Genomic DNA, 57,032 nt, shown 5'->3' on the forward strand with positions numbered 1-57,032 from the left:
TGGCCGCGCACACGCTCACGAACCAGCGCACGGGCGTTCAGACTGAAGCCGGGACGCCTGTCACGACCGAGGGGCCAACGCTGACGCTGTGGACGATGGGCATGCCGGTTGACGAGGTCGCCAGCTACCACAGCGCGATCTATGAGCAGTGGATTTTCAGCGGCACAGGGGCCATCGGTGGGCAGGTCATCGGCAAGCTGGCCAAGCCACTGGTCGTGACGTTGCCTGCTTCGCAGGTGACCAGCATCGACGCTACCAGCCAGACGTTCTCGCTCACTACGCCACTGACGGATACCTACAGGGTGTGCCCGACCACCTACTGTGTCGCGGACCCGCAGACCCGCACCATTACCAATAACGCGGTGCAGTATTACCAGAGTCTGACGCAGAACAGCGACGGTACGGTCACGATCGCTTTCTATCCGGACTTCGATCCGGCGAAGAACATCGCACCGGACCAGGTCAGGATCAATACGTCGATTGGCGACGACAGCCACGATTACGTTGAACTGAGCCGCACCTCCACCATCACCACCGTGACCGACCAGCTTCTGAACCCCGGCACGGCGGCGACGATCCAGGCGCAGGGTTCGATCCGCGTCAACGCGGACGGCGGCACGATCAACAACGACTCGTCCACGATGGCCGCAGGCGGGGACCTCGTGCGCCGCGCGACGGGCGGCTCGGTAAACGATACGGGCATCCTGTTGCAGCAGACCGGCACGCAAACAGATGTCTCGACCTACTACTGGCACGCAAAAATCAGCGACAGCAACGACACGAAGACTGATATCAAAGATGACGCGGTGCCGCTGCCGTCCACCACGGTTGCCTCGCTGCCTGCAATCGCGACGGCCAACCAGACCGTCCAGACCGACGCACAGGACATTACCATCGGCTCGGTGGATCGCGTCGGGCAGACTGTTACCGGCGCAGGCGTGTCCGGCGGTGACGCAACCGGCACCCAACTGGGTAGTGCCAGCGCCTCGGGTAACCGCCCGCAGACGCTCGGTGCGGGTCTGAAGCTTCCGGCCAGCGCGCTGTACACGTTTCAGAGCGCACCCGGCGCGCCCTATCTCGTCGTCACCGATCCGCGCCTGACGAGCTATTCGAAGTTCATTTCAAGCGACTACATGCTCGCCCAGCTCGGCCTGAATCCGCAGGTGATCGAGAAGCGTCTCGGTGACGGCATGTATGAGCAGCAACTGGTGATGGAACAGGTCACGCAACTGACCGGGCGCACGTTCCTCGGGTCTTACACCAGCAACCTGGACGAATACACGGCGCTGCTGAACAATGGCGTGTCGTATGCGAAGGCGTTTGACCTCACGGTGGGCGTCGGGCTGACCGCTGCCCAGATGGCGCAGCTGACCACCGACATGGTGTGGCTGGTGAGCCAGACCGTCACACTGCCGGACGGCTCGCAGCAGACGGTACTGGTACCCCAGGTTTATCTCGCGAAGTCCAGCACCGTTGATCTTCAGGGCAGCGGTGCGCTGGTGGCCGGTAACCGCGTGAACCTGAACGCGACCGGCGATGTGACGAACAGCGCCCACGTCGCAGGTGACGTGGCGACCACGGTCATCGGCAACAACATCGTGAACCGGGGCGTGATCGGAAGCGGCGGCGCGACGACGGTCGCCGCCGTGCAGGATGTGACGAACATCGGCGGTCGCATTGGCGGCGTCGATACGGTAGTCAGCGCAGGCCGCGATATCGTCAACCAGAGCACAACCGCCCAGGCCGCGGTAACGGGTGGCAACGCCGGCTTCACTTCGAGCGCAACCGGCATGGCGGTCCAGTCGGTGGGCACGATTTCGGCATCGGACAGTGCGACCGTCATGGCGGGCCGGGACGTGACCATGAGCGGCGCAGCGATCCAGACCGGGGGTGATGCGACCATCGCGGCGGGTCGCGATATCAACGTGGGCACCACGACGCTTACGGCCACCCAGGATGCGGGAACCACTGACGGCCTGAATGGCTACCACAGCACCACCACAACCAGCGTTGGCAGCACGATCACGACCGGCGGTAACCTCACCACCGTCTCGGGCAACAATACGACGCTGACCGGTGCGCACGTTCAGGCGGGCGGCGATGCGACGATGGTGGCGGGTGGCGACCTGACGGTGACTGCGGCGAAGGACACCGCCACGTATACCGGCCAGTCGATGGGCGGCAAACTCGCGCACCACAAGGATTCGACCTACGACGAAACCGCCCAGGGCAGCAGCATCAACGCGGGCGGCACCGTTGCGCTGGCGGCGGGCCAGGGCGGAACGGGCAACCTCTCGGTTTTCGGCTCATCGGTGAGCACGGGCGGTGTCAACGGCGCGACCGGTGGCGGTGTCATCCTGCAATCGACTGGCGATATCACGGTCGGCGCGGTGACGGAAACTCACGATGCGGATCACTGGTCGCAGACGAACCATTCGAATGCGCTGTCGAGCAACAAGATCACCGACACGTCCACCTCGCATACGGTGCTATCGGTCGGTTCGACCGTATCGGGCGATACCGTGGCGGCCAGTGCGGCGCACGACCTGAACATCAACGGGTCCACCGTTGCGTCAACGAACGACATGACGCTCGCGGCGGGCCACGACCTCAATATCACGACCACCCAGGATACGAGCGAGCGCAGCACGCTTCACGAGGAGCAGGCTTCGGGCTTCGGCGCGATGAGTGGCGGCGGCGCGAGCATCAACTACGGCACGCGCGAGCAGAAGGACACCACGCACGACAGCACCGTCACCAACAACGGCAGTCTGGTCGGCAGCACGAACGGCAGCGTGACGATGGCGGCGGGCAACGACCTGCATGTCACGGGCAGTGCCGTGCTGGCCGCCCAGGACGTCACGGGCATGGCGGCCAACGTCATCATCGACGCGGCGACGAATACGTCACACCACGACGAAACGCAGGAGATGAAGCAGAGCGGCTTCACGCTGGGCCTGTCCGGCAGCGTGGGCGATGCGATCAACAGCGCTGTCCAGCAGGGGCAGAGCCTTGCGAGCGGCAACAGCGACGGGCGCGCAACGGCGCTGCATGCCATCGCGGCGGGCGGTAACGCTGGCATGGCCGTGTCAGGGGCCAAGGCGCTGGCCGATGGCGCCAAGGGTCCGAATGCGCCGAGCATCGGCGCGCAACTGAGTTTCGGTTCCAGTCAGAGCAGGAATACGTTCAACGAGGACCAGACGACGCATGCCGGCTCGACAGTCCAGGCAGGTGGCACGACCACGTTTGTTGCAACGGGTGACGGAACCGCGGGCTCGGGCAACATCACGATTGCCGGTTCGAACGTGAGCGCGAATGACGTGGTGCTGGCCGCCAGGAATCAGGTCAATCTGCTCAATTCGACCGATACCGATATCACCGCCAGCACGAACAAGTCGAGCAGCGCGAGCGTCGGCGTGTCCTACGGCACGCAGGGCTTCGGCGTGTCGGCGTCGATGTCAAATGCGCATGGCGACGCGAACAGCGACGCAACGATGCAGAACAATTCGCACGTGAGCGGGGCGAACAGCGTCACGATCGTGAGCGGCGGCGATACAAACATCATCGGCTCGAATGTGAGCGGTGGTGCGGTCACGGCCAACGTTGGCGGCAACCTGAACGTTGAAAGCGTGCAGGATACGACCGTGAGCACCGCGCATCAGAGCAGTGTCAGCGGCGGCTTCAGCGTCAGCCAGGGCGGCGGCAGCGCGAGTTTCAGCGCACAGAATGGCCACGGGGATTCGAGCTATGCCCAGGTGAATGAGCAGGCGGGTATCCAGGCGGGTGATGGCGGTTTCAACATCAACGTCAACGGCAACACGGACCTGAAGGGTGCGGTGATTGCGAGCGACGCCGATGCGTCGAAGAACAGTCTGACGACGGGCACGCTGACGTTCAGCGATATCGAGAACCAGTCGCACTACAGCGCGTCGAGCAACGGTATCAGCGCGGGCGTGGGCGTAGGCAACACCGGCAAGGCGACGGGTCCGGGTTCTGTTAGTGGCGCACCCGGCGTTACGCCGATGATCTCGCAGAACGAGAATGGCGACGAAAGCGCCACCACGCGCAGTGCTGTGAGCGCGGGTGCGATCAATATCACGGACGGCGCGAAGCAGACGCAGGATGTGGCGAGCCTCAGCCGCGACACGACGGATACCAACGGGACGGTCTCGAAAACGCCGGACGTGAACGACATCCTGAACCAGCAGGCGGACACGATGGCGGCGGCGCAGGCGGCAGGCCTGGTAGTCGCGCTGGGTATTGGCGCATATGCTGAAGCGAAAGAGCAAGCGGCAAAGGACGCGGGTGACGCAGCCGCAGCCGCAGCATGGGCCGAGGGTGGCGACAATCGCGCGCTGTTACACGCGGCCGGCGGCGCGCTGATTGGTGGCCTCGGCGGCGGCAGCACGTTCGGGGCTATCGGTGGTGCTGCCGGGGCGGGCCTGTCGTCGAAATTTGCGCCCCAACTGGAAGGCATTTCGAAGGGGGTAGCATCTGAAACTGGATCGGATCTGCTGGGCAACCTCGCTGCGAATGTGACGGCGGGTGTAGGTGGCGCGCTGGTGGGCGGTACGGCGGGCGCGGCTACTGGATCGGCGGTCGAGTTGTACAACCAGATGAACCATCAGAAAAAGGACCTGGTATCGCAGGCGTGCGGAGCGGGAGCGCAGTGCAGTGACGCAACGCTGAATGCGGCGATTCAAGCGCAAGGTGCCAATGCAGATACGGCATCCGCCAATATGAAGACAGGTGCGCTTTACGGTGTGCCCGCTGCTGTGGTCATTGCGCTTGGGCCGGAAGCGGTAACTGCGGCGCTTCTTGCGGGGGGATTTGACTACGCGGGAAGTTACTATAACTTTAAGAATGTGCCGGGTAGCGACGCACCAAACATCACCAACTCGTATTTAGCTGGAATGGTGGGTGGTCTGAGTACCCCACTTGCGATAGGTGGCGCTGCCATTGCTGGATTAGGAAGGTTCGGAAAAATTGGTGCGAATGGCTATAACGCTGCAGTGAGCGGTGTTGGCGCTTTTGGGGTTGCCGGAATGACAGGAAATAACCCAGATGCCGCTGCAGCAGGAGCTACAATTTCTTCGGCTCTGGGTTCTGGGGCGAAAGCAGCCCTACCTGCTCCACTGGGCAGCGTTTTGAATCAAGCAATTCAAGGCGCAGCAGGTCCTATTCAGACGGCCATTCAAAATAGGTTATCGAAATGATGAAAAATGAATGGCGAAAGCTATTGCGATTGTACATAAAAGCGTATCTATCCTTGGCGGGAATTGTAGCGGCTTTTTTAGGGGTCTCTATTGTGCAGGGGGCAGGATGGAGGCCGGCTTTGGCTGGGATGCCTCTTTATGTAACCTTGTTTATTGCGATCTCGTTCAAGTTGATCCGAGACATCTTCAAGCTGAAGAGGCTGGGGTCTCAGCGACAAGATGAAGGATAAGGAATGGATAAGAGTTCGATGCTGGAAGCATTTAGGCGCGCAGTGCCACGGACCCGCCGGAGAGGGCTGTTCTTTCTTCATATAGCGGTTGTTTTGGTGGCAATGGCCCGACTTCGGGGAGAGAGCTGGAATGCAGCGCTCGTAAAGGCGATACTTGTCGCCATAACGTTTGTTGCTCTGTTTGTTTTCGAAACGTATAACGAGAAACAAGCAATTTCTGGAAAGCCAAGACTCGATAGTGGGCAACTATGGAAGCGCTTCTTCGTTGTGTGCGCAGTGCTATCGGTGATTTATATTGGGGTGGCTGTAGGTTTGGCGGTGCTCGCGGGCAATCCAGATGGATTGCAGGAACTATTTCCTATTTATTTTCTAACTTTGGCTTGCTGTTCCGTCGTCTTATTTTGGGAGTTTAAGCATCTCAGCGACGGTGGAGGCGACACCTCAACTTGATATTGCTTGCGTCCAAACATCAGAGGGCGCTTTTTAACAATAGAGTATCGCCTGACTGGCAGCTCAGTCGCCTATCCAAAAAAACCGCATGAAAATCCGCAAAAGGCTGGCGGCATTGCCGCTCACAGCCGTGATAACGCTCGCCCACGCGCAGCAGACGCCGATGCCCACACCAGCGGACAAAGCAGCAGCGGCACGCGCGAACGCCGAGCAGAACCAGCAGGTCGAGCAGCAACGCAATGCACAGGAACGCAACGCCACTGTCAATGCGCCTTCAGTGCGTTCGACAGCTGAGCGCGCCTCGGGCTGGCCTGAACTGCCAGCTGAAACGCCGTGCTTCCACATCGATGTGTTGGTGCTAGACGTTCCTGCAACGCTGTCTGATGCAGTGCGCTCGCAAGGCGCATCCGCATTGCCGCTTGACCGCTTTGCGTTCGCCCGCGAATGGCTCGACCATTACCGGGGGCAATGCGTCGGCAAGGCGGGACTCGACACGCTCACCAAGGGACTGCAACAGGCCATCCTGAGCCGTGGCTACATCACCACGCGCGTCTTGCTGCCCGAACAGCATCTTTCAACCGGGACGCTGAAGTTCGCACTGGTGCCGGGTGTGATCGGGCAGGTTCGCTTTGCCGATCCTGCCACGCGCGGCACATGGAAGTCGGCATTCCCGACGCGAGATGGCAACCTGCTGAACCTGCGCGACCTCGAGCAGGGACTTGAACAGATGAAGCGCGTCAGCAGCCAGGACGTGGACATGAAAATCGAACCCACGGAGGTACCTGGCGAAAGCGATGTTGTCGTGACGGTAAATCGGACCAAGCCGTGGACGGTGGTCGCTTCGGTGGACAACTCGGGCACGCGGGCCACCGGCAAGCTGCAGGGCAACCTGAGCCTGGGTATCGACAACCCGCTCGGGCTGAATGACATTTTCAACGTCGGCGTGAGTCAGGACCTCGAATTTGGCGACAAAGGTCTCGGCTCGCACGGATGGAACGGCTTCTATTCCGTTCCGTGGGGTTACTGGACCGGCACGCTGTCCGCCTATACGAACACGTACTATCAGCAGATCGCGGGCGTCAACACGACTTTCGTGTCGAGCGGCAATTCGCAGACGGTCGATTTCAAACTGGCGCGTGTCCTCATGCGCAGCCAGAACAACGTGCTTGGTGTGCAGTTCCGGCTGACGAAGCGCTTTGGCGAGAGCTTCATCGAAGATACCGATATTCCGCAGCAGCATCGCAACAACACCTTCATCGAGGCGGCGCTAACTGACCGTCATTACTTCGGCGCGTCGCAGTTCGACGGCAGTCTCGCGTACCGTCAGGGTGTGGGCGGACTTGGGGCGACACCAGACTTCTACGAGAATGGTCCGACTTACCGCTTCCGCATGGCTGTGCTCGACGCGAACCTGTCGGCGCCGTTCCAGATCGCGAACCAGCCGCTACGCTACGTGACAAGCGTTCACGGCCAGTTCACCAACAACACGCTCAACTATATCGATGACCTGACCATTGGCAGCCGCTACACGGTGCGCGGCTTCGACGGCGAAACGATGCTGGCCGCCGAGCGCGGTTTCTTCTGGCGCAATGAGCTTCAGGTACCAATCGGCTCGACGGGTCAATCTGTGTACGCAGGTATCGACTACGGCCACGTGTTCGGGCCGAACGCCGCATTTCTCGTCGGTACACAACTGGCGAGTGCGGTGATCGGTGTGCGCGGCAGCGCATCGGCAAAGTTAGGTGCGCTCGCCTATGACCTCTTCGCGGGTACGCCGATCTATAAACCATCGGGCTTTTCAACTTCGCGGGTCACCCTGGGTTTCCAGGTGACCGCGCAATTCTGATATTCGCCCCGCCGACGCTATCCGGGTTTTCGGCATTTCAACAAAAAGGAAAAGCAAAATGAAGTTATCCAAAACATATGCGCTGGGAACCGTGGCTGTTGCCGTCGTGGTGGCGCTGGGCGGATGTGCAACCGAGTCGTCGCGCTCACTACCGGTGCCGCCCGTCGCCAGCGCGCAGAAGCCAGCGGTGGGCCAAGCCATCGGCATTTCAGTCGGCAAGTTCGACAACCGCTCGAGCTATATGCGCGGCATCTTCTCGGACGGGGTTGACCGTCTCGGTGGTCAGGCCAAGACCATCTTGATCACGTCTCTCCAGCAGAGCGGCCGCTTCAATGTGCTCGATCGCGACAACCTCGACGAAATCCGCCAGGAAGCGGGCTTCCTCAAAAAGGCCCAGTCGATCAAGGGTGCGCGCTTCGTCGTCACGGGCGATGTCACCGAGTTCGGTCGCAAAGAAGTTGGCGACCGGCAGCTGTTCGGCATCCTCGGCCGCGGCAAGAGTCAGGTGGCCTATGCAAAGGTCAGCCTGAACGTCGTCGATACGACGACATCCGAAGTCGTCGCGTCGAGCCAGGGCGCGGGTGAATTCAGTCTTTCGAACCGTGAAGTCATCGGTTTCGGCGGCACGGCCAGCTACGACTCCACACTGAACGGCAAGGTGCTCGATCTGGCGATCCAGGAGGCCGTCAATCACCTGGTCGAGCAGGTCGATGCAGGGACGCTCAAGGCCGCACAGTAAGTGCGTGCTGGTCTATTGCGTTCGATCCACGTTCAACCGCACCAGCAATCAACTTGATGACGCGATTCACGATGAAACATAACCGCATGATGCGGGGAATCTATTTGCCAGTAACGACGGCAGCCATGCTTCTCTCCGGATGCGCGGCGAACAGTCCCCAGCCGCTTTATCAATGGACCGGCTACCAGCCGGCCGTGTACGACTATCTGAAGGGAGAAAAGGCACCGCAGGAGCAGATCGAGGCGCTCGAAAAGTCCCTTCATGACATCCGCGGCAAGGGGCATACGCCGCCGCCCGGATTTCATGCACAACTGGGCATGTTGTACGCGAGTGTCGGCAACGACACCCAGGCCATGCAGGAGTTCGCGTCCGAGAAGCAGCTGTTTCCGGAATCCTCGACCTACATGGACTTCCTGATGAAGAAGCCGAAACAGCCCTGAGCGAGCCACCATGTCCAAGATACTTACCTTCAGACTCTGGTTTGCGCTGTCGACGGTCGCACTGCTGGCCGCGTGCGCGCAACCTGTGAAGCACGCCGACTACACGGCGTTCGAAAACAGCCGGCCGCACTCGATCCTGTTGCTGCCCCCGACCAACGAAACGGCGGACGTACAGGCGACCAACAGCATGCTCTCGCAGATGACGATGCCGCTCGCCGAATCTGGCTACTACGTGATACCGGTGGCGGTGATGGATGAAACGTTCAGGCAGAACGGCCTGACCATGGCGGCGGAGATCGAAGCGATCTCGCCTGCGAAGCTGCGCGAAATCTTCGGTGCCGACGCGGCCCTGTATTCGAAGATCACGCAGTACGGTACCGTGTACCACGTCGTCGACAGTGCGACAGTCGTCACGGCATCCGCCCGGCTGGTCGATCTCAAGAGCGGTGACGTGCTATGGCAGGGTAGTGCCAGCGCCAACAGCAACGAGGGCAACAACTATGCTGGAGGTGGCCTGATCGGCATGCTCGTCACGGCTGCAGTCAAGCAGATTGCGGATTCGCTGACGGACAAGGGCCACGATATCGCTGGCGTGACGAGCTATCGGCTTCTGCATGCCGGGCCGCCGAACGGACTGCTGTACGGGCCACGTTCACCCAAATACGGCACCGATTGAACGCTCCTAGGTCAGCAAAAAACGGCTTGCGCTTTCGATCGCTTCAATGCAAATGCGCCCGCGAAGCCACTTCGCGGGCGCATAACGGCGAGTGCCGAGAACGACAGAAAGCCAACACTTAACGCTGTACCGGCCGATACGGCGTCCACACGGGCGTATCGGTATCCCAGTTATCGAGTTCCGATGGTGTCATGATGTGCTCCTTGATGAAGAGGCGCGCGCTTCTCGTGCGGCAGGCGCGCCGGTTTCCGAATCAACTTCTGCTAACTCGTTACTGGCCCTTCGCGACCCGCGTCACTTCGCCGTTCGTCCCTTCCTGCAACGCGATGCGCGCGGCCTGTGTCTGGCCGATCAGGCCTTTGTTCGGATACGAGGTGCGATTCAGCGAGGGCAGCGAGCCGTCGCGATACGCGGCGACCAGTTCGGCCTTGACCTCGGCGCGGGTTTTCGCGCTCGCGCTCGGCGCCGGTTGCGTGTCATAGGTTCCTGCACGGCCGATACTGCCGCCTTCCGCAAATGCCGGAACGCTGACGAGCAGCGAAAGGGCGAGGCCTGCCAACAGATTGCGTTTCATGATTCACTCCTGTCGATTCATTGGCAGCGTGATGGCGCTGCGACAGGGTGAAATGTAGACGTTGACGCGTCGCGGATAAATCGCGGTTTTGCGAAATGAATTGTCGCGATTCAGGAACAATCGCGAGCGAGCCTTGCAGGAGCCGTGCGATTGCACGGTTGCCGCGGCATTGGCGCCGCGGCTGGAATTCACTGTTTCAATTAGCGTACTTCAGGCGACCCATTCGGACATCACCGGCGTGTCGAGGGCCGGCGCGGACTCGCGCTGCTCGAACGTGCGCTTCGTGCAGGTGGCGTCGAGACTGCCGCGTCCGCTCAGCAACGGGCACCGATCGAACAGCTCCGCAATCCAGTCTACGAAAACGCGGACTTTCGGCGACAGATGACGACTGTGCGGATAGACTGCCGAAATCGGCATCGGCAAAGGTTTCAGTTCCGGCAGTACTTCGACGAGCTGGCCCGAGCGCAGATGCGGCAGCACCATAAAGAGCGCGGGCTGAATCAGACCGAAGCCTTCGAGTCCGCAGGTCACGTAAGCGTCGGCGTCGTTGACCGACACGATCCCCTTCATTTTCACTTCCACCTCGTTGCCGTTCACGAGGAACGCCCAATCGAGTGTGCGTCCCGTGCGGCTGGAGAAGTAGTTGACGGCTTTGTGATTCTCGAGATCCTCGAGCGAAGCGGGCATGCCCGCGCGTTTGATGTACTCGGGTGACGCGCAGGTCACGCCCTCGAACAAACCGATGCGGCGTGCGACCAGTGACGAATCCTGCAGCGCGCCGACGCGTACCACGCAATCCACGCCTTCCTGCAGCAGATCGACGGGCCGGTCGGTCAGGCCCAGTTGCAGATCGATGTCCGGATAGCGCGTGTGGAATTCGCACAGCGCCGGAATCACGAGCAGACGGCCAATCGAGCCCGGCATGTCGATGCGCAGCTTGCCGTGCGGCTTCTTGTTGCCGCTCTGGAAACTCGCCTCGGTCTCTTCGACGTCAGCGAGGATGCGCACGCAGCGCTCGTAGTACGCGGCGCCATCGGGCGTGAGCGACAGACGGCGGGTGGTCCGGTGCATCAGCCGCGTGCCGAGAAACGCTTCGAGATTCTGAATAATCGTAGTAACCGATGCGCGCGGCAGGTCGAGCGTCTCCGCTGCGCGGGTAAAGCTGTTGGTGTCGACGACACGTGTGAACACTTGCATGGCCTGAAGCCGGTCCATTGCAAACCTCCAGTAGGGGCGGGTGCGCAGGCGGGAATGGTCCGCAAAAACAATCGCAATGGGATTGTTCAAAGGCACCGAATTGTGTTGCCGGATTATAGGCATTTATTTGCGAGTCTGCTGAACCCACAATTCGCACCATTGAAGTTCTATGCGCATTTGCGCGGCTCGACATGGATGCATTCAAATCGCCGTACCCGTCCGTTTCCATCGGCGTTTCCGCCGAAGACACTGACGCTGAGGCCAATGACGCAACGCTTGAAGTCACCGACGTGGGTATCGACGGGTACGCTCAGCCCATTACGTTGCGCCTGTATCGGCTGACGAAAAAAACCGCATTGCCGGTATTGCTTTATTTTCACGGCGGCGGCTTTACGAAAGGTTCGATCGAATGCGCGGACTTCGCCGCGCGGTATTTCGCAGAACGCTTACCGGCGCTGGTGGTGTCGGTCGGCTATTCGCTCGCGCCGCGGTTTCCGTTTCCAGCCGCGCCGGAAGATGCGCATCGCGCGGCGCTATGGGTGCAGACGCGGGCGCGAGCGTTTGGTGGCAATAGCAGAAAGATCGGTGTGGCGGGCCATGACGCGGGCGGCCAACTCGCCAATTGTCTGGCGTTCATTGCACGCGATCGTGGCGACGTGCAGATCAGCGCGCAGGCGCTGTTCGGTCCGATGCTCGACCCGAGCCTGACGCGGCTTGGCGACGAGAAGCGGCTCGGTTCGGACATCACCGCGCGCGAGTGCGCCGCGTGTTATCGCGCGTATCTGCCGCAAGCGTCGCAGCGCATGCATCCGTATGCGGCGCCGCTCGAATCGTCGCGGCTCGCCGGGTTGCCAGCCACGCTGATCGCGACCGCGCAGAACGACGTGCTGCATGTCGAGGCCGAAAAGTATGCAAGCAATCTGATCGACGCGGGCGTGCAGACCCAGGTGGTGCGCTTCCCGAGCGTGTCGCACGCGGCGCTCGCCGATCATCCGCCCGCTTTGCAGGAAGCGGTGCGCTTTTTCCAGTGGCGCTTCGATGCGCGCGCTCATCGATAAACAGAAATTCAATCAACGATACCGGGAGCTACACATGACTATCCTTCCTCTTTCCCGCCGCCGCGTGGCGCTTGCCGCGCTAGTGGTCGTCGTTCTTGCCGGGCTGGGCACATTCGGCGCGATCCGTGTGGATGCCAGTTCGCCGGCCGCGCCGACCATCGTGCCGGAAGTCGACGTGGCGACCGTCGTGCAGAAGACCATCACCGACTGGCAGTCGTATTCGGGCCGTCTCGAAGCCGTTCAGAAAGTGGACGTGCGTTCGCAGGTGCCAGGCACGATCGTGTCGGTGAACTTCAAGGACGGCGCGCTGGTGAAGCAGGGTGACACGCTGTTCGTCATCGATCCCCGTCCGTACGCGGCCGAAGTCGATCGCGCGGAAGCGCAGCTCGCGGCCGCGCAGGCGCGCACCGGCTACACGCAAAGCGACTGGGAACGCGCGCAACGGCTGATCGTCGACAACGCGATCGCCAAGCGCGACTACGACGAGAAGCAGAACGCCGCGCGCGAGGCGAGCGCGAACCTGAAGGCCGCGCAAGCCGCGCTCGAAACCGCGCGCATCAATCTCGGCTACACGAAGATCGTCGCGCCGGTATCGGGCCGCGTGTCGCGCGCGGAGATCACGGTCGGCAACGTCGTGTCGGCCGGCGCCACCTCGGCGCCGCTGACCACGCTCGTGTCGGTGTCGCCGATCTACGCATCGTTCGACGCGGACGAGCAGACCTATCTGCAATACCTGAGCCGCGCGAAGGACGGCGGCAAGGTGCCGGTCGAACTCGGTCTCGCCGATGAATCCGGCTACTCGCGCAGCGGCACGATCGAGTCGGTCGACAACCGCCTCGATACGTCGTCGGGCACGATCCGCGTGCGCGCGAAGTTCGACAACGCGGACGGCGCGCTGATTCCGGGCCTCTACGCGCGCGTCAAGGTGGGCGGCAGCGCCCCGCATCCGGCACTGTTGATCGACGATGCCGCGGTCGGCACCGACCAGGACAAGAAGTTCGTGCTGGTCGTCGATCAAGGCAACCACGTGGTTTATCGCGAGATCACGACCGGTTCGATGCAGGGCAATCTGCGCGTCGTCAAGGACGGTTTGAAGGCGGGCGACCGCATCGTCGTCAACGGCGTTCAGCGTGTGCGCCCCGGCGATGCGGTGCGCGCGCACATGGTGCCGATGACGACCGACGACGACCCGAACAGCGCAGCGCTCGCACAATCGCACGGCAAGGCGGCGGCGGACACCGGCGCGAAGGGCAATTCGTGAGCCGCGTGTTCCAACGCGCATGTTCCAAAGTTAAGAGCTTCCAATGAACATATCCAAATTCTTCATCGATCGCCCGATCTTTGCAGGCGTGCTATCGGTATTGATCCTGCTTGGGGGCATCATCTCGCTGTTCAAGCTGCCCATCTCCGAGTACCCGGAAGTCGTGCCGCCTTCGGTGGTGGTGCACGCGCAGTATCCGGGCGCGAATCCGAAGGTCATCGCGGAGGCGGTCGCAGCTCCGCTCGAAGAGCAGATCAATGGTGTCGAGAACATGCTGTACATGCAGTCGCAGGCGAATAGCGACGGCAATCTGACGCTGACGGTCACCTTCAAGCTCGGCACCAATCCCGACCTCGCGACGCAGCTCGTGCAGAACCGCGTCAATCAGGCGCTGCCGCGTCTGCCGGAAGACGTGCAGCGGCTCGGCGTGACGACGATCAAGAGTTCGCCGACGCTGACGATGGTCGTGCACCTGATCTCGCCGAACGATCGCTACGACATGACGTATCTGCGCAATTACGCGCTGCTGAACGTGAAGGATCGGCTCGCGCGGATCCAGGGCGTCGGCGAAGTGCAGTTGTGGGGCTCGGGCGATTACGCGATGCGTATCTGGCTCGATCCGCAGAAAGTCGCGCAACGCGGTCTCACCGCAACTGAAGTCGTCAACTCGATTCGCGAGCAGAACATCCAGGTGGCGGCCGGTGTGATCGGTGCATCGCCGTCGGTGCCCGGCACGCAACTGCAGTTGTCGGTGAATGCGCGCGGCCGTTTGAAGACCGAGAGCGAATTCGGCGACATCATCGTGAAGACCGCGCCCGATGGCGGCGTGACCTATCTGCGTGATATCGCGCGGATTGAGCTCGCGGCTTCGGAATACGGCCTGCGTTCGTTGCTCGACAACAAGCCCGCGGTTGCGCTCGCGATCAATCAGGCGCCGGGCGCGAACTCGCTCGCGATTTCGGAGCAGGTGCGCGCGGCGATGAAGGAGCTCGCGGTAGACATGCCGGCCGGCGTCGAATACCGGATTGTCTACGACCCGACGCAGTTCGTGCGTTCGAGTATCGAGGCGGTGATCCACACGCTGCTCGAAGCGATCGCGCTGGTCGTGATCGTCGTGATCGTGTTCCTGCAGACGTGGCGCGCGTCGATCATCCCGTTGATCGCGGTGCCGGTGTCGATCGTCGGCACGTTCTCGCTGCTGCTCGCGTTCGGTTTCTCGATCAACGCGTTGTCGTTGTTCGGCATGGTGCTCGCGATCGGTATCGTCGTCGACGATGCGATCGTCGTGGTGGAGAACGTCGAGCGCAACATCGAAAGCGGGCTCAGTGCGCGCGATGCGACCTACAAGGCGATGCGCGAAGTGAGCGGGCCGATCATCGCGATTGCGCTGACGCTCGTCGCCGTGTTCGTGCCGCTCGCGTTCATGACGGGTCTCACGGGCCAGTTCTACAAGCAGTTCGCGATGACCATCGCGATCTCGACGGTGATCTCGGCGTTCAATTCGCTGACGCTGTCGCCGGCGTTGTCCGCGCTGCTGTTGCGCAGCCACGGCGAGAAGGAGGACTGGCTGACACGTGTGATGAACCGTGTGCTCGGCGGCTTCTTCAAGCGTTTCAACAAGGTCTTTCATCGTGGTTCGGAAGCCTATGGCCGCGGCGTGACCGGTGTGCTGCGTCGCAAGGGCGCGATGCTCGCGGTGTACGCGATCCTCGTCGGTGCAACCGTATTGATGGCGCGGATCGTGCCGGGCGGCTTCGTGCCCGCGCAGGACAAGGAGTATCTGATCGCATTCGCGCAGTTGCCGAACGGTGCGTCGCTCGATCGCACGGAGAAGGTGATCCGCGATATGAGTTCGATCGCGCTGAAGCAGCAGGGCGTCGAAAGCGCGGTGGCGTTCCCGGGTCTGTCGGTGAATGGCTTCACGAATAGTTCGAGCGCGGGCATCGTGTTCGTCACGCTGAAGCCGTTCAAGGATCGCGGCGACAAGAAGCTGTCGGCGGGCGCGATTGCCGGTGCATTGAACCAGCAGTACGGCGCGATCAAGGACTCGTTCGTCGCGGTGTTTCCGCCGCCGCCGGTGCTCGGGCTCGGCACGCTCGGTGGCTTCAAGATGCAGCTCGAGGATCACGGCGCGGTCGGCTACGCCGAACTGAACAAAGCTGCCGAAGCATTCGTGAAGCGCGCGGCGCAAACGCCCGAACTTGGGCCGACCTTCTCCAGCTATCAGATCAACGTGCCGCAACTGAACGTCGATCTCGATCGCGTGAAGGCGAAGCAGCTCGGCGTGCCGGTCACGGACGTGTTCGACACGATGCAGATTTACCTGGGCTCGCTGTACGTGAACGACTTCAACCGTTTCGGCCGCGTGTATCAGGTGCGTGTGCAGGCGGATGCGCCGTTCCGTCAACGCGCCGACGACATCCTGCAACTGAAGACGCGCAACGCGGCGGGCGAGATGGTGCCGTTGTCGTCGCTCGTCACGGTGACGCCGACCTACGGGCCGGAGATGGTGGTGCGCTACAACGGCTACACGGCGGCCGACATCAACGGCGGCCCGGCGCCCGGCTTCTCGTCGGGACAGGCGCAGGCCGCGGCCGAGCGCGTGGCCGCCGAAGTGCTGCCGCGCGGCGTGAAGCTCGAATGGACCGACCTCACGTATCAGCAGATCCTCGCCGGCAACGCGGGCCTGTGGGTGTTCCCGATCAGCGTGCTGCTCGTGTTCCTCGTGCTCGCGGCGTTGTACGAAAGCCTGACGCTGCCGCTCGCGGTGATCCTGATCGTGCCGATGAGCGTGCTGTCCGCGCTGACCGGCGTGTGGCTCACCGGCGGCGACAACAACATCTTCACGCAGATCGGTTTGATGGTGCTGGTGGGCTTGTCGGCGAAGAACGCGATTCTGATCGTCGAGTTCGCGCGTGAGCTCGAACACGATGGACGCAGTCCGCTGCAGGCCGCGATCGAAGCGAGCCGTCTGCGTCTGCGGCCGATTCTGATGACGTCGATCGCTTTCATCATGGGCGTGGTGCCGCTGGTGCTGTCGAGCGGCGCGGGCTCGGAGATGCGTCACGCGATGGGCGTCGCGGTGTTCTTCGGCATGCTCGGCGTCACGCTGTTCGGCCTGATGCTGACGCCGGTGTTCTATGTGGTGCTGCGTTCGCTCGCGGGCGGGACGATACACGTCGCGCAGAAGGATGCGCCGCGCTATGGCGCGCCCGTTACGGACGCCTGAGGAGAAAACAACAATGAAACGCTTTGAATCTCGCTTTGCATCCTTGCGCGGATGGGGCCGCGCGGCCGCGAGCGGTTTGCTGATTGCGCTGCTGGCCGCTTGCTCGGTCGAGCCGACGTACAAGCGTCCCGACGTCGATACGCCGGCGGCGTTCAAGGAAGCGCCCGCGGTGAAGACGTCGGCTGCGGCGGCGTCGGGCGCGGCGCCTGGTTCGGCCGGGGCGGCACAAAACAACGGCACGTGGAAGCCGGCCGAACCCGCCGACAATGCGCTGCGCGGCGAATGGTGGAAGGTGTTCGGCGACCCGCAACTCGACGCGCTCGAAGAACAAGCTGCCGCGGCGAACCAGGACCTGAAGGCCGCGGCCGCGCGCGTGCAGCAGGCACGCGCGGTCACGCAGGCCGCGAAGTCCGACTGGTTCCCGAAGCTCGACGCGGGCTTCGGCCCGACGCGCGAACGCGCGTCGGCGGCATCGCAATTCCAGCCGGACAGTGCGGGCGGCACGACCGGCACGATCTGGCGCGCGCAGGTCGGCGCATCGTATGAAGCGGATCTGTTCGGGCGCGTCAGCTCGAACGTGAACGCGGCGCGTTCGGACGAGCAGCAGAGCGAAGCGCTGTTCCGTTCGGTGCAGCTGTCGTTGCAGGCCGACGTCGCGCAGAACTACTTCCAGTTGCGCGAGCTCGACACGGACCAGGAGCTGTACCGCCGCACCGTCGCGTTGCGCGAGGAGACGCTGAAGCTCGTCCAGCGGCGCTTCAAGGAAGGCGATATCAGCGAGCTGGATCTGTCGCGTTCGCGTAACGAGCTCGCCAGCGCGCGTGCCGATGCGGTCGGCGTCGCGCGGCAGCGGGCGGCCTCCGAGCATAGCCTCGCGATTCTGCTCGGCAAGCCGCCCGCGGATTTCACGTTCGCGGAACAACCGCTCGCGCTGGTGACGGTGCGCGTGCCGGCCGGTTTGCCGTCGGCGCTGCTCGAACGCAGGCCTGACATCGCGGCAGCCGAACGCGCGATGCAGGCGGCTAATGCGCGCGTCGGGCTCGCGAAGTCGGCGTTCTTCCCGAAGCTCGACATCACTGGCGCGTTCGGCTTTGAATCGGCGACGCTCGGCGATCTGTTCATGTGGTCGAGCCGCGCGTTCATCCTCGGTCCGGCCGTAGGTACCGCGCTGACGATGCCGATCTTCGACGGCGGCCGTCGCAAGGCCAATCTCGCTCAGGCACGTTCGAAGTACGACGAGGACGTCGCTCAATATCGCCAGCAGGTGCTCGTGGCGTTCCGTGAAGTCGAAGACAATCTCGCCGATCTGCGTTTGCTCGACGATCAGATGCGCGAGCAGAACGACGCGGTCGATGCGTCGCAGCGCGCCGCGCATCTGTCGCGCACGCAGTACACGGAGGGCGCTGTCAGCTATCTCGACGTGATCGATGGTGAGCGGCAGGTGCTGCAGTCGCAATTGCAGGCGAGCCATCTGGCGGGCACGCAGGCTGTTGCAACCGTGAATCTGATTCGCGCGCTCGGTGGCGGTTGGGGCGATGTGACGGCGGGGAGTACGGCGGTGGGGGCGGTGCCGGTGCCGGTCGGTGCCTCCGGTTCCGCGGCTGAAGCTGCAGCCGTTTCGGCGCCACAGCAAGTGGCGAAGCGCTGAATTACTAACCTGTAGCAAGCGCTTCATCAAGCTCATCAATCACGCCGGGCCGCGCGCAAGCGCCGCCCGGCGTTTTTCATGCAAATCGTTTTTCGCGCTTTCCTTGTGCAAATCGCTTCGTAGACCACGTGCGCGCGGCTCCCTATCATCGTCCGATCCAGCCAACGACGAACCTAGGGCAAGCCAGTGACTTTCGTGCATGACGGCATCGAGCAGTTTCGCGAGCAGCAGCATCAGGATTGCGCGCGCGACCTCACCACACTGCTCGCCGCGTTGCGCGCGAGCGCCGCGCAGCGCGATCGCGAAGGCGGTCACGCTGCGCAGCAGAAGCAGTGGATCGCCGACGCGGGCCTGCTAACGCTCGCCGTGCCGCGCGAATTCGGCGGCGCGGGCGCGCGCTGGTCCGCGATCTACGACGTGGTGCGTGAGCTTGCGCGCGTCGATAGCGCGCTCGCGCATCTGGTCGGCTTCACCTGTCTGCAGGTGGTCAGCATCGACCTGTGGGGCAATTCACGGCAGCGCGAGAAATATCTGCGCGGCACCGTCGAGCATCGCTGGTGGTGGGGCAATGCGGTGAATCCACTGGATGCGCGTCTCGTTGCTACATCGACGCACGATGGCGGCTACCTGCTCGACGGCGAGAAAGGCTTCTGTTCCGGTACGCGCGGCTCGCAGATGATGACCGTGTCCGCGCACGATCCATCGACCGGCAAACCCGTATTCGCGGCGGTGCCGACCACGCGCGAAGGCATCACCGTTCACGACGACTGGGACCCGATCGGCCAGCGGCAGACCGACAGCGGCAGCGTGTCGTTCGCGCGGGTCAGGGTCGAGCCGCAAGAGGTGCTCGAACGACCCGACACGCCGCACGCGAGCCTGCGCACGCTGATCTCGCAACAGGTGCTGACCAATCTGTTCGTCGGGATCGCGCAGGGCGCGCTCGAAGAAGCGCGAGCGTACGTGCACGAACATGGCCGGCCGTGGATCGCGTCCGGCGTCGCCAAAGCGACCGACGACCCCTACCTGATCCAGCGCTTCGGCGAAATGCATATCCAGACGGTCAGCGCCGCGGCGCTGGCCGCGCGCGCCGCGAACGCGCTCGACGAAGCGTGGCAGCAACGCGCAAAGCTCGATGCCGAGAGCCGTGCGCGGGTCGCGCTCGCAACATCGGAAGCGAAGATCGTCGCGCATCGGGCGGCGCTCGACATCGGCGAAAAGCTTTTCGACGCCTGCGGCGCACGCGCGACTCATGCGCCGCTCGCGCTCGATCGTTTCTGGCGCAACGCGCGCGTGCACACGCTGCACGATCCGCTCGACTACCGCGTGCGCGACGTCGGCCGCTACGCGCTGAGCGGGACATCGCCGGAGGTTTCTCTGTACACTTGAGGCCGTTTGCGACGCCCGCCCGAGGCGTCGCGTCGATTCCTCTCGAGAGATTTCCGGCTTGCTGTTCAAACTACCTACAACCGCCACAGCGCCGTTCTGTCCGTCCGAGGTCCAGGGCTCGGTCGCCGTCTCCGCGGGCGCGCCGTTCTGGAAGAAGATTCTGCAATTCGCGGGGCCCGGCCTGCTGATATCGATCGGCTATATGGACCCGGGCAACTGGGCCACCGCGATCGAAGCCGGTTCGCGCTTCGGCTACAGTCTGCTATTCGTCGTGCTGCTGTCGAGCCTCGCGGCGATGGCGCTGCAATGCCTGAGCATGCGGCTCGGCATCGCGACCGGGCGCGACCTCGCGCAACTGTCGAGCACGCGCTATTCGCCGGGCGTCGCGCGTGCGCAGTGGCTGCTCGCGGAGCTGTCGATCATCGCCTGCGATCTCGCCGAAGTGCTCGGCGGCGCGCTTGCGTTTCATCTGCTGTTCAACTGCTCGCTGACTACCGGCGTGTTGCTCACCGCGTTCGACACGCTGATCGTGCTCGGCCTGAAGGGCAAGAATTTTCGCGATCTCGAAGCGATCATGCTCGGCCTGATCGCGACGATCGGCGTCGGCTACATCATCGAGCTTGCGCTCGTCAGGCCGCATTGGCCGTCGGTCGCTCAAGGGCTGATTCCGTCGTGGCAAGCGTTGAATTCGCGCGAGCCGATGTATCTCGCGATCGGCATTCTCGGCGCGACGGTGATGCCGCACAACCTGTATCTGCACTCGTCGATCGTACAGACGCGCGCGGTGAAGCGCGATTCGGCCAGCATCCGCTGGGCGATCGGCATGTCGCGTATCGACACGATCGCATCGCTCGTGCTCGCGGCGCTGATCAACATGGCGATCCTGATTCTCGCGGCCGCCGCGTTTCATGCGACGGGCCACAACCAGGTCACGCAGATCGAGGACGCCTACCGGCTGCTAGCGCCGATCGTCGGCACCGGCTTCGCCGCGGTCCTGTTCGCGATCACGCTGCTCGCGTCGGGGCAAAGCTCGACGTTCACCGGCACCGTGGCGGGGCAGGTCATCATGGAAGGCTTCCTGAAGATGAAGATTCCGTGCTGGCAGCGGCGCTTCATCACGCGAGCGCTCGCGCTGATTCCGGCGCTGATCGGCGTGCGAATGCTCGGCAATGGCGCGGTCGGTCAACTGCTCGTCGCGAGTCAGGTCGTGCTGAGCCTGCAACTGCCGTTCGCACTTTATCCGTTGATTCGCATGACGAGTGACCGTTCGCTGATGGGCGAATTCGCCAACACGCTGCCGACGCGCCTGCTCGTGTGGACGCTATTTGTTGTGATCAGTGCCGCGAATCTGTGGCTCGTCGTCCAGACGGTGGGGCTGACCGGTTGAGCTGACCGGCGGCGAAGACTCATTTGGAACGCCGGTTGGCCCGGCGCGAAGGCGAAAAAAATCCGCGCAGTTCAATCACTGCGCGGATTCACGTGAGCTTCGGTTTGAAACGGGTTGGCCGCGTCTCGCGACGGGCGCCTCGAGCGGTCAGGCGGCCTGCGCGGCCTGTGCCGCACCGAGCGCTTCCCGGCGCGCGGCGGCTGCCTTCTTCGTCTTGCCGGCACGCGACGGCGGCTGGCACGCGCCGCACACGACGTTGTGCTGCAGGTCGTGCTTATGCGCGACGAACTTGCCGGTACAGCGGCAGCACTTGGTCAGCTGCAGGATGTCCGCGTCGAAGAAACGCACGAGCGTCCACGCGCGCGTCAGATCGAGCACCGGCTCGGTTTCGCTGTGCTGACAGTGCTCGAGATACAACCGATATCCCTTGGTCAGCGCATCCAGATGCGAGCAGCGCGCTTCGTTCTTCAGGAACAGGTACGTGTTGTAGAACAGCGACGCGTGAATGTTCGCGAGCCACGTCATATACCAGTCCGCCGAAAACGGCAGCATGCCCTTGGGCGGCGATACGCCCTTGACCTCACGATACAGGCGGATCATACGGTCGCGCGACAGCGTGAGCTCGCTCTCTAGCACCTGCATGCGGGCGCCGAGCTCGATCAGTGCGATCGCGCGAAATACTTCCTGTGCATCTTCGGTCAGGCTTCGCTTGAGCATTGCAGTCATCTCGATCAGGCAAATTGCTCGGCGGGCTGGCCCGCAAGCAGAATCGCCGTGTGGGTCGGTGCAACTGCGGCGTGCTTCGTCGTTTGCGTCAACGCCGACAGCATCGCGTGGTCGTTGAAGCGGAAGAAGCACAAAAGCTGGTCGGAAGAGGCCAGCTTGACGATTTGCGCGAGCGACAGCCCGGCAAGCAAATCAGCCAGTTCCGACGACAGTCCCAGCCGGAACATTCCGACCGGTTTGTCCTCGCGCAACATACGTTGCGCGAGCATGATGTAAGACAAATTGATCTCGCGGATTGAATCCAGCGTCTCGCTGCTACGGTCCATTTTCTCTGTTTCCGAAGCCCCGAATTTCTATGTCGGCTTTGCGCCGTTATGTCTTTTCTGCCTCGCCGGAAACGCTGCCTCCGGCTACATGTTGCTACCTGCTACAGACAGCGAACATTTGATACAAGACGTTACATTTCGTAACAGCTCGGGACGAATTGTATGAAGGGTAAAACCAGAAATCAATCCCTTCACAAAAAAATATCTCAAAAAGCCACACCATTTTTCGGTAAGTTTTTCACGTCGTTGTAATGAATGATGCCAACTGGGTTTTTAGCCTTCCGAGAGTCGCCTCTAATCCATGAAAACCCTTGCTGCGCGGGAATCTAGCGCGCTTGTCCCGGCCGCGCATTCGGGCCGCGAGGCGATCGGTAAATTCGTTTTGAATTGGAAAGGAAATGGAAAGCGATGGAAAAGACGGTAATAAATACTCGTCTTTCATGGCGAGTGAGGGACGGATGAGGCGTGTAACGGCTTGGTGCGCCCCCAGTTACAACTATGCAAACTGGGGCGGGATTTGTAACGGCTCGATTGCTGATGGGCAGGCGGACCGGCGGATGCATTCGGCCCTGAGATCGAAAAGCGGTCGCAAACGTGTGCAGATTACGTTGCCGACGAAGACGGCGACGAGCCAGAGCCGTGCAGGATGCCTGACAGATGTTGCTGCATTGAGCGCTGATATTTACAACCTTGCCGAGGCACCGGAATCGGCCGCAGGTGAGCGCTATGCGAGGAATCTCGCCATCAGATCCTCGTCGTGGAATACGCCGTTGACGTCCAACGCGCCGACTTCGCACCCATATTTGCGAAAGCCGAGCGATTCATACAGTTTGCGCGCCGCGTCGTTGCGGCTACCCACGGTCAGTTGCACCTGCCGCAAACCGTCGACGCGCGCCGCGCGCGTCAACAACTCGCTGAGCAGCGCACGCCCGACCCCACGACCAGCCGCTTCTTGTGCGACATACATGCCGACCACGTTCGCCTTGTGACGTTCCTTGTGAGCCTGGTTGCGCCGCAGACCGACGACGCCGATCAACGGAGCATCCGCCGATGCATACGCGCCAAGCAGGAACGAGCCTTCCGCCTCCGAGCCCAGCAACGTCGCGTCATGCTGCGCGGGGCCTTTTGCGAGCGCTTCGTCGTAGCTTTGTCCGAACGAAGCGGGATGCGCCTTCAGCCCGCGCAGACGAAGCTGGAAATAGGCGTCCCGGTCGGCGGGTCCGAGTTGGCGGATGAGCAGGGTGTCGGCGTTGACGGACATATCACTTGGTTCGTGCTGGGTCGGGCGGACGGGGTGCGCGAGAGACTAGCCGCGCTGGTGTTCGGCAAACTCGCGCAGCGCGGCCGCGGTTTGCTGATCCGCTGGAAAGAACGCCTCGATAGCGAGTTCCGACAGCGTAACGTCCACCGGCGTGCCGAACACCGTGGTAGTGCTGAAAAACGACAGCACGCCAAGCGGTGTGCGCAGCCGCAATGGCACGGCGATCTGGTTGAGGACGGCATCGTCCGGCATCGAGGCGTCGGCACCCGGCGGCGCGGGATAGCCGGCCAGTTCGTCGCGCAGCGCGCTCAGCGTCTCGTCGCCGCTGACGTCGATCTGCCGTTGCAGCCGGGCCAGCACATGCTCGCGCCATGCATGCCAGTTGATGATCGATGCCGCGATGCCTTGCGGATGCAGGCTCAGGCGCAGCGCGTTGACCGGTGGCTTGAGCAGTTCGGGGCTCGCGCCGCTCAACAACGGCGCAAGCGCATTGTTGGTCGCGACGATGGTCCAATGCCGGTCGATCGCGAGGGCCGGGTAGGGCTCGTGTCCCTTGAGGACCAGTTCGACGGCTTCGCGCGCGGCGGAGAGCTGCGGGTCGGAGAGCGGACGTTCGCGGAACAGCGGCGCGTAACCGGCCGCGACGAGCAGGGCATTGCGCGCGCGCAATGGCACGTCGAGACGCTCGGCGAGATGCATGACCATTTCCCGGCTCGGTAGTGCGCGCCCCGATTCGACAAAGCTCAGATGGCGCGTCGAAATGTCGGCCTCCGTGGCGAGCAGCAGCTGACTCATGCGCCGCCGTTGCCGCCATTCGCGGAGAAGTTCGCCGACCGCCCGAGTGCCTCTCGACGGGGATGACGAAGCCGTTTGTGCGATAGAGAGTGTGTTCATGCCACCGATGATAGTCAAAGCGTGCAGGCAATCGATTACCTGAGAGGTAATGCCCCGCCAATTTCAACCAACGCGACGTGCGGCCGATACCGTCGCTTCACACCAACGATTGCGCCGGCCCCGGCCGCCACGCGTGAATTCGCGCGACGCACTGGCCAGCGCCGCGCCCGGCTCAGGCGGCGGCCATGCGCAGCGGCACGGCGGTGAATTTGACGCCGATCGCACCCGCCAGCTTGAGGACCGTGTCCATGCGTGGCTTGGAGCCGGGCGCGAGTGTCTTGTACAGGCTTTCGCGGCCCAGGCCCGCTGCCGCGGCGATCTTCGTGATGCCGCGTGCCTTGGCGATGTCCGCAATGGCGGCGAGCAGCAGGTCGGAGTCGCCCTGGTCGAGCGCGGCGTTCAGATAGGCCGCGACCATCTCGTCGTTGTCGAGGTACTTCGATGCGTCGAAGCGCGCCGTTTTGATCTTGCTCATGACCGTTCCTTTCTGATGGTTGCCCACATTGTTCCGGCATGCCTGATATCGGCCTGCTGCGTGGACTTGATACCCCCGCACAGCAGCAGATACATCATGCGCCCCTCGCGCGCGTAGTAGACCCGGTAACCCGGGCCGCAATCGATGCGCATCTCGAACACGCCGTTTTCCAGCAACTTCGCGTCGCCGAAAAGTCCGCGTTCCGCGCGCCGGATTCGCACGAGAATTTGCGCCTTGGCCTTGAGGTCGGTGAGGCCGTGAAGCCAACGATCGAACTCCTCGGTGCAGTTGATCGTGTACGCGCGCGGTGTTTCGATCTGCGGATGATTGTATCCTTGAGGATACGGTCGTGCAAGCGAAAAAAGTGTCTCGATAAAGCGGTCCAAGCCGTCCTCCCGTTCATTGCATTGCCCGCCTCGCGAAGTCATCGGCAGGCTTCGTGAGGTTAGCGATGCAAAGGTTTCTTGCCGACTCGGCCGGATGGCCTATTTGGCGTGAAGGACAGTGAAAGACGCTGCGTAACAGCGACGCTGCATCCGCTTGATTACCTCCCACGTAATCGACGCAGTGCACGCGAACCGTCAATCTTCACTCCGAGCCCGCCGCATGCGATGCGTATGACGCGCGAAGCGCTCAGTCCTGCCAATCGAGGAGTTTGAGATGAATGCACATACCGATCTGATCGACCGTTATTTCGACACCTGGAACGAGACCGATGGCGCGCGTCGTCGCGAGTTGATCGCGGCCACGTGGAGCGCCGACGCCGACTATCGCGACCCGCTGCTGGCGGGGGCGGGCCACGATGGCATCGACGCGATGATCCGCGCGGTGCACGAGCGCTTTCCGCATCACACGTTTCGCCGTACGACCGACGTCGACGGGTTCGCGAATCGTCTGCGCTTCTCGTGGGCGCTGACGACGCCCGCTGGCGAGGCGATCGTGAAGGGCTCGGACTTCGGCGTGGTGGACGCCGATGGACGCTTGCAAGCGGTCACCGGTTTCCTCGACGAAACCCCTGGCGCCGCCTGAGGCGCTTTTCACGGAGACGATCATGCACGACCCCGCCGCTGCCAGGCCCGCCCAAGTTCATCTCGCGTTGCTGCGTGTCGCGGCCGCGTTCGATGCGTTATCGAGCGCGATCGCCGGTTTTGCGCTGCTCGGCGGCGCGCGGGCGTTCATGTTCATCGCACTGTTCGGCTGGCGCGAGCCGGTGCTCGGCGGCGCGGGGCTCGTGCTGCTCGCTCTGGTCGGATGGCTGCGCTGGCAATGCGGTGCGAGCGCAGCGCCGCAAGACCCGCGACGCGCTTGCTACAATCGATCGTCGTGCTGATGACGCATGACACGCACGACCTCACCGCCGCGGCATGTTCCAAACCGAACGACCAGGAGACCCCGTGCTGAAAAATCTGGACCCGCTACTGAACGCCGATATCCTCCACGCGCTGCGCTCGATGGGCCACGGCGACGAGCTCGTGATCTGCGACGCCAACTTCCCGGCCGACGCGGTCGCGCGCGATACCGTGCTCGGCAGGCCGCTGCGGCTCGACGGCGTCAGTTCGCCGCGCGCGATCCGCGCGGTGCTGTCGGTGCTGCCGCTCGACACCTTCATCGAGCATCCCGCGTCGCGCATGGAAGTGGTGGGCGAGCCGCAGACGATTCCCGCCGTGCAGCGCGAAGCGCAAGCCGAGGTCAATGAGGGAGAGGGGCGCGAGGTGCCCTTCGTGTCGATCGAGCGATTCGCGTTTTACGAGCGTGCGCGCCGCGCATACTGCGTGATCGCGACCGGCGAAGAGCGCGGCTACGGTTGCTTCGTGTTCACGAAGGGCGTGTTGCTCGCGCCGGACGCACCGCGCGCATAGTCGCGGCCACCTTCCCCGCTTCATCGGGACAAAACCATGAGCTTCCAGCTAGACAGTCTCGATCATCTCGTTCTGAACGTCGCTGACGTCGAAGCGAGCGCGGCCTGGTACGCGCGGATGCTCGGCATGCGACGCACCGAGTTCACGTCGCGCAGCGGCATGCGCGTGGCGATGACCTACGGCAATCAGAAGATCAATCTGCGTCCCGCGTCGGCCGATACCGTCGTCTGGTTCACGTCGCGCGAGGTGGTGCCGGGCACGGCCGACCTGTGCTTCGTGACCACCGCGAGACCGGACGAAGTCAAGGCGCACTGGCTCGCGCAAGGCGTCGCGATCGAGGCGGGGCCGGTGGAGCGCGACGGCGCGCGCGGCAAGATGACCTCGGTGTATTGCCGCGATCCGGACGGCAACCTGATCGAGGTCGCCACCTATCCACCAGCCTGAGCGGGCTTGGAAATCGTCGCCATTGCACATATGCTCAGGGGCGAGGCGGGGAACTGAGCCCGTCTATTCGGGTCTGCTGCTTATTCATTACAGGAGTCCCCCATGTCGCGTCCCGTCGATTTCGGCATTATTTTCATCGCCCGTCTTGCGCTTTCCGTGCTGTTCCTGTGGAGCGGGGTGATGAAGCTGCTGGGCTATGCGGGCTTCGTCGGCTACCTGCATTCGAAGGGCGTGCCGTTCGTGCAGATCGCCGCGCCGATCGCAACCGCGGTCGAGGTGCTCGGTGGCCTGCTGCTCGTGATCGGCTTCAAGGTGCGACCGCTCGCGCTGATCATGGCGGTGTATACGGTCGCGACCGCGGTGCTCGGCCACGACTTCTGGAATATCACCGACCCTGCGCTGCAGCACGACATGGTGATTCATTTCTGGAAGAACATCGGAATCGCGGGCGGTTTCCTGCTGCTGTTCGTCACCGGCGCGGGGCGTCTGAGCGTCGACAACGCGCGCGCGCCGCGCAGCAGACTCGGCGGCCTGTAGGGCGCGGCCCGGATCCTGCTACCAGCAGGGTTCCAATCCGCGCCATTCAAGGGAGCAGATGATGATTCAGAACTTCGAGCAAATGATCGGCGGCAAGCTCACGCAACTGTGCGCGAGTCTCGGCGAAGGGGCGACGCCGCATCGCGTGATCATCAGCCTCGCCGATTCCGCGAAGACGCTAGTGGTTCTGGATGCGTCCGGATTCATCGGCACGCTGAAGGCGGAGATCGAGGACCCGGAGAAACTGGTCGCCGATGCGATCGCCAAGGCGCGCGACGAAGGCCTGATCGAGCGCGCAATCGATACCGGCACGATTCAGGAGGCGTCGCTGTAGGCGCCTGCGTTACACACACCGCTTACTTACTCGCGGCTCTCGCCCCCCGCGCAGACGACGCCGTCGCGTGCGGCTCCGGATGCACGAAGCACGCAAGCACGAGACCCAGCACCAGCAATCCCATCGAAATAGCCGTCGCCGCCTGCATCCCCGGCACGATCTGGGTCGCGGCCGCGCCGCCCGCGAGCGTCCCGAACGCCGCCACGCCCACCGCGCCGCCGGCCTGGCGCGCCGTGTTCAATACCGCCGACGCCGTGCCCGCGCGCCGCGCTTCGGTCGAGGCGAGCACCGCCGTGGTCATCGCCGGCACCGCGAGTCCCATGCCCGACGGAATCAGCAAAAACGGCAGCAGCAGGCCGATCAGCGGCGTGTCGGCATCGACGAGATGCAGCAGGCCGTAGCCGAGACCGGCCGTGATCGCGCCGAGGATCATCGGCACGCGCACCCCGAGGCGGCCGATCACCCAGCCGCTCGCGACGTTCGAGACCAGGAAGCCACCCGTCAGCGGCAGGAACGCGAGGCCCGCCTGCAGCGGCGTGTAGCCACGCACACGCTGCAGGTAAAGGCTCAGCACGAATACCATGCCGTAATACGTCAGGTTCACGCAGATACCGAACAGCACCGCGGCGCTGAACGTGCGCGTGCCGAACAGCGACAGCGGCAGCATCGGGCTCGCGACGCGCGCTTCGACGAACACGAACGCGACCGCCGCCAGCAGCGCCAGCACGAAGCCGCCGGCGACCAGCGGATGCGCGAGCCCGAGCGGCCGCCATTCGATCACCGCGGCGACGAACGCGGTGAGCGCGACGATCGCGAGACCCTGGCCGCCGAGATCGATGCCGCGCGGCGTCGCGCCGGTGTTGCCGCGAGCGGCGGCGGGCGCGCCGCGCTGCGCGGTTTGCGGACGCGGAATCCACAGCAGCGTCGCGAGCAGGCCGGCCGCGCAGATCGGCAGATTGACGAGGAAGATGCTGCGCCAGTCGAACGCGGCGATCAGCAGACCGCCGGCCACCGGCCCCGCCGCGATCGAAATCGCGCCGGACGCGGTCCACAGGCCGACCGCGCGTGCGCGCAGCTTCGGTTCGTGGCCGAACGACTGATTGAGCAGCGCGAGCGAATTCGGCAGCATCGCGGCCGCGCCGATGCCTTGCACCGCGCGCGCGGCGACCAGCATCGGCGCGTCGAGCGCGAGTCCGCAGGCCAGCGACGCCAGCGCGAACAGCACGATTCCGCACGCGTACATGCGCCGCGCGCCGAAGCGGTCGCCGAGCGCGCCGGCCGACAGCATCAGCACGGCGAACGCGAGCGTGTACGCGTCGACGACCCATTGCAGTCCCGCGACGTTCGCGTGCAGATCCGCGCCGATTCGCGGCAGCGCGATATTGACGATGGTCACGTCGAGTTGCGTGACCACGAAGCCGACGCTGACGGTCGCGAGAACGCGGCCGAGGGTGGGCGAAAAGGAGGATTTGGATGAGTTCATGACTGCATCGTATGCCCGATGCAGCGTGCCACGTTTCGGCGCGGCGTGAAGTATGGATGTCGCCCGTGCGAGTGACGGCGCGTCGAAAACCGCGCCGTCGCGGGGCGCTTCGTCGACACGCTGGATGCGGATCGACGAAGCGAGATGCGGCGTCGGCTCAACGCCCCTGCGGCGCGTCCTTGATGAACAGCGTGGTCAGTGCGCCCAGCACGCAGATCGCCGCGACGTACAGCGGCGCGGCCAGCGGGTTCGACTTCATCATCAGCGAAACGGCGATCGGCGTCAGACCGCCGAACACCGCGTACGCGACGTTGTACGAGAACGAGATGCCCGAGAAGCGAACGACCGGCGGGAATCCGCGGACCATCACGAGCGGAATCGCGCCGATCACGCCGACGAACAGCCCGGCGAGTGCGTACAGCGGCACGAGCAGGGACGTGTCGACGGCCAACTGGCGAAACATCACGTAGTACGTAATCGCAAGCGCTACGCCGCCGACGAAAATCGTGCGGCCCGCGCCAAACCGTCCGGCGATCGAACCCGCCATCACGCAGCCGATCGTCAGGCACAGCGTCGCGACACAGTTCGCGAGCAGCGCGGTAGCCGGCTCGATGTGGAATTGCTTTTGCAGCAGCGTCGGCGTCATCAGGATCACGACGACGATCGCCGCCGACAGCATCCACGTGAGCAGCATCGACACGATCACCGCGCGGCCGTGATCGCGCAGTACGGCCTTCAGCGGCACTTCCGCGGCGATCGCCTTGCGCTGCTTCAGCTCGGCGAACACCGGCGTCTCGTGCAGCCAGCGGCGCAGGTAGACCGAGAACATGCCGAACACGCCGCCGATGAGGAACGGAATGCGCCACGCAAACTCGGAAATATCGGCCGGCGTGAAATGGCGATTGACCGCCGACGCGATCAACGAGCCGAGCAGAATGCCGGCGGTGAGGCCGGCCGTCAGCGTGCCGCACGCGTAGCCGACGTGCCGCCCGGGCACATGCTCGGACACGAACACCCATGCGCCCGGCACTTCGCCGCCGACCGCCGCGCCCTGCATCACGCGGAACAGCAGCAGCACCGGCGCGAGCACGCCGATGCTCGCGTAGGTGGGCATCAGGCCCATCAGCAGCGTCGGCACCGACATCAGCAGCACGCTCAGCGTGAACATGCGCTTGCGGCCGAATAGGTCGCCGAAGTGCGCCATGATGATGCCGCCGAGCGGCCGCGCCAGATAACCGGCCGCGAAAATGCCGAAAGTCTGTACCTGGCGCAGCCAGTCCGGCATCGCCGCCGGGAAGAACAGCTGGCCGATCGCGGGCGCGAAGAAAACGAAGATGATGAAGTCGTAGAACTCGAGCGCTCCGCCGAGCGCGGCGAGACCGAGTGTCTTGTAATCGCTGTGCCCAAGCGGGCGTGGGGTGACAGCCTGTGCTCCACCCAGATTTGTTGCTTGCATTGCCATGTCTTTTGTTGAATTGGGAGCCACGCGGGTCACGCGTGGACATACGGCGGTCGTCGGGCGAGAAGTGTGGCAGGCGCTGGGTAGAGCACGGGACACGGGCGCGCCGTCCGGATAGGGCGGGCGCGCTGACGACGGAGGCCGGCGCGAATTTTACAGGATGAAAGCGGAAGTGCCGCGGAAGCGCCCAGTTGGGCGAAGAAAGCGCCGAAATTCGGAATGCTCCGAAGGGAGGGACCGGGGTGCGCCCCGGAGAATGGCCCGCGAATCCTTATCGAGAGTCATTCCATGCGCGTTGCTGTCCTTCAGCGTGACCCGGTCATGCGTCAGTCCATTAAATCAATGCTGGTGAGAGCCGGCCATTTCTGCGCCGCGTATGACGACGGCCGCGCGATGTCGAAATCGCTCGTGCACTCCACCATGGATCTGCTGGTGCTCGACTGGCACGATACGCGGCCCGCCGGAGCGGACCTGTTGCGCTCGATGCGCGTCGTGGCGGGCGAGCATGTGCCGATCATGTTCGTGTCGAACGACAGGTCGGAGGAAAGCATGGTGCGCGCGCTCACTGGCGGCGCCGACGAATACCTCGCGTTGCCGTTGCGGGACGCCGAGTTTCGCGCGCGAGTCGCGGCGCTGCTGCGGCGCGCTTACCCGGTGAGCTTCAGCGCCGCGACCTGCTTCGAGATCGGCCCTTATCGCTTTGACACGCATCGCCGGGCGGTCGCGCTGCATGGCGAGCCGGTACCGTTGTCGCCCACGCAGTACCGGATCGCGGTGCTGCTCTTTTCCAATATCGATCGCGTGATGTCGCGCGACCATATCTTCGCGACGGTGTGGGGCCGCGAGTTGCGCGAATACACGCGGACCATCGACAGTCACGTGTCGCGGCTGCGTCTGTTGCTCGCGATCGAGCCGCGTAACGGTTTCCGGCTGCAGCCTGTATACAGGAGCGGCTACCGGTTGCTGCGGGTCGGTGACCACGTGCTCAGTGAATGAAGATTTGCAGTCGGCCGGGTATATGCTGAAATCCGCGTTATAGGCTGTCGGGCTGGCCAGCGGCGTTCGGTGCCGGGTTCGGAGTGATGTTTGTCGACGCCGGTACCGAATAGCGGGACGTTCCGCACGCCGCGCGCGCGGCGGATCACACATCGTCCCGGTATGCCGAAATCGTCTCAATCCGCGCGCACGCGCACCAAGACCCACCAGCCCGCGATTCCTACCATGGGCGACATGAAAACCCTCAACATCATCGACTCGCACACCGGCGGTGAGCCTACCCGCCTCGTGGTGTCGGGTGGCCCGGATCTGGGCGGCGGCACGCTCGCGCAACGGCTCGACGTTTTCCGCACCCGCTTCGACGACTGGCGCGCCGGCATCGTCACCGAACCACGGGGTTCGGACGTGGTGGTCGGCGCGCTGCTCTGCGAGCCCGACGATCCGAGCTGCGCGGCCGGCGTGATCTTCTTCAACAACGTCGGCTATCTCGGCATGTGCGGTCACGGCACGATCGGGCTCGTCGTGTCGCTCGCGCACATGGGGCGGATCGGGCCGGGACGGCACCGGATCGAAACGCCGGTCGGCGTGGTCGAGGCGACGCTGAACGAAGACGGGGGCGTCGCGGTGCGCAACGTGCCCGCGTATCGCCACCGCAAGGCCGTGCAGGTCGACGTGCCTGGCTATGGCGTGCTGACCGGCGACATCGGCTGGGGCGGCAACTGGTTTTTCCTCGTGGCCGAGCATGGGCACGAGCTCGACGCCGCGAACATCGCGAGCCTGACGGCTTTCAGCTCGGCGATTCGCGACGCGCTGATCGCACAGAACATCACCGGCGCGAACGGCGCGCTGATCGACCACATCGAGCTGTTCGGACCGGGCTCGCGCGAGGGCATCGACAGCCGCAGCTTCGTGCTGTGTCCGGGCAATGCGTACGACCGCTCGCCGTGTGGCACCGGCACCAGCGCGAAGGTTGCGTGCCTCGCGGCCGACGGCAAGCTCGCCGAAGGCGCGGTGTGGCGCCAGGAGAGCATCATCGGCAGCGTGTTCGAGGCGAGCTATCGCGCCGCGGGCGATGGCGTTCACGACGGCGTCCGCGTGATTCCGACCATCACCGGTCACGCGCACATCATGGCCGAGGGGCGTCTGTGTTTCGATGAGCGCGATCCGTTTGCGTGGGGTATCCGGACCGCATGAGCCCGGACGCGCTGATCATCGGAGCGGGTATCGTCGGTGCCGCGTGCGCGGCGGAACTGGCCGCGCTCGGCCTGCGTGTCGACGTGCTCGACGCGCAGCGCATCGGCGGCGGCGCGACGGCGGCCGGCATGGGCCATATCGTCGTGATGAACGACTCGCCCGCGGAATTCGCACTGAGCCGTTATTCGCGCGAGCTGTGGCTCGAACTCGCGCCGCAGCTTCGCGCGCGCGACGCGTTCGCGCGCTGCGGCACACTGTGGGTCGCAGCCGACGACGAAGAATGGCAAGCCGCGCGCACAATGCATGCGGCGTTTGAGAGCCAAGGCGTCGCCGCGCAACTGATCGACGCAGCCGGGTTGCGCGCCTGCGAACCGGCGCTCGCGCCATCGATGGCCGGCGGCTTGCGCATCGAGCACGACAGCATCGTGTATGCGCCGACCGCCGCCGAATGGCTGCTCGCCCGATCGCCGCACGCGGCGAACATCGGCGTGCGGCTCGGTGCGCAGGTCACGTCGATCGATGCGGGTGGTGTGACGCTGGCGAGCGGCGAGCGCATCAGCGCGGCGCACGTGATCGTCGCGAACGGCATCGGCGCGGCGCAATTGCTGCCGTCGCTGCCGATGCAGCCGAAGAAAGGCCATCTGCTGATCACCGACCGCTACCCGGGGCTCATCCGTCATCAACTGCTAGAGCTCGGCTACATCAAGAGCGCACACCACGCGACCGGCACGTCGGTCGCGTTCAACGCGCAGCCGCGTCCGACCGGGCAATTGCTGATCGGCTCGTCGCGCCAGTTCGAAACGACCGATCCCGCCGTCGAGATGCCCGTGCTCGCGCAGATGCTGCAACGTGCAGCGCAATATCTGCCGGCGTTGCCGACGCTCAGCGGCCTCCGCGCGTGGACGGGCTTTCGTGCCGCGTCTCCGGACGGGTTGCCGCTGATCGGACCGGCCGGCGAGTTTGCACCCGAAGTTGGCGCTGGTTCCACGTCCCGCGTATGGCTTGCGGTCGGTCACGAAGGACTGGGCGTAACGACCTCTCTTGCGACCGCGAAACTCCTCGCGGCGCAGATCGCGGGCCACGCCGCGCCGATTCCGTTCGAACCTTATTTGCCGGTCCGTTTTGCTGAACAGGTGGCCCATGACTGACACTGACGCGGCTAGCATCCGTTTGACGGTCGATGGTTGCAGCATCGAAGTGGAACCCGGCACGACCGTGGCCGCGGCGCTCGCTATTGCGGGTATCCGCGGCTCGCGTCTGTCGGTCACAGGCGAGCCGCGCGACGCGTTGTGCGGGATGGGCGTGTGTCAGGAGTGCCGCGTGACGATCGACGGACTCGCGTACGTGCTCGCGTGCCAGACGCTGTGCCGCGACGGCCAGCGCGTGCAGACACGAAACGGGACCGTAGACGCATGACGCAGCACTTCGACATCGTGGTGATCGGCGGTGGTCCGGCCGGGCTCAATGCCGCGCGAGCGGCGGCGCAGGCAGGCGCGACGGTCGCGCAGATCGATGACAACCCGCGCGCCGGCGGCCAGATCTGGCGCCAGGGGCCCACCTATCCGCCGCAAGCGCCGCTGCATGCGTTACTCGCAGCGTTGCAATCGCAGCAAAACTTCACTTACTGGCCATCGACGCGCGTGGTTGCGCCGCTCGGCGCGCAAGCTTTGCTGCTCGAATCCGCCGAACACGGCGGCGTGTCGATCACCTACGACAGACTGATTCTCGCGACCGGCGCGCGCGAGCGTCTTCTGCCGTTTCCCGGCTGGACCTTGCCCGGCGTAACCGGCGCGGGCGCATTGCAGGCGCTGATCAAAGGCGGCATGCCGGTGCGCGGCGAACGCATCGTGATCGCCGGCAGCGGCCCGCTGCTGATGGCCGCGCTGGCCACCGCGCGAGAGGCCGGCGCGCATGTGATCGCGGTGGTCGAACAGGCATCGGCGGCCGAGGTCGCGCGTTTCGGCGTGTCGCTGCTGCGCGAGCCTGCGAAGCTGCGTCAGGCGATCAGCCTCACGCGCGGTTTCGCGGGACTGCGCTACTGGACCGGCAGCATCGTGCGCGAAGCCCGCGGTGCCGAGCGCGTGCAGCAGGTGACGATCCGGCGCGGCGAGCGCGACGAGACGCTCGACTGCGACCGCCTCGCGTGCGGCTACGGACTGCTGCCCAACGTCACGCTTGCCCAGGCGCTCGGCTGCGCGATCAACGACGCGGGTGAAATCGTCGTCGACGCTGGGCAGCGCACCTCGCTCGAGCGCGTTTATGCGGCGGGCGAGTGCACGGGCGTCGGCGGCGCGGAACTCGCTTGCGCGGAAGGCGAGATCGCCGGGCTCGTGGCGAGCGGCGCGGCGGCGACCCAACGCGCCGCGCTGACGGCGCTCGTTCTGCAGCGCGCGCGCTGGCGGGGCTTTGGCGCGCGCGTCGCGGCGTCGTTCGGATTGGGCGAGGCGGCTCGCACGCCGCCCGCCGACGCGACGCTGCTATGCCGTTGCGAGGACGTGAGCGTCGGCGAGGTGCGCCGCTGCGCCGACTGGCGTGACGCGAAGCTGCAGACGCGCTGCGGCATGGGCCCTTGCCAGGGGCGCATCTGCGGCGTGGCCGCGAGCCTGTACTTCGGCTGGCCGGCCGCTGCGGCACGTCCGCCATTTAGCCCGGCGCAAATTGGCACGCTGATGAGCGCCGCTGAGCCGCCGACAGCGGCGCCATGACGGCTCCGCGCTTACCCTCGGCGGATATTGGCGCGCGGCGCGCGGCTCTATAATCGATCGCTATCAACTGCACGAGCAGGCTGCCCGGCCGCACCGCGCAGCGATCCGCGAACGCAACCCAACGCAATCAACCAGGCACGCACCAACGGAACCGCACGATGAACACGCTGGCTCATCCGCTCGAACCGGACGATACGACGCTGTCCGGCATGCTGTCGCATTTCAGGTTGCTCGAGCCGGTATTCGATGCAATGCCGGACGTCGTGTTCTTCGTGAAGGACGCGGACGCGCGTTACGCGCTCGTGAACCGCACGCTGGCCTCGCGTTGCGGCTTCAAGGAAAAGGCGGCTCTGCTCGGCAAGACCGCGGAAGACGTGTTTCCGCGCCGCTTCGGGCGCATCTATACCGCGCAGGACAAGGCGATCATCGGCGTCGGCAACCAGATGCTCGATCAGCTCGAATTGCATCTATATCCGGGCCGTCAACCGGGCTGGTGCCTGACCTGCAAACAGCCGTTGCGCGATGCGAGCGGCAAGGTGGTCGGCCTCGCCGGCATCTCCCGCGATCTGAAAGCCGACGAAAGCAGCCACCCGGCCTACAGCCGGCTCGCCGCCGTCGTGCAGTCGATCCAGGAGAATTACGTGCAGCCGCTGAACCTGAAGCAGCTTGCGGCGATGGCGGACATGTCGGTCGCGCAGCTGGAGCGCTACTTTCACAAGGTGTTTCATCTGACGCCGCGCCAGGTGCTGCTGAAAACGCGGCTCGATGCGGCAACCGCGCTGCTGGTTTCTCATGACAAGGTCACCGACGTCGCCGCGCGTTGCGGCTACACCGATCACAGCGCGTTCACGCGGCAATTCAAGGCGACCGTCGGCGTCACACCGACCGAGTACCGGATGTTGCTGCACGGTACGCTGCGCGGCTGAGCGGCATCGGGCGTGTGATGGCGGGTCGCGGGCATCACTATTACGTGTACGTCGTCGCGCTCGACGACCAGGTGTGGAATGAGGCGCGCTTTCGTCGCGCGAATCCCGATTACCGTTTCGACAAGCCGTGCGTGTACGTCGGCATGACCGGGCTCGACCCGGACTTGCGCTTCGATCGGCACAAGGCAGGCATTCAAGCCAACCGGTATGTGCGCGACTATGGTTTGCGTCTGATGCCCGAACTGTACGAAGTGTTCAACCCGATGCCTTACCGCGGCGCGCAGGATATGGAAGTGGAGCTGGCGATCGGGTTGCGCGAGGCGGGGTATGGGGTGTGGCAGGCTTGAAAGGCTTAAATGAAAAAGGCCGCGGCGACGTCGACCGTTGCCGCGGCCTCAAATCTTTACGATGGTCGTCCTTTACTTCACCCCAAGCCCCCGCAACACCGCATTACCCTCGGACGTGAGGCGGATATGCGAGTTGCCCGCGTCGTTCGAAACGGTCTCGACGAGACCTGCTTCGTAAAGCTGCGGAATTTCGGGTTTTGCGGATGCATCGATCGGTGCGTGCAACAACAGCAGCAGCGTCGCGAGTTCGTGATGGCTCAACAGACGGCGCAGGATAGTGGGCCGCTTGGCCGGCGTTTCGTTGGTATTCGGTTCGGGCTGGTTCATGGAGCGCACCTCGTGCGGGGACATGTCCGGGGATGTTGCGGACGAAGTCTTAAACGATTCTTAAGACTCCATTGTCCTGTAACACCGTGACATGAACGTTGCAATGGATCAAATTCCGGCGCCCGCAACTTCGGTTTTTTGCGCCATAAAGCCTTATGGCGCGCAGGTTTTGGCTGCCGATTCGATCCACAGGTTGCTTACATGACGCTTGCCCGCATAGAAACGGTAAGTTGTCGCGCCATTGTCACTGCGTACCTTGATGATGTTCGAGTCGCCAAAGTCGAGCATCTGGCCTTGCGGGATCCCGGTCGACTTGAACGCGGCGTTGTGGTGATTGGCCAACTGCGTCAGACAGGCGACCACGTCGTCGACCGAACGCTGCGTCGTCGTGTCCGTGACGGGTTCGCCGGAATCGGGGTCTTTCTGGAAATACGCGCAAGCGTTGAGAAGCAGCGAAAGGGACAGGACTGCAGCGAACTTCTTCATATCTCTCCTGGCGTTGATTCGGCGATTCGGCCGAGGGTCCACGCGTCGCGCGGGCTGGACCGCAAACAGCCGCCATTATATCGAGACGGCGAACCTGCCCGTTGGGGGCGCAAATCGCGTGCCTGAGAAGACGAAATCCGTATCGACGCGGCGACTTTTCAATGACGAAGCCGCCGCCTCGGGTGTCTGCCTGCCCGCTACTTGCGGCGCTGCGCCTGAGCCGCGAGCCGCACCGCCGCATTGGCCGCGCCATAGCCGTCATAACCACCGCGCCGCTCGACGATTTCGAGGAAGAAGCGCTGGTCGAGTTGCTCCGTATAAGCGTGGAAAAACTCGCCGCCGCGTTCGTCGCGGTCATACAGGATATTGTTCGCGCGCATCGCTTCGAGCAGCGTGTCGGACAGCGCGTAGCGGGCCGCGAGGTCGTCGTAGTAATTGCGCGGAATGCGCAGGATCGGCACGCCGTCGGCGACGAACTCGGGGATCGCGCTGAAGATGTCGCCGGTACTGAAAGCGACGTGGTTCAGTCCGGAACCGTGATACATGTGCAGCGCCTCGGCTACCGCGGTATGGCGATCCACCGATGCATTCAGCGCGATCCGCACCGAGCCGTCGGCGCTGCGCAGCGCGCGGCTGCGCACGAGGCCGTACGGATCGGGCACGAGCACCCCCGGCTCGGCCTGGAAGCCGAACGCGGTGCGCAGAAACAGCACCCACGTATCGAGCGCACTCGCCGGCACCGACAGGCACACGTGATCGATGCGCTCGAGCGGTCCCACCTCGGTCGGCCCGTTGATGTCAGTCAGCACGAAATCGGCCTCGAACAGCGTGGGCTGATCCGGCGTTTCGTCGACGAAATAGTTCAGGCTCCCGTCCGGTGCCTGCACGGCCGGCAGCACGCGCTCATTCGGCCCGATTTGGCCGGAGAACGGCGTGTAGCCGAAGCCGGCGGCGCGCTCGAATGCCTGGCTCGCGTCGTCGACACGAAACGCCGATGCGCACAGCGACAAGCCATGCTGCTGGAAAAACGCGTTAGCGAACGAATCGGGCTCGGCGTTTAGCACGATGGATGCCGCGCCGTGCTGATACAGCGTCACGTCCTTCGAACGATGCTGGCCGGCCTGGCGAAAGCGCAGCTTGCCGAGCCAGTCGGCGAGCTGCGCGCGGGTGGTGTGATCGACCGCGAATTCGAGGAACTGATAGCCGACGTGCGCGGGTGCGGCGGGCGAGCGGTACAGGTCGCCCGATGTCTTCTGCGGCTGCTGCCGCTCTTCGAGCAGCGCGCGAGTTTGCTCTTCGAGGAACAACAGCGAGCGATGGCCATCGGCGGCCGTGATCGTGGTGGGGGCGGCGCGAAAGCCGTCGTTGAAGATTTCCAGCGAGAGCGGGCCCTTGTAGCCGGCCTTGACGACCTGCGCGGTGAAGTTCGCGAGATCGAAGTCGCCCTGGCCGGGGAAGCAGCGGTAGTGGCGGCTCCATTCGAGCACGTCCATCGCGAGCTTCGGCGCGTCCGCGATCTGCACGAACGCGATGCGCTCGCCCGGAATCTCGGCGATCGCGTCGAGCGTGTCGTTCAGCGACAGCGTATGAAAGCTGTCGAGCACGAGCCCGAGGCTCGGATGGTTCACGGCGTCGACGAGTTTCCACGCGTGGCGGTACGTCTTCACGTGCTTGCCCCAGGCGAGCGCCTCGTAACCGGCGATTACGCCGGCCGCTTCGGCCGCGCGCGCCAGCGCGCCCAACTGGTCGATCATCAGTGAGTCGTCGCAGATCGTCTCGGGCGACACGTTGCTGCACACGAGGATCCGGTCCGTGCCCAACTCGTGCATCACATCGAACTTGCGCTTCGCGCGATCGAGGTTGCGCTCGAGCCGCTCGGGACTGACGCCGTCGAAATCGCGAAACGGCTGGAACAGCATGATCTTCAGGCCGAGGTCGTCGGCGATGCGGCGCACGTCGGCCGGCGAGCCGTCGAAATACAGCAAGTCGTTCTCAAAGATTTCGACACCTTCGAAGCCTGCCGCGCGGATCGCGCTCAGCTTCTCGACGAGGGTGCCGCTTATCGACACGGTGGCTATCGAACGTTGCATGAACGGCTCCTGCAAAGACGGACAAACGAAAGGGAAACAAGCAGACAAACCGCTGCGGCGCGCCTTTGGACGCGGCCTGCCGGGCTTGCTGCAATGCGCAAATGAGCTATTTCGTTACGCACTGCAGCAAGACGCAGACCAGAATACCCCACATTAGCCGGGAGTTTCGCCAGTCTATACAAACTAACTAGATGGTACAAATTCGTAGAAACCCCGAATGACGGCGACGGCCGATGAGCGCACACTTCGTCATGCGTCGAAGAACCGTCGCGAGAGCAGCGGTTCGAGTCGCGCTTCATTTTGTGGGAGTCGTTGTCATGAGCTTTGCCTCCGTACTGGTCCTGAACGGACCGAACCTCAATCTGCTGGGCACGCGCGAGCCGGCCATCTACGGCTCGGAAACGCTCGACGACGTCGCGAAGCTGTGCCGCGACGCGGGCGAGCGCCTCGACCTCGCGATCGACTTCTGCCAGTCGAACGCCGAGCATCAACTGATCGACTGGCTGCACGCGGCGCGCACCAAGGTCGACGGCATCGTGATCAATCCGGCCGCGTACACACATACGTCGGTTGCAATCGCCGACGCGCTGACGGCGATCGAAAAGCCCGTCATCGAGGTGCATATCTCGAACGTGCATAGGCGCGAAGCGTTCCGGCATCACTCGTACGTGTCGGCGGTGGCGGACGCGATCATCGTTGGCTGCGGCACGCAGGGTTATGTGCTCGCGCTGGAACGGATGGCGACGATTCTTAAGAATAGGGCGGCGAAATGAACACTCAAGCGAACACACAGGAAAATCCCCGGACCGACGCGCAGATCACCGCGTTGGCCAATGCGCAGGCGAGTTTGCGGGCCACGCCCCAGTCCTTTCTGGTCGGACTGATCGGCTCGGGCATCAGCGGTTCGCTCACGCCCGCAATGCACGAGGAAGAGGGCAGCAAACTCGGTCTGCATTACGTGTATCGACGCATCGATCTCGATGCGCAGAAGCTCGATTCCGCCGCGCTGCCGGAGCTGCTGACCGCGGCCGAACGGATGGGTTACAACGGCCTGAACATTACCTATCCGTGCAAGCAGGCGGTAATTCCGCTGCTCGATGAACTGTCCGATGACGCCCGCGCGCTCGGCGCGGTCAACACCGTGCTGTTCAAGGACGGCAAGCGTATCGGTCACAACACCGACTGGTCCGGCTTCGCGCGCGCGTTCCAGCGCGGCCTGCCGGACGTGTCGCTGGAGCGCGTCGTGCAGCTGGGCGCCGGCGGAGCCGGCGCGGCGGTCGCGCACGCGGCGCTGAACATGGGCGCGCAGTCGCTGACGCTGTTCGACGTCGATGCCGCCCGCGCGCAATCGCTCGCCGACGAATTGCAGGCGCGTTTCCCGAAAGCCAAGGTCAGCGCGGGCACCTCGCTCGAAGAATCGCTCGCCGCCGCGCAAGGACTGATTCACGCGACGCCGACCGGCATGGCCAAAATGCCCGGCCTGCCGCTGCCGGCCGAGTTGCTGCACCGCGACCTGTGGGTTGCCGACATCGTCTATTTCCCGATTCGCACAGCGCTGCTGCAGGCGGCCGAGGCGCTCGGCTGCCGCACGCTGAGCGGCGGCGGCATGGCGGTCTACCAGGCGGTCGACGCGATGCGCATTTTTACGGGCCTCGAGCCGGACGCCGAGCGCGTCTACACCCATTTTCAATCGCTGTTGCAACGCTAACCGGCCGCGTAGAGACCGGCATCCAAGCTGATCGAGGAGACCAGTACGACATGACGCAATCGTTCCAATCCAGTTCCGCGGGATCGCCCGCGCAGAGCAAGACGGCGAGCCCCGCGCGCCGTTCGAGAGCCCGTTATCAGATCCTCGGACTGCTCGCAGTCGGCACGATGATCAACTATCTCGATCGCACCATTCTGGGCATCGCGGCGCCGCAGTTGACGAAGGAGCTCGGCATCAACGCCGCGCTGATGGGCCTGCTGTTCTCTGTGTTTTCGTGGAGCTACGTGGCTTCGCAGATTCCGGGCGGCCTGTTTCTCGACCGCTTCGGCAGCAAGGTCACGTACTTCCTGTCGATGACGTTCTGGTCGCTGTGCACGCTCGCGCAAGGGCTCGTGGGTGGCATCGCCGGCCTGTTCGCGTTCCGTCTCGGCCTTGGCGTTTCGGAAGCGCCGTGCTTCCCGACCAATAGCCGCGTGGTCGCTACGTGGTTTCCGCAAAGCGAACGTGCGATGGCGACCGGCACCTACACGGTCGGCGAATATATCGGCCTCGCGTTTTTCAGCCCGTTCCTGTTCATGCTGATGGGCGCGTTCGGGTGGCGCTCGCTGTTCCTCGTGGTTGGCGGCGTCGGTATCGCGTTTGGCGTGGTGTGGTGGCTGATGTATCGCGAGCCGCGCGATCATCCGTCGGCGAATCAGGAAGAACTCGACTATATCGAGGCTGGCGGCGGTCTCACGCAACGCCACAAGGATGTCGCGGGTGCAGCCGATACGGCCGCATCGAAGACGAGCGGCTTCCAATGGCGCACGATTGGCCAGCTGCTCAAGCATCGTCAGCTGACCGGCATCTGTCTCGGCCAGTTCGCGGGCAATTCGACGCTGGTGTTCTTCCTCACGTGGTTCCCGACGTATCTCGCCACCGAGCGTCACATGGCGTGGCTGAAGATCGGCTTCTTCGCGATCATGCCGTTCATTGCGGCGTCGATCGGCGTGATGTTCGGCGGTGTGTTCTCCGACTGGCTGCTGCGTCGCGGCAAATCGCCGAACGTCGCGCGCAAACTGCCGATCATCGCCGGTCTGCTGCTCGCGTCGACGATCATTCTCGCTAATTACGTAGAGAGCAACGTCGTCGTGATCGCGATTCTGTCGGTGGCGTTCTTCGCGCAGGGCATGGCCGCGCTCGGCTGGACGCTGGTGTCGGATATCGCGCCCGAGGGCCTGCTCGGCGTGACCGGCGGCATCTTCAACTTCGCCGCGAATCTGGCGGGTATCGTGACGCCGCTGGTGGTGGGTCTGATCGTCGCGGCGACCGGTTCGTTCGTCGGTGCGCTGGTGTTCATCGGTGTCATCGCGTTGATCGGCGCGCTGTCGTATATCTTCATCGTCGGCGATATCAAGCGGATCGTGCTGGCGGATTAAGGCTTCCTGTTGAGACGTCGCTTCAGGTGACGGGTGTCGAAGCGACAAAAAAAACGGGATGTGGCTTTCACCACATCCCGTTTCCTTTTCAGCCGGTCGCTACGCAACCGGCGTCAGTCGTCCTTCTTCACGAACCGCAAGATCGCATCGACGATCATCGCCCGATGCCGCGCGCGCAATCGAGGATGCGACGGATCGCGCCCGAACGCGGTGCCGAACGTATGCCGGTTGCCCACGCGATGAAAGCACAGCGAGCTGATCATCAGATGCAGATCGATCGGATCGATGTCGCTGCGGAACTGGCCGGCCGCGATGCCGCGCGCGAGCAGATCTTCGATCGTGTGAATCACGGTGACGTTGCGTCCTTTGAACGTCTTGACCTGCTCGACGTACTTCGCGCCGTGAATGTTTTCGATGGTCACGAGGCGCACGAAGTCGCGTTGCCGGTCGTGGTAGTCGAACGTGAATTCGACCAGCGCGCGCATGCCTTCGACCGGATCGAGTTCGCTGATGTGCAGATCCTGTTCGAGCGCGCGAATGTCCCCATACACCTTTTCCAGCACCGCCTGGTACAACCCTTCCTTGCTGCCGAAGTAGTAGTACAGCATGCGCTTGGTGGTGTTCGTGCGCTCCGCGATCGCATCGACGCGCGCGCCCGTCAGTCCCATCGCGGAGAACTCCTGGGTCGCGACGTCGAGGATGTTGCGCTTCGTCTGCTCGGGATCGTATTTGCGTGGGGCGTCCGCACGCCGGCCTTCAACACGCCGGGCGTCGGCTCGCTTGGTGTCGGTACGTCGCGCGTCGGCGTGTGGTGCGCCGGACACGATGCCGTTGGTATCAGGCTCGGCGGCCTTGCTTCCCTTTTTCATTGTGGTTTCGAGCGGCAGTGACGGCGCATTCTAGCATGGCGAAATGGGCCTCTGGCGCGGGTCTCGGGCATCGGTGCAGGTATTTCGGAGGAGCCCGGGTGGCGCTTACGCGACCGGTCGCGCGGGCCGGCGGCGCGCGGCGAGGGCGTCGCGTGTTTGCATCGCGGTGTACGTGAGCTGCGCGGCCGCGAGACCGAGCGCGCCGTACGTGCGCGTGAGGCCGAAGCTCGCGAATGCATCGGGCACCGGCCGTTCACCGGAGATCGCCGCCGCCAGCAGTTCGCCCGACACCGTGGTCGGCGCCATGCCGTGTCCGCCGAAACCGACCGCGTACCAGACGCCATCCGTGCTCTGGCCGATCTGCGGCATCTTGTGCCGCGCGTAGCTCATCAGTCCGCCCCACGCATGCTCGATGCGTACGTCGCGCAGCTGCGGATAGACCTTCAGCAAGTCCTGCCGCAACAGACGCGCGATTGCCTCGGGCTCGCGATCACGCACCGAGATGCGGCCGCCCCACAGGATGCGCGTGTCGGGCAGCGGCCGGTAGTAGTCGAATGCGAAGCGGGTGTCGTAGACCGCGGCGCGCGTCGCGATCGCATCGTGCAAGCGTTCGCCGAGCGGCTCGGTCGCCATCACGTAGGTGGCGATCGGCAGCACCGCGCGCTCGACACGCGCGTACACGTTGCGCGCATAGCCGCCGCCCGCCATCACGACATGACGCGCGTCGAGCGCACCTTGCTGAGTCTCGACGACGAAGCCCGCGCCTTCGCGCCGCAAGCCGACGACCGGCGAGCGCTCGTGGATCGTCACGCCCGCTTGCGCGGCCGCCGCGGCGACGCCGAGGACGTATTTGAGCGGATGAAAATGGAACGCGTTGCGCTCGAACAGTCCGCCGTGATAGCGGCTCGTTTTCAGTTGCGCGGCGAGTTGGTCGGCAGGGATCGGTTCCCAGTCGACACCGAACGAATCGCGCATCAGACGCCGTTGCGCTTCGAGACGTGCCGGTTCGTCGAACCAGTTTGCGAGGATCACGCCGGCATCGGTTGCATCGCAATCGATCCGGTAGCGCGCAATGCGCTTGCGCATCAGCTCGACCGCGTCGGTGGTCAGCGCGTAGAGTTCGCGCGCGCGTGCGGGCCCAAGCGTCTTCAGCAGGTCGGCGCAATCGAGGCTATAGCCGCCGAACACGAAGCCGCCATTGCGTCCCGATGCGCCGTAGCCGACCTGCTGCGCTTCGAGTACGACGACGTCTTCGACGCCGCGCTCGGCGAGTCCCAACGCGGTGGAGAGTCCCGCGAGTCCGCCGCCGATGATGCAGACGTGCGCACTGCGTCGACCGTTGAGCGGCGCATAGGCGGAGGAGCGAGTGACGGTGGCTTCGTAGAAACTTTGCATGGGGCGCGAGCTCGTGGACACGCCCTAGGTTAGCGGCAATCGCGTGTCGCCGTCCAGCCCGCGCAAGCCCGCACGTCGGCGGGCGCCCCGCTGCATTTCAACGCGTGTTATCGACCCCAGCGCAACACCAGCGGATCGAGCCGGCGCGCGATCTTCAACAGCCCTTCGCGCGTCGCCGGATGCATCTGCGGCAGCGGATGACGCACCGCGTCCGAACCGATCACGCCGCCTTCCTTCATTAGCGCCTTGCACGATGCGAGGCCGCCCTGGCGGTTCTCGTAGTTGATCAGCGGCAGCCACTGCTGATAGTGCGCGGCGGCGGCCTCGGTATCGCCGGCCGCATAGGCATCGACGATCAGGCGGATGCCATCGGCATAACCGCCGCCCGTCATCGAGCCAGTCGCGCCAGCATCGAGATCGGCCATCAGCGTGATTGCTTCCTCGCCGTCCCACGGACCGACGATCGCGTCGCCGCCCAGTTCGATCAGCTCGCGCAGCTTGTTGGCGGCCTGCGGCGTTTCGATCTTGAAGTACGACACGTTGTCGATCTCGCGCGCCATGCGGGCGAGGAACGGCGCGGACAGCGGCGTGCCGCTGACCGGCGCATCCTGGATCATGATCGGAATCTGGATCGCATCGGACACCGTGCGATAGAACTCGTAGATGCCGCGCTCGCCGATGCGGATCGTCGCGCCGTGATACGGCGGCATCACCATCACCATCGCGGCGCCCGCGGCCTGCGCGGCGCGGCTGCGCTCCGCGCACTGGTACGAGCTGAAGTGCGTGGTCGTGACGATCACCGGCACACGGCCCGCGACGTGTTCGAGCGCGACATGCATCAGTGTGCTGCGCTCGTCGTCGGACAGCGCGAACTGCTCGGAGAAGTTCGCGAGAATGCACAGGCCGTTCGAGCCGGCATCGATCATGAAATCGAGGCAGCGCTTCTGGCCTTCGAGGTCGAGGCGGCCGGCGTCGTCGAAGATCGTCGGTACGACGGGGAAGACGCCGCGCAGGGCGGGGGAGCGTGACGCTTGGCTCATGGCGATGTGGTCCGTGTTGGGATGGAAGGATTGCGCTCGAGCCCGCAAACGAGCGGCGCAACTGGATGAATGTCTCCTGCGGCGACTATACGGCGCCGGGCCTCGCAGGTATATTGAATTGTTTCCATATCGTGATCGCTTTTGCGACTCACCTGCCCGATGAAAGACACGCTCAACGTCCTGCTGTCGAAGCTGCGCATGAAGCAGCTGCATCTGCTGATCGCGCTCGACGATCACAAATCGCTGCACAAGGCGGCCGGCGCAATGTCCATGACGCAATCGGCGGCGAGCAAGGCGCTGCAGGAGCTCGAATCGATGCTCGACGCGCCGCTTTTCGAGCGCTCGAAAAGCGGCATGATTCCGAACCAGCTCGGCCATTGCGTGATCCGCTATGCGCGGGTCGTGACGTCGGACCTCACCGCGCTCTGTCAGGACGTCGCCGAAATACGTTCGGGGCGTGGCGGGCGGTTCGCGCTCGGCGCGATCATGGGCGCGATTCCCGACTGCGTAGTGCCCGCGCTGAACCAGTTGCATGCGGCGCAACCGGGTCTGTCGATCGAAGTGGTCGAGGACACCAGCGCGCGGATGCTCGCGCAGCTCGACGACGGCAGGCTCGATCTGGTGGTCGGCCGCGCGGCGGTCGCGGCCGATCCGTCGAAGTACCAGTATCGCCCGCTCGGCGACGAGCCGTTGGCGGTGGTGGTCGGGTATCAGCATGCGCCGTTGCCGCGTCGCGAGATGACGTTGAGCGATCTCGCCGGGCATCGCTGGGTCATGTATCCGTCACATATGCCGCTGCATGCGCTGCTTGAACGCGAGATGGATCTCGCCGGCCTCGACATGCCCGACAATCCGATTTCGACGGCTTCCACTTTCGTGACAGTGGCGCTGCTGCAAAGCAGCGCCGAACTCGTTTCGCTGCTGCCGAGCGCGATTGCCGGGCCGTTCGTGCGGCACAAGATGCTGCGCGTCGTGCCGGTCAGGCTCAAATCGCCATCGCAGACTTTCGGCATCGTCACGCGCAAGGGCGGCGTGCTGTCGCCGCCGGCGGAACGGTTCATCGCGCTGTTGCGCGCGCAGATACAACGGGCGCAGACGAAAACGCGAAGTTAGCCGCGGCGCAATCGGATCACTCAGCCGCCCGTGTGGTTGCCGGTAAGAATGCCAGCCAAAAAGCGACTTTCTTTCGGCGACGGCCGCCAGGAACGGCAAAACCGCCCGAAAAGGCGGTTTGGTATTCGAGTGAAAGACCTTCAATATCTCATGCCGGTTCGCGTTTTGTCATTCGACGCCAGCGGGTGTTGTAGCCGCGACACTGTCGCGTCAATCTGAGCCGATGACGGTTTCTCGTTCCGAGCTACACTGGTTTATATGAACTGAGCCAGGCTGGACATCCTGGCCATCGCTCGGGGAGAGCAGCCATGAATCGGCCACCGCTTCGGTTTCCGCTTCGCGCGACCAGCACCGTGACCGTGCGGGGTTGGCGTTGGCTCAAATGGGGCCTCGCAGCGTTTTTCCTGCTCGCGATGGCGCTGATTGCGCGGCTCGTGCAGATCGAGATCGAGACCTCGCGGCTGCAGGCGCGCTACCTTTCCGAACTGACCCGCGACGTCGGTTTTTCGGTCGCCGACGGTCCCAGTCATTCCATCCGCTTTCCGCAAGCCGATAAAGGCCCGTACGACGCGCGCCTCGGCTACGCGCTGTTGCCTGCCATTCAGCAGCGCCTGTTGCAGCATGGCTTCGAAATCAGCTCGCAGGCGCGCGATTCAGAACGCATGCTGTCGCTGGCCGATGACGGCCTGTTCCTGCCTTACGACGAAAAAGACACGGCGGGTCTGCAATTGTTCGACGGCACTGGCGTGCCGCTCTACAGCGCTCAGTTTCCGGGCCGCGTGTACGACAGCTTCGACGCGATTCCGCCGCTCGTCGTGAACTCGCTGCTGTTCATCGAAGACCGCTATCTGCTCGATCCGAATCAGCCGAACCGCAATCCTGCGATCGACTGGGGGCGCTTCAGCCGCGCGCTCGCCGACCAGGGCGCACGCGTTTTCAATCGTCATCAACAGACGCCGGGCGGCAGCACGCTCGCGACGCAGATTGAGAAATTCCGTCATTCGGCGGGCGGCCGCACCGCGACGCCGCCAGAAAAGCTGCGGCAAATCGCGTCGGCGTCGGTGCGCGCCTATCTGAACGGACCGCAAACGCTGCCCGCGCGCGAACAGATCGTCGTGCACTATCTGAACTCGGTGCCGCTCGCCGCGCAGCCCGGCGTCGGCGAAATCAACGGGATCGGCGATGGTCTCGCCGCCTGGTATGGGCGCGATTTCCGCGAGACCAACCGTCTGCTGAAGGCGCCGTCGACCGACGCGAATCTGCCCGACCAGGGCCTGGCGTTTCGCGAAGTGCTGTCGCTGATGATCGCGCAACGCGCGCCGTCGTTTTTCCTGCAGCGCGGCTATCCGGAACTCGAACGGCTGACCGACAGCTATCTGCGGCTGCTCGCGAGTGGCGGCGTGATCACCGCGCAGTTGCGCGACGCGGCGCTCGCGGCGCACGTCGAACTGCATCGCGCACCGCGCACCACACCGGATCTCGGCTCGTTCGTATCGCGCAAGGCCGTGACGTCGATGCGCTCGCATCTGCTCGCCGCGCTCGGCGTGCGCAGTTTCTATGAACTGGACCGCCTCGACGTGCAGGCGACAGGCACGCTGAACAACGACGTGCAACAGGCCGTTGCCGAGCGCCTCGCCGCCGCCGCGACCAAAGACGGCGCGAAGGCCGCGGGTCTCGTCGGCTACGAAATGCTGCGCGGGTCGGACGATCCGTCGCATATCGCCTACAGCTTCACACTGTTCGAGCGGCACGGCGATGCGAACCTCGTGCGCGTGCAGACCGATAGCGTGAACCAGCCGTTCGACATCAATTCGGGCGCGCGCCTGAACCTCGGCTCGACTGCAAAACTACGCACCGTCATCACGTATCTGCAGATCGTCACCGATCTGCACACCCGCTACGCCTCGCTGGGCAATGCCGAGCTGAAAGCGATCACGCCCGATCCGAACGATCGGCTGACGCGCTGGGCGATCGACTATCTGCTGCACACGCGCGACCATTCGCTGCGGCCGATGCTCGACGCCGCCGTCGAGCGTAAATACTCGGCGAGCCCCGGCGAAACGTTCTATACGGGCGGTGGCGCGCAGACCTTCACGAACTTCGAGTCCGACGACAACAGCCGCATCCTGACCGTGCATCGTGCGTTCCAGCATTCGGTGAACCTCGTGTTCGTGCGTCTGATGCGCGATATCGTTCACTATGAAATGGTGCAGACCACCGGGCCGTCGTCGGAATGGCTCGGCGACACGGCGACCCGCAAGATGTATCTGACGCGTTTCGCCGATCAGGAAAGCCGCGTGTACATGAAGCGTTTCTACACGAAGTACCACGGCAAGACGCCCGATCAGCAGATCACGCTGTTGCTGCTCGGCGTGCGCAAATCGCCGCCGAAAGTGGCGACCGCTTTGCGCAGCGTCGCGCCGGATCAGTCGAACGCGTGGTTCAACAAGATGATGTACGCGGCGCTGAAGAACACGCCGTCGGCTTCGATGCTCGACGACGAAGACCTCGCGAATCTGTACGACAAGTACGGCATCAACCGTTTCAACCTGAACGACCGCGGGTATATCTCCAGCGTGCATCCGCTCGAACTGTGGACGCTGAATTATCTGCGCAAGCATCCCGATGCGACGCTCGCGCAGATCGAAACCGCGAGCCAGGACGTGCGCCTGTCCACTTACTCGTGGCTCTTCAAGACGCGCTATCACGCAACTCAGGATCGCCGCATCAAGCGCATGGTCGAACTGCGCGCGTTCGACGCGATCGGCAAATCGTGGCAGGCGCTCGGCTATCCGTTCGCGTCGCTGACGCCGTCGTATGCGGCGGCGATCGGCGCGTCGGGCGATCGTCCGGCGGCGCTCGCGCAACTGATCGGCGTGATCGCGAACGGCGGCAACAAGGTGCCGACCGAAACGCTGACGCAAATCGACTTCGCGAAGGATACGCCGTACGAAACGCATTTCAGGCGCGCGGTGGTCGCGCCGCAGCAGCAGGTGTCGCCGGAGATCGCGAGCGAGGTGCGGATGCTGTTGCGTGATGTCGTGACGGGCGGTACCGCGAGGCGCCTCGCGCAAGGCATGACGTTCCCGAACGGCGAAACGCTCGAAGTCTATGGCAAGACCGGCACCGGCGATCAGCGCTTGAACGTGTATGCAAAGGGCGCGCGCTTGATCGAGTCGCGCAAGGTGAATCGCAGCGCGACCTTCGTGTTCGCGCTCGGCGACCGCTTCTACGGCACGCTGACCGCGTGGGTGCACGAGCCCTATGCCGCACGTTACGACTTCACGAGTGCGCTGGCGGTGCAGTTGCTGAAGTCGATGACACCGGCGTTGCAGCCGTTGCTCGATAAGCCGGTTCAGAAAACCGTGACGGCGGTGCCGGCGGAATCTACGCCAGCAGCGACGAAGGTTGCCGCGCACTGAACCGCTTACCGCTCATCAAAACCCGCCTCCGATGCCGCGGGCTTCAGAAACAGCTCATGGACCGGTGCGAAATGCGCATATAGCGGCAGAATCGCACCGCCCATCGCGCGGGCGTCGGCGCCGATCGCGCCTTCCAGCAATTGCGGCCGCACCATCCCTTCCCATTCGAAGCGATCGAGCACGCGCTCGGTGCGTCGAATGATCTCGCGCAGCAATAGCCGGTCGAACTCGCCGTCGATCACGACGGCTTCGAGATCGAGCAGCGCGGCCGCGTTGGTTAGCGCGTTTGCGATCGCCGGGCACGCGCTATCGAGCCATTGCTCGGTATGCCGCCACAACTCGGGCGACAGTGCGCGATGATCGTGCGCCGCGGCGGCCGGCGCGCCCGCGTCGCTGAACAGTTGTTCGAGCACGAAGCCCGATGCCGCGTGCAGCAACTGCCGCGCGGGTTTGCGCGCGCTGCCTTCGCGTAGCGGGATCGAACCGACCGCGCCCGCGTTGTCGTGCGGACCGCCATGCAGACGGCCGTCGATCACGAGTCCGCCGCCGATGAACGTGCCGACGAACAGATACAGGAAGTTGTGGATGCCGCGGCCCTGGCCCATCACGAGTTCGGCCGCGCACGCGGCCGTGGTGTCTTTGGCGAACTCGACGGGCAGGCCGGTTATCGCCGCGATGCGTGCGCGCAGATCGATGTCGTTCCAGGCTTCGAGCGCGCCGGGCGGCGCGCCGAGAAAGTCGCGCCAGCCGCCGAGCCACAACGGCGCCGCGACGCCGACGCCGACCACTTTGCCGGCCTTCGCACCGAGCGTCTGGTTCACGCGCGCGAGTTTGCTCTCGAGCGCGGGGAACAGCGTTCGCGGGTCGGGATACGCATACTCGAACACGTCGCGGCACACGATGCGCCCGGCGAAGTCCATCGCGAGCACGTCGAGACTGCGGCGTCCGACCTTGATGCCGATCGTGTACGCGCCGTCCGCGCACAACGCGATCGGCACCGACGGCTGGCCGATCTTGCCGCGCACGCGCGCCTGTTTTTCGAGCAGGCCGTCGGCGATCAGCCGATCGACGATCATCGACACCGTCTGCATCGAAAGACGCGTGAGGCGGCCGACCTCGGCCTTCGGCAGGGGGCCATGCAAGCGGATCGTTTGCAGCACGATCCGCTCGTTGAATTGCCGCATGCCGACCTGATTCGAGCCGACCGTGCGTTTGACCGGCGAACGCGGGCTGGTGCTGGAAGTGTCCATCGTCGTGTATCGGCCTCGTGGCTCAGCGGGTTGAGCGGCGCGTCACGCGATTGCCTTCACATCGGCTTCCTTCGCGCCGGTCATGATCGCGACCGCTTCCGACATGTGCACGTCCTTCGTATTGACGAGCGCCGCGCGCCGGCCGAGCCGCTGAATATGGATGCGGTCGGCGATCTCGAACACGTGCGGCATGTTGTGGCTGATCAGGATCACCGGCAAACCACGATCGCGCACGCGCCGGATCAGTTCCAGCACCATGTTGCCTTCCTTCACGCCGAGCGCGGCGGTGGGCTCGTCGAGAATCACGACGTGGCGCGCGAACGCCGCGCTGCGTGCCACCGCGACGCCCTGGCGCTGGCCGCCGGACAGCGTTTCGACCGCCTGGCGCATCGAGCGGATGCCGATTTGCAGGTCTTTCATGGCCGCGGTCGCTTCGTCGAGCATGCGGCGCTTGTCGATCATCTTGAACAGCGAGCCGCGCCAGCCAGGCTTCAGCAATTCGCGGGCGAGAAACAGATTTTCGGCGATGCTCATCGCCGGCGCGACCGCGAGTTCCTGGTACACGGTCTCGATGCCTTGCGCGCGCGCATCGAGCGGACTGCGGAACTTGACTGGTTTGCCGTCGAGCAGAATCTCGCCTTCGTCGGGCACCGTCGCACCGGAAAGCGCCTTGATCAGCGACGATTTGCCGGCGCCGTTGTCGCCGATCACCGCGAGGATCTCGCCGGGCAGCACTTCGAAGTCGCAACCGTCGAGCGCGGTCACGTTGCCATAACGTTTGACGAGCCCGCGTGCTTGCAGAACCGGCATTGCAGCGGACGTGGAAGGGGAGGTGGAGGTCAGCATGACAAGGCTCCTGTGCGGGATCAACGGCCGCGGTGCGAGAGTTTATCGGCGGCGACCGCGAGAATCACGAGGATGCCGGTGATCAAGACCTGGTAGACCGAGGACACGCCGATCAGAGTCAGGCCGTTACGGAACACGCCGACGATCAGCGCTCCGAGCAAGGTGCCGACGATCGACCCGCGTCCGCCGAACAGACTCGTGCCGCCGAGCACGACCGCGGTGATGCTGTCGAGGTTCTCGGTTTGCCCGGCCTGCGGATCGCCGACGCCGGTGCGCGCTACCGACAGCAGCGCGGCGATGCCATAGATCGCGCCGGCGAGCGTGTAGACGATCAGCAGAATCCGCTGCGACGACAGGCCCATCAGCCGCGCGGCCTCGGCGTTGTTGCCGAGCGCGTACAGATGCCGGCCGGGCACCGTGTCGCGCAGCACGAACCACGTGGCCAGATACATCAGCAGCGTCAGCACGGTGCCGTACGTGACTTCCGCCGGTCCGAGCCTGAACGTGCTGCCGAAGAACATGATCGCGTCGGGCAGGTTCGACACGCTTTCCGCGTTCGAGTAGATCTGCGTGAGCGCAAACGCGATGTTCAGCGTACCGAGCGTGACGATGAACGCCGGCAACTTGATGCGCGTGATCAACAGACCGTTCAGTAAGCCGAACAATGTGCTGGCGCCGATCCCGCACAGGATGGCGAGAATGGGCGGCACGCCGAGCACGACCGCGAACTTGGTCATGATGATCGAGCCGAAGGCCATCACCATGCCGCAGGACAGATCGATGCCACCGGTCAGCACGATCAGGGTCTGGCCGATCGCGATGACCGCGACGACCATCGTCTGTTGCAGGATCAGCGACAGGTTCTGAAACGATAGAAAGCGGCTGCTCTGCGAAATAAAGAACCCGCAGGCCAGCACCAGCGCGATCAGCGGTCCGATTTCGGACAGTGACGGCAGGTGCTCGGAGAAAGACGGGCGCGGGCGGCCGGCGGGCGCGGAAGGGGTCGACATGATGGCAGTCCTCGGTACATGAGCGTGACCTGAAGGTCACGCGGCGAATCAGATGGCGGCCCGCTGCGACGCGCAACGGGCCGCTGTGCATGCGTGTTACTTGCCCCAGCAGTTATCGAGGCCGAACTTCGTGTCCTTGCTATCGACGCCGGACATCGGCTTATCGGTGATCAGCGTGACGCCGGTGTCCTGATACCCGGAGACTTTCTTGCCGGTCTTCGCGTAATCGACGCCGGCGGTGACGCCGAGCGAGGCCATCTTCAGCGGATACTGCTGCGAGGTCGCCGCGATCGCGCCGGCCTTCACGTTGCGCACGCCTTCGCATCCGCCGTCGATCGACACGATCATCACGCCCTTGTCCTTGCCCGCTGCCTTCAGCGCGCGATACGCGCCGGCCGCGGCCGGTTCGTTGATCGTGTAGACCACGTTGATATCGGGTGCCTTCTGCAGGCAGTTTTCCATCGCGGTCTGGCCTTTCGCCTGATCGCCGCGCGTGTCCTGGCTGCAGACGATCGACGCATCGCCTTCCTTGACGCCGAAGCCTTCGAGGAAGCCGTTGTGACGCAGCACGCCGACCGACACGCCCGGCGCGAGGTCGAGCGTCGCGATCTTCGCGGGCTTGCCGTTCAGCGCGGCCTTCGCATATTTGCCGATCAGCACGCCTGCCTTGAAGTTGTCGGTCGCGAAGAGGGCGTCGGTCGCGTCCTGCGGGTCGGTCGGCGTATCGAGCGCGACGACCATCACGCCGGCCGCGCGCGCTTTCTTGATGCTCGGCACGATCGCCTTGGTGTCGCTCGGCGTGATCAGGATCGCTTTCGCGCCGGCCGTCATCATGTTTTCGATCGCGGTGACCTGGCTCGCGTTGTCGCCGTCGAACTTGCCGGCGGCCGTGATCAGTCTGGCGCCGTCTTTCGACGCGGCCGCGTCCGCGCCCTGGCGCATCTTGACGAAGAACGGGTTCGTATCGGTTTTCGTGATCAGGCCGATGACGGGTTGGTCGGCGGCCTGACTCGCGCTCGCGCACCATAGCGCTGCTGCGGCGGCGCACATCGACACGATTGTCCTGGCGACAGGACGCCTGTGGGGATTCAGATTCATGAGACGCTCCTCCGGTTATTGGCAACGACGTGTGAGACTGCTGATAGATCGAAACTGCAAAGTTGCGAGCTCGACCGTTCGGCGATGACGCTTCGATTCGATGTGATCCGAAGGAGATCGCCTAAATCACTTTGGTTGATTTAGTACAGCAGGCGCGCAGCCGATCGTCAAGGAGATGTGAAAGCGGAAAATTGCCGCGCGGCGCACCGCGTGCAGGCTGTGAGCCTTGCGTGGTAAGGCTTTGAGCGAGTGTTGCGGTGCGGAGTAGCGCGTCTGGGCTTCGGGAAAGTCCTGGATCGACTGAAAGCTATTTGAAGCCTGAACGATGGCCTTTAAACACTTTTCGCGGCGCGTAAGGCGCTTTTTCGGTGTTCGCTGAATCGAGAGGCGAGGTCGCGGCGGAACAGCACTTGCTCGCGTCGACAGGACGTGAACCTGTCGGAGAGACCCATGTCTTCGCATTGGTGGCAGCGACGACTCGGCTCCCGCGAATCGTTGATCGCCGCCGCGCTCGTGATCGGCGTTCTGTACGCGGGCAGCACGATGGTCACGCCGCTTTATCCGCTCTATCAACGCCGGTTCGGCTTGTCCGAACTGACGATCACGCTCGTGTACGCGACCTACGTGATCGGCAATCTCGGCGCGTTGTTTTTATTCGGCCGCGTATCCGACCAGGCCGGCCGTCGATCGGTCACTCTGCTGGTGCTGGCAGCCGCGATCGTGAGCACGATGTGCTTTCTATTCGCCACGCATGCGACGTGGCTGTTCGTCGCCCGAGCGGCAAGCGGACTTGCGATCGGCGTGGGTGCCGCCACGGCGACCGCGTGGATCGCGGAATTGCACGCCGGCGCCGATAAGGCGCCCGCCAGCCGTCTTGCCGCGGCGGTCAATCTGGCCGGGCTCGGAGTCGGGCCGCTGCTGACCGGACTGCTCGCGCAATTCGCGCCCTGGCCGTTGCACACGGTGTTCGTTGTTTATCTGTTGGCGCTTCTGGTCACCGCGGCGTTGGCGGCGCTCGCATGCGAAACCGTGCAGGAGCGTGCCCGGAAGTTTGCACAGGTGTCGTTCGCGCCACGCATCGGCGTACCCGCGCGATTGCGCGTGGCATTCGTCGTGCCTGCCGTCACCGCATTCGCGACCTTCGCGCTGCTCGGCTTTTTCGCGGCGCTGTTGCCCAATCTGATCGCGAACAGCATGCATCTGCACAGTCCCGCGCTGAGCGGGGCGCTCGTCGCCGAACTGTTCGCCGCGAGCACGATCACGGTAATGGTCACGTCGAAACTCGCCGCCCGCACCGCGATGTTCGCCGGTCTGTGGCTGCTGCCGCCGAGTCTGGCGTTGCTGCTGTGGGCGCAGGTCGCCGCGTCGATCGTGGTGCTGAGCGCGGCGACGGCGTTGTGTGGCATCGCAGCCGCGCTCGGGTTTCGCGGCAGTCTGCAGGAGGTCAACCGGATCGCGCCCGCGGGCCAACGCGCCGAATTGCTATCGGCGTATCTGCTGTGCTGTTACACCGGCAACTCGTTGCCGGCGGTCGGTATAGCGCTGTTGTCGACCCGGGTCGGGCATTTGTGGGCGAACGTCGCGTTCGCGGCGGTGTCCGCGGTATTGGCCTGCATTGCGTTGGCGGTCGGTGCGCGCGTGCCGCGTCACGCGAGTT

Annotated in this window: 51 protein-coding genes (2 of these 51 running past the window's edge); 31 read left to right on the forward strand and 20 right to left on the reverse strand. The window is 64.1% G+C overall.

What is annotated here, in order from left to right:
* The 6 genes from AB3X89_RS06000 to AB3X89_RS06025 form a co-directional block, all read left to right on the forward strand.
* Positions 1 to 5,216, forward strand: the 3' portion of a protein-coding gene (locus AB3X89_RS06000; RefSeq protein WP_368582322.1) for a hemagglutinin repeat-containing protein. Its footprint begins 2,962 nt before the window's first position; the window shows 5,216 of its 8,178 coding nt (coding positions 2,963–8,178); its start codon lies beyond the left edge, outside the window; it ends in the stop codon at positions 5,214 to 5,216.
* A gap of 233 nt (positions 5,217 to 5,449) precedes the next feature.
* On the forward strand, positions 5,450 to 5,896 hold the full coding sequence (locus AB3X89_RS06005) for a hypothetical protein (protein WP_176379325.1): 447 nt from the start codon (positions 5,450 to 5,452) through the stop codon (positions 5,894 to 5,896).
* A gap of 88 nt (positions 5,897 to 5,984) precedes the next feature.
* Entirely contained in the window at positions 5,985 to 7,742 is a 1,758-nt protein-coding gene (locus AB3X89_RS06010) for a ShlB/FhaC/HecB family hemolysin secretion/activation protein (RefSeq protein WP_368582323.1), read from the forward strand.
* 58 nt (positions 7,743 to 7,800) lie between these two features.
* On the forward strand, positions 7,801 to 8,481 hold the full coding sequence (locus tag AB3X89_RS06015) for a CsgG/HfaB family protein (protein ID WP_368582324.1): 681 nt from the start codon (positions 7,801 to 7,803) through the stop codon (positions 8,479 to 8,481).
* Between the two features lie 71 nt (positions 8,482 to 8,552).
* Positions 8,553 to 8,921, forward strand: coding sequence for a DUF4810 domain-containing protein (locus AB3X89_RS06020; protein WP_368582325.1), 369 nt, complete (start codon positions 8,553 to 8,555; stop codon positions 8,919 to 8,921).
* 10 nt (positions 8,922 to 8,931) lie between these two features.
* Positions 8,932 to 9,597, forward strand: coding sequence for a DUF799 domain-containing protein (locus tag AB3X89_RS06025; RefSeq protein ID WP_368582326.1), 666 nt, complete (start codon positions 8,932 to 8,934; stop codon positions 9,595 to 9,597).
* Between the two features lie 271 nt (positions 9,598 to 9,868).
* Here the strand turns inward: AB3X89_RS06025 and AB3X89_RS06030 are convergent, their stop codons facing one another.
* Together AB3X89_RS06030 and AB3X89_RS06035 are read right to left on the reverse strand one after the other, a co-directional pair.
* Entirely contained in the window at positions 9,869 to 10,171 is a 303-nt protein-coding gene (locus tag AB3X89_RS06030; protein ID WP_368582327.1) for a DUF4148 domain-containing protein, read from the reverse strand.
* Between the two features lie 210 nt (positions 10,172 to 10,381).
* Positions 10,382 to 11,386 carry a LysR family transcriptional regulator gene (locus AB3X89_RS06035; RefSeq protein WP_368582328.1) on the reverse strand — a complete coding sequence of 335 codons (1,005 nt, stop codon included), beginning with the start codon at positions 11,384 to 11,386 and terminating at the stop codon, positions 10,382 to 10,384.
* Positions 11,387 to 11,559: 173 nt separating this feature from the next.
* On the opposite strand from AB3X89_RS06035, the gene AB3X89_RS06040 reads away from it, so the two are divergent.
* From AB3X89_RS06040 to AB3X89_RS06065, 6 genes are all read left to right on the forward strand, one after another.
* Positions 11,560 to 12,426, forward strand: a complete 867-nt coding sequence (locus tag AB3X89_RS06040; RefSeq protein ID WP_368582329.1) for an alpha/beta hydrolase — start codon at positions 11,560 to 11,562, stop codon at positions 12,424 to 12,426.
* Between the two features lie 34 nt (positions 12,427 to 12,460).
* Complete coding sequence (locus tag AB3X89_RS06045) at positions 12,461 to 13,687, forward strand: efflux RND transporter periplasmic adaptor subunit (RefSeq protein ID WP_368582330.1); 1,227 nt, start codon at positions 12,461 to 12,463, stop codon at positions 13,685 to 13,687.
* 43 nt (positions 13,688 to 13,730) lie between these two features.
* A complete protein-coding gene (locus tag AB3X89_RS06050; protein WP_368582331.1) occupies positions 13,731 to 16,916 on the forward strand; it encodes an efflux RND transporter permease subunit in 3,186 nt (1,061 codons plus the stop codon).
* Positions 16,917 to 16,929: 13 nt separating this feature from the next.
* Positions 16,930 to 18,564, forward strand: a complete 1,635-nt coding sequence (locus tag AB3X89_RS06055; RefSeq protein WP_368582332.1) for an efflux transporter outer membrane subunit — start codon at positions 16,930 to 16,932, stop codon at positions 18,562 to 18,564.
* 207 nt (positions 18,565 to 18,771) lie between these two features.
* Entirely contained in the window at positions 18,772 to 19,950 is a 1,179-nt protein-coding gene (locus AB3X89_RS06060; RefSeq protein WP_368582482.1) for an acyl-CoA dehydrogenase family protein, read from the forward strand.
* 58 nt (positions 19,951 to 20,008) lie between these two features.
* On the forward strand, positions 20,009 to 21,337 hold the full coding sequence (locus AB3X89_RS06065) for an Nramp family divalent metal transporter (RefSeq protein ID WP_368582333.1): 1,329 nt from the start codon (positions 20,009 to 20,011) through the stop codon (positions 21,335 to 21,337).
* A 147-nt stretch (positions 21,338 to 21,484) separates the two neighbouring features.
* On the opposite strand, the gene flhC is transcribed toward AB3X89_RS06065, so the two are convergent.
* From flhC to AB3X89_RS06095, 6 genes are all read right to left on the reverse strand, one after another.
* Positions 21,485 to 22,054 carry a flagellar transcriptional regulator FlhC gene (gene flhC / locus AB3X89_RS06070; protein ID WP_368582334.1) on the reverse strand — a complete coding sequence of 190 codons (570 nt, stop codon included), beginning with the start codon at positions 22,052 to 22,054 and terminating at the stop codon, positions 21,485 to 21,487.
* A 14-nt stretch (positions 22,055 to 22,068) separates the two neighbouring features.
* Entirely contained in the window at positions 22,069 to 22,389 is a 321-nt protein-coding gene (gene flhD / locus AB3X89_RS06075; RefSeq protein ID WP_018434215.1) for a flagellar transcriptional regulator FlhD, read from the reverse strand.
* Between the two features lie 724 nt (positions 22,390 to 23,113).
* The gene (locus tag AB3X89_RS06080) at positions 23,114 to 23,650 is read right to left on the reverse strand and encodes a GNAT family N-acetyltransferase (RefSeq protein ID WP_368582335.1); all 537 of its coding nucleotides are present in this window, start codon (positions 23,648 to 23,650) and stop codon (positions 23,114 to 23,116) included.
* 45 nt (positions 23,651 to 23,695) lie between these two features.
* Positions 23,696 to 24,544 carry a helix-turn-helix domain-containing protein gene (locus AB3X89_RS06085; protein ID WP_368582336.1) on the reverse strand — a complete coding sequence of 283 codons (849 nt, stop codon included), beginning with the start codon at positions 24,542 to 24,544 and terminating at the stop codon, positions 23,696 to 23,698.
* A 172-nt stretch (positions 24,545 to 24,716) separates the two neighbouring features.
* The gene (locus AB3X89_RS06090) at positions 24,717 to 25,019 is read right to left on the reverse strand and encodes an addiction module antidote protein (RefSeq protein WP_368582337.1); all 303 of its coding nucleotides are present in this window, start codon (positions 25,017 to 25,019) and stop codon (positions 24,717 to 24,719) included.
* Entirely contained in the window at positions 25,016 to 25,405 is a 390-nt protein-coding gene (locus tag AB3X89_RS06095; protein WP_368582338.1) for a type II toxin-antitoxin system RelE/ParE family toxin, read from the reverse strand. Before AB3X89_RS06095 ends, AB3X89_RS06090 begins: the two co-directional genes overlap by 4 nt.
* Positions 25,406 to 25,679: 274 nt before the next feature.
* Here AB3X89_RS06095 and AB3X89_RS06100 point away from each other — a divergent pair, with 274 nt between their 5' ends.
* The 6 genes from AB3X89_RS06100 to AB3X89_RS06125 all read left to right on the forward strand — a co-directional run bounded on the left by AB3X89_RS06100 (position 25,680) and on the right by AB3X89_RS06125 (position 28,193).
* Entirely contained in the window at positions 25,680 to 26,048 is a 369-nt protein-coding gene (locus AB3X89_RS06100) for a nuclear transport factor 2 family protein (protein WP_368582339.1), read from the forward strand.
* Between the two features lie 22 nt (positions 26,049 to 26,070).
* A complete protein-coding gene (locus AB3X89_RS06105; protein ID WP_368582340.1) occupies positions 26,071 to 26,349 on the forward strand; it encodes a hypothetical protein in 279 nt (92 codons plus the stop codon).
* Between the two features lie 64 nt (positions 26,350 to 26,413).
* A complete protein-coding gene (locus AB3X89_RS06110; protein WP_368582341.1) occupies positions 26,414 to 26,878 on the forward strand; it encodes an RbsD/FucU family protein in 465 nt (154 codons plus the stop codon).
* A gap of 36 nt (positions 26,879 to 26,914) precedes the next feature.
* The gene (locus AB3X89_RS06115; protein ID WP_368582342.1) at positions 26,915 to 27,322 is read left to right on the forward strand and encodes a VOC family protein; all 408 of its coding nucleotides are present in this window, start codon (positions 26,915 to 26,917) and stop codon (positions 27,320 to 27,322) included.
* A gap of 102 nt (positions 27,323 to 27,424) precedes the next feature.
* On the forward strand, positions 27,425 to 27,859 hold the full coding sequence (locus AB3X89_RS06120; RefSeq protein ID WP_368582343.1) for a DoxX family protein: 435 nt from the start codon (positions 27,425 to 27,427) through the stop codon (positions 27,857 to 27,859).
* 61 nt (positions 27,860 to 27,920) lie between these two features.
* On the forward strand, positions 27,921 to 28,193 hold the full coding sequence (locus AB3X89_RS06125; protein WP_368582483.1) for a hypothetical protein: 273 nt from the start codon (positions 27,921 to 27,923) through the stop codon (positions 28,191 to 28,193).
* A 22-nt stretch (positions 28,194 to 28,215) separates the two neighbouring features.
* On the opposite strand, the gene AB3X89_RS06130 is transcribed toward AB3X89_RS06125, so the two are convergent.
* Positions 28,216 to 29,676 (reverse strand): MFS transporter, encoded by a 1,461-nt coding sequence (locus tag AB3X89_RS06130; RefSeq protein WP_368582344.1) that lies wholly within the window; start codon positions 29,674 to 29,676, stop codon positions 28,216 to 28,218.
* Between the two features lie 157 nt (positions 29,677 to 29,833).
* Positions 29,834 to 31,132, reverse strand: a complete 1,299-nt coding sequence (locus tag AB3X89_RS06135; protein WP_368582345.1) for an MFS transporter — start codon at positions 31,130 to 31,132, stop codon at positions 29,834 to 29,836.
* 291 nt (positions 31,133 to 31,423) lie between these two features.
* Between AB3X89_RS06135 and AB3X89_RS06140 the strand changes: the two genes are divergently transcribed.
* The 7 genes from AB3X89_RS06140 (at position 31,424) to AB3X89_RS06170 (ending at position 37,303) form a co-directional block, all read left to right on the forward strand.
* Positions 31,424 to 32,131, forward strand: a complete 708-nt coding sequence (locus AB3X89_RS06140) for a response regulator transcription factor (RefSeq protein ID WP_368582346.1) — start codon at positions 31,424 to 31,426, stop codon at positions 32,129 to 32,131.
* 225 nt (positions 32,132 to 32,356) lie between these two features.
* Positions 32,357 to 33,325, forward strand: coding sequence for a 4-hydroxyproline epimerase (locus AB3X89_RS06145; RefSeq protein ID WP_368582347.1), 969 nt, complete (start codon positions 32,357 to 32,359; stop codon positions 33,323 to 33,325).
* On the forward strand, positions 33,322 to 34,473 hold the full coding sequence (locus tag AB3X89_RS06150) for an NAD(P)/FAD-dependent oxidoreductase (protein ID WP_368582348.1): 1,152 nt from the start codon (positions 33,322 to 33,324) through the stop codon (positions 34,471 to 34,473). The genes AB3X89_RS06145 and AB3X89_RS06150 overlap by 4 nt, the downstream gene beginning before the upstream one ends.
* Entirely contained in the window at positions 34,466 to 34,741 is a 276-nt protein-coding gene (locus AB3X89_RS06155; RefSeq protein ID WP_368582349.1) for a (2Fe-2S)-binding protein, read from the forward strand. Before AB3X89_RS06150 ends, AB3X89_RS06155 begins: the two co-directional genes overlap by 8 nt.
* On the forward strand, positions 34,738 to 36,030 hold the full coding sequence (locus AB3X89_RS06160; RefSeq protein WP_368582350.1) for an FAD-dependent oxidoreductase: 1,293 nt from the start codon (positions 34,738 to 34,740) through the stop codon (positions 36,028 to 36,030). The genes AB3X89_RS06155 and AB3X89_RS06160 overlap by 4 nt, the downstream gene beginning before the upstream one ends.
* A 158-nt stretch (positions 36,031 to 36,188) precedes the next feature.
* On the forward strand, positions 36,189 to 36,956 hold the full coding sequence (locus AB3X89_RS06165) for an AraC family transcriptional regulator (protein WP_152851539.1): 768 nt from the start codon (positions 36,189 to 36,191) through the stop codon (positions 36,954 to 36,956).
* Between the two features lie 17 nt (positions 36,957 to 36,973).
* Positions 36,974 to 37,303 carry a hypothetical protein gene (locus AB3X89_RS06170; protein WP_368582484.1) on the forward strand — a complete coding sequence of 110 codons (330 nt, stop codon included), beginning with the start codon at positions 36,974 to 36,976 and terminating at the stop codon, positions 37,301 to 37,303.
* 72 nt (positions 37,304 to 37,375) lie between these two features.
* On the opposite strand, the gene AB3X89_RS06175 is transcribed toward AB3X89_RS06170, so the two are convergent.
* The 3 genes from AB3X89_RS06175 to AB3X89_RS06185 form a co-directional block, all read right to left on the reverse strand.
* The gene (locus tag AB3X89_RS06175) at positions 37,376 to 37,630 is read right to left on the reverse strand and encodes a hypothetical protein (RefSeq protein ID WP_368582351.1); all 255 of its coding nucleotides are present in this window, start codon (positions 37,628 to 37,630) and stop codon (positions 37,376 to 37,378) included.
* 153 nt (positions 37,631 to 37,783) lie between these two features.
* The gene (locus AB3X89_RS06180) at positions 37,784 to 38,116 is read right to left on the reverse strand and encodes a hypothetical protein (protein WP_176106532.1); all 333 of its coding nucleotides are present in this window, start codon (positions 38,114 to 38,116) and stop codon (positions 37,784 to 37,786) included.
* A gap of 197 nt (positions 38,117 to 38,313) precedes the next feature.
* The gene (locus tag AB3X89_RS06185) at positions 38,314 to 40,206 is read right to left on the reverse strand and encodes a bifunctional sugar phosphate isomerase/epimerase/4-hydroxyphenylpyruvate dioxygenase family protein (RefSeq protein ID WP_368582352.1); all 1,893 of its coding nucleotides are present in this window, start codon (positions 40,204 to 40,206) and stop codon (positions 38,314 to 38,316) included.
* A 317-nt stretch (positions 40,207 to 40,523) separates the two neighbouring features.
* Between AB3X89_RS06185 and aroQ the strand changes: the two genes are divergently transcribed.
* From aroQ to AB3X89_RS06200, 3 genes are read left to right on the forward strand one after another with little or no spacing between them, the layout of a single operon-like run.
* Positions 40,524 to 40,979 carry a type II 3-dehydroquinate dehydratase gene (gene aroQ / locus AB3X89_RS06190; RefSeq protein ID WP_018434232.1) on the forward strand — a complete coding sequence of 152 codons (456 nt, stop codon included), beginning with the start codon at positions 40,524 to 40,526 and terminating at the stop codon, positions 40,977 to 40,979.
* Positions 40,976 to 41,914, forward strand: a complete 939-nt coding sequence (locus AB3X89_RS06195; RefSeq protein WP_368582353.1) for a shikimate dehydrogenase — start codon at positions 40,976 to 40,978, stop codon at positions 41,912 to 41,914. Before aroQ ends, AB3X89_RS06195 begins: the two co-directional genes overlap by 4 nt.
* A gap of 50 nt (positions 41,915 to 41,964) precedes the next feature.
* Positions 41,965 to 43,332 carry an MFS transporter gene (locus tag AB3X89_RS06200; RefSeq protein ID WP_368582354.1) on the forward strand — a complete coding sequence of 456 codons (1,368 nt, stop codon included), beginning with the start codon at positions 41,965 to 41,967 and terminating at the stop codon, positions 43,330 to 43,332.
* Between the two features lie 113 nt (positions 43,333 to 43,445).
* Here AB3X89_RS06200 and AB3X89_RS06205 read toward each other — a convergent pair whose 3' ends face one another.
* From AB3X89_RS06205 to AB3X89_RS06215, 3 genes are all read right to left on the reverse strand, one after another.
* A complete protein-coding gene (locus AB3X89_RS06205; protein ID WP_368582355.1) occupies positions 43,446 to 44,201 on the reverse strand; it encodes a TetR/AcrR family transcriptional regulator in 756 nt (251 codons plus the stop codon).
* Positions 44,202 to 44,306: 105 nt separating this feature from the next.
* Positions 44,307 to 45,596 carry an NAD(P)/FAD-dependent oxidoreductase gene (locus tag AB3X89_RS06210; RefSeq protein WP_368582356.1) on the reverse strand — a complete coding sequence of 430 codons (1,290 nt, stop codon included), beginning with the start codon at positions 45,594 to 45,596 and terminating at the stop codon, positions 44,307 to 44,309.
* A gap of 107 nt (positions 45,597 to 45,703) precedes the next feature.
* Positions 45,704 to 46,636 (reverse strand): dihydrodipicolinate synthase family protein, encoded by a 933-nt coding sequence (locus AB3X89_RS06215; RefSeq protein ID WP_368582357.1) that lies wholly within the window; start codon positions 46,634 to 46,636, stop codon positions 45,704 to 45,706.
* A gap of 159 nt (positions 46,637 to 46,795) precedes the next feature.
* Between AB3X89_RS06215 and AB3X89_RS06220 the strand changes: the two genes are divergently transcribed.
* Entirely contained in the window at positions 46,796 to 47,749 is a 954-nt protein-coding gene (locus AB3X89_RS06220) for a LysR family transcriptional regulator (protein ID WP_368582358.1), read from the forward strand.
* Positions 47,750 to 48,057: 308 nt separating this feature from the next.
* The gene (locus AB3X89_RS06225) at positions 48,058 to 51,171 is read left to right on the forward strand and encodes a transglycosylase domain-containing protein (protein WP_368582359.1); all 3,114 of its coding nucleotides are present in this window, start codon (positions 48,058 to 48,060) and stop codon (positions 51,169 to 51,171) included.
* Positions 51,172 to 51,176: 5 nt separating this feature from the next.
* Here the strand turns inward: AB3X89_RS06225 and AB3X89_RS06230 are convergent, their stop codons facing one another.
* The 4 genes from AB3X89_RS06230 to AB3X89_RS06245 form a co-directional block, all read right to left on the reverse strand.
* Positions 51,177 to 52,421 (reverse strand): ROK family transcriptional regulator, encoded by a 1,245-nt coding sequence (locus AB3X89_RS06230; protein ID WP_368582360.1) that lies wholly within the window; start codon positions 52,419 to 52,421, stop codon positions 51,177 to 51,179.
* Positions 52,422 to 52,463: 42 nt separating this feature from the next.
* Positions 52,464 to 53,267, reverse strand: coding sequence for an ATP-binding cassette domain-containing protein (locus tag AB3X89_RS06235; RefSeq protein WP_368582361.1), 804 nt, complete (start codon positions 53,265 to 53,267; stop codon positions 52,464 to 52,466).
* 20 nt (positions 53,268 to 53,287) lie between these two features.
* Positions 53,288 to 54,277 (reverse strand): ABC transporter permease, encoded by a 990-nt coding sequence (locus AB3X89_RS06240; protein WP_368582362.1) that lies wholly within the window; start codon positions 54,275 to 54,277, stop codon positions 53,288 to 53,290.
* A 96-nt stretch (positions 54,278 to 54,373) separates the two neighbouring features.
* Entirely contained in the window at positions 54,374 to 55,375 is a 1,002-nt protein-coding gene (locus AB3X89_RS06245) for a sugar ABC transporter substrate-binding protein (RefSeq protein WP_368582363.1), read from the reverse strand.
* Positions 55,376 to 55,825: 450 nt separating this feature from the next.
* On the opposite strand from AB3X89_RS06245, the gene AB3X89_RS06250 reads away from it, so the two are divergent.
* On the forward strand, positions 55,826 to 57,032 hold the 5' portion of the coding sequence (locus tag AB3X89_RS06250; protein WP_368582364.1) for an MFS transporter. Its footprint extends 2 nt past the window's final position; the window shows 1,207 of its 1,209 coding nt (coding positions 1–1,207); the start codon lies at positions 55,826 to 55,828; its stop codon straddles the right edge of the window (only 1 of its three bases is visible, at position 57,032).

It is taken from the genome of Paraburkholderia sp. BR14320, from assembly GCF_040948665.1.
Classification (GTDB): Bacteria; Pseudomonadota; Gammaproteobacteria; order Burkholderiales; family Burkholderiaceae; genus Paraburkholderia; species Paraburkholderia youngii.

Excerpts from the sequence above, each read along its gene's own strand:
- AB3X89_RS06005 (WP_176379325.1), top strand. The coding sequence starts at position 5,450 with ATGGATAAGAGTTCGATGCTGGAAGCATTTAGGCGCGCAGTGCCACGG.
- AB3X89_RS06010 (WP_368582323.1), top strand. The coding sequence starts at position 5,985 with ATGAAAATCCGCAAAAGGCTGGCGGCATTGCCGCTCACAGCCGTGATA.
- AB3X89_RS06015 (WP_368582324.1), top strand. The coding sequence starts at position 7,801 with ATGAAGTTATCCAAAACATATGCGCTGGGAACCGTGGCTGTTGCCGTC.
- AB3X89_RS06020 (WP_368582325.1), top strand. The coding sequence starts at position 8,553 with ATGAAACATAACCGCATGATGCGGGGAATCTATTTGCCAGTAACGACG.
- AB3X89_RS06025 (WP_368582326.1), top strand. The coding sequence starts at position 8,932 with ATGTCCAAGATACTTACCTTCAGACTCTGGTTTGCGCTGTCGACGGTC.
- AB3X89_RS06030 (WP_368582327.1), bottom strand. The coding sequence starts at position 10,171 with ATGAAACGCAATCTGTTGGCAGGCCTCGCCCTTTCGCTGCTCGTCAGC.
- AB3X89_RS06035 (WP_368582328.1), bottom strand. The coding sequence starts at position 11,386 with ATGGACCGGCTTCAGGCCATGCAAGTGTTCACACGTGTCGTCGACACC.
- AB3X89_RS06040 (WP_368582329.1), top strand. The coding sequence starts at position 11,560 with ATGGATGCATTCAAATCGCCGTACCCGTCCGTTTCCATCGGCGTTTCC.
- AB3X89_RS06045 (WP_368582330.1), top strand. The coding sequence starts at position 12,461 with ATGACTATCCTTCCTCTTTCCCGCCGCCGCGTGGCGCTTGCCGCGCTA.
- AB3X89_RS06050 (WP_368582331.1), top strand. The coding sequence starts at position 13,731 with ATGAACATATCCAAATTCTTCATCGATCGCCCGATCTTTGCAGGCGTG.
- AB3X89_RS06055 (WP_368582332.1), top strand. The coding sequence starts at position 16,930 with ATGAAACGCTTTGAATCTCGCTTTGCATCCTTGCGCGGATGGGGCCGC.
- flhC (WP_368582334.1), bottom strand. The coding sequence starts at position 22,054 with ATGCTCAAGCGAAGCCTGACCGAAGATGCACAGGAAGTATTTCGCGCG.
- flhD (WP_018434215.1), bottom strand. The coding sequence starts at position 22,389 with ATGGACCGTAGCAGCGAGACGCTGGATTCAATCCGCGAGATCAATTTG.
- AB3X89_RS06080 (WP_368582335.1), bottom strand. The coding sequence starts at position 23,650 with ATGTCCGTCAACGCCGACACCCTGCTCATCCGCCAACTCGGACCCGCC.
- AB3X89_RS06085 (WP_368582336.1), bottom strand. The coding sequence starts at position 24,544 with ATGAACACACTCTCTATCGCACAAACGGCTTCGTCATCCCCGTCGAGA.
- AB3X89_RS06090 (WP_368582337.1), bottom strand. The coding sequence starts at position 25,019 with ATGAGCAAGATCAAAACGGCGCGCTTCGACGCATCGAAGTACCTCGAC.
- AB3X89_RS06100 (WP_368582339.1), top strand. The coding sequence starts at position 25,680 with ATGAATGCACATACCGATCTGATCGACCGTTATTTCGACACCTGGAAC.
- AB3X89_RS06105 (WP_368582340.1), top strand. The coding sequence starts at position 26,071 with ATGCACGACCCCGCCGCTGCCAGGCCCGCCCAAGTTCATCTCGCGTTG.
- AB3X89_RS06115 (WP_368582342.1), top strand. The coding sequence starts at position 26,915 with ATGAGCTTCCAGCTAGACAGTCTCGATCATCTCGTTCTGAACGTCGCT.
- AB3X89_RS06120 (WP_368582343.1), top strand. The coding sequence starts at position 27,425 with ATGTCGCGTCCCGTCGATTTCGGCATTATTTTCATCGCCCGTCTTGCG.
- AB3X89_RS06125 (WP_368582483.1), top strand. The coding sequence starts at position 27,921 with ATGATTCAGAACTTCGAGCAAATGATCGGCGGCAAGCTCACGCAACTG.
- AB3X89_RS06130 (WP_368582344.1), bottom strand. The coding sequence starts at position 29,676 with ATGAACTCATCCAAATCCTCCTTTTCGCCCACCCTCGGCCGCGTTCTC.
- AB3X89_RS06135 (WP_368582345.1), bottom strand. The coding sequence starts at position 31,132 with ATGCAAGCAACAAATCTGGGTGGAGCACAGGCTGTCACCCCACGCCCG.
- AB3X89_RS06140 (WP_368582346.1), top strand. The coding sequence starts at position 31,424 with ATGCGCGTTGCTGTCCTTCAGCGTGACCCGGTCATGCGTCAGTCCATT.
- AB3X89_RS06145 (WP_368582347.1), top strand. The coding sequence starts at position 32,357 with ATGGGCGACATGAAAACCCTCAACATCATCGACTCGCACACCGGCGGT.
- AB3X89_RS06150 (WP_368582348.1), top strand. The coding sequence starts at position 33,322 with ATGAGCCCGGACGCGCTGATCATCGGAGCGGGTATCGTCGGTGCCGCG.
- AB3X89_RS06155 (WP_368582349.1), top strand. The coding sequence starts at position 34,466 with ATGACTGACACTGACGCGGCTAGCATCCGTTTGACGGTCGATGGTTGC.
- AB3X89_RS06160 (WP_368582350.1), top strand. The coding sequence starts at position 34,738 with ATGACGCAGCACTTCGACATCGTGGTGATCGGCGGTGGTCCGGCCGGG.
- AB3X89_RS06165 (WP_152851539.1), top strand. The coding sequence starts at position 36,189 with ATGAACACGCTGGCTCATCCGCTCGAACCGGACGATACGACGCTGTCC.
- AB3X89_RS06170 (WP_368582484.1), top strand. The coding sequence starts at position 36,974 with ATGGCGGGTCGCGGGCATCACTATTACGTGTACGTCGTCGCGCTCGAC.
- AB3X89_RS06175 (WP_368582351.1), bottom strand. The coding sequence starts at position 37,630 with ATGAACCAGCCCGAACCGAATACCAACGAAACGCCGGCCAAGCGGCCC.
- AB3X89_RS06180 (WP_176106532.1), bottom strand. The coding sequence starts at position 38,116 with ATGAAGAAGTTCGCTGCAGTCCTGTCCCTTTCGCTGCTTCTCAACGCT.
- AB3X89_RS06185 (WP_368582352.1), bottom strand. The coding sequence starts at position 40,206 with ATGCAACGTTCGATAGCCACCGTGTCGATAAGCGGCACCCTCGTCGAG.
- aroQ (WP_018434232.1), top strand. The coding sequence starts at position 40,524 with ATGAGCTTTGCCTCCGTACTGGTCCTGAACGGACCGAACCTCAATCTG.
- AB3X89_RS06195 (WP_368582353.1), top strand. The coding sequence starts at position 40,976 with ATGAACACTCAAGCGAACACACAGGAAAATCCCCGGACCGACGCGCAG.
- AB3X89_RS06200 (WP_368582354.1), top strand. The coding sequence starts at position 41,965 with ATGACGCAATCGTTCCAATCCAGTTCCGCGGGATCGCCCGCGCAGAGC.
- AB3X89_RS06205 (WP_368582355.1), bottom strand. The coding sequence starts at position 44,201 with ATGAAAAAGGGAAGCAAGGCCGCCGAGCCTGATACCAACGGCATCGTG.
- AB3X89_RS06210 (WP_368582356.1), bottom strand. The coding sequence starts at position 45,596 with ATGCAAAGTTTCTACGAAGCCACCGTCACTCGCTCCTCCGCCTATGCG.
- AB3X89_RS06215 (WP_368582357.1), bottom strand. The coding sequence starts at position 46,636 with ATGAGCCAAGCGTCACGCTCCCCCGCCCTGCGCGGCGTCTTCCCCGTC.
- AB3X89_RS06220 (WP_368582358.1), top strand. The coding sequence starts at position 46,796 with ATGAAAGACACGCTCAACGTCCTGCTGTCGAAGCTGCGCATGAAGCAG.
- AB3X89_RS06225 (WP_368582359.1), top strand. The coding sequence starts at position 48,058 with ATGAATCGGCCACCGCTTCGGTTTCCGCTTCGCGCGACCAGCACCGTG.
- AB3X89_RS06230 (WP_368582360.1), bottom strand. The coding sequence starts at position 52,421 with ATGGACACTTCCAGCACCAGCCCGCGTTCGCCGGTCAAACGCACGGTC.
- AB3X89_RS06235 (WP_368582361.1), bottom strand. The coding sequence starts at position 53,267 with ATGCTGACCTCCACCTCCCCTTCCACGTCCGCTGCAATGCCGGTTCTG.
- AB3X89_RS06240 (WP_368582362.1), bottom strand. The coding sequence starts at position 54,277 with ATGTCGACCCCTTCCGCGCCCGCCGGCCGCCCGCGCCCGTCTTTCTCC.
- AB3X89_RS06245 (WP_368582363.1), bottom strand. The coding sequence starts at position 55,375 with ATGAATCTGAATCCCCACAGGCGTCCTGTCGCCAGGACAATCGTGTCG.